General features: G+C 72.1%; 62 protein-coding genes (2 of these 62 only partly in view). 37 read left to right on the forward strand and 25 right to left on the reverse strand.

The window, feature by feature from the left end; all coding sequences use genetic code 11:
• The 6 genes in view from E4T13_RS04960 to flgB are tightly spaced (at most 34 nt apart) and all read right to left on the reverse strand, a layout consistent with a single transcriptional unit that may run on beyond the window.
• On the reverse strand, window positions 1-582 hold the 5' portion of the coding sequence (locus E4T13_RS04960; RefSeq protein WP_137177098.1) for a flagellar biosynthesis protein FlhB. The gene continues 504 nt to the left of window position 1, outside the view; 582 of the gene's 1,086 nt are visible here — the first part of the coding sequence; it begins with the start codon at window positions 580-582; its stop codon lies off the left edge, out of view.
• Window positions 583-585: 3 nt separating this feature from the next.
• Window positions 586-1,368, reverse strand: coding sequence for a flagellar biosynthetic protein FliR (locus tag E4T13_RS04965; RefSeq protein WP_240790989.1), 783 nt, complete (start codon window positions 1,366-1,368; stop codon window positions 586-588).
• Window positions 1,365-1,643 (reverse strand): flagellar biosynthetic protein FliQ, encoded by a 279-nt coding sequence (locus E4T13_RS04970; protein ID WP_240790990.1) that lies wholly within the window; start codon window positions 1,641-1,643, stop codon window positions 1,365-1,367. Before E4T13_RS04970 ends, E4T13_RS04965 begins: the two co-directional genes overlap by 4 nt.
• Before the next feature lie 34 nt (window positions 1,644-1,677).
• Window positions 1,678-1,980: a flagellar hook-basal body complex protein FliE gene (locus E4T13_RS04975; RefSeq protein ID WP_240790991.1), complete on the reverse strand. Its 303-nt coding sequence runs from the start codon at window positions 1,978-1,980 to the stop codon at window positions 1,678-1,680.
• Window positions 1,977-2,384 carry a flagellar basal body rod protein FlgC gene (gene flgC, locus E4T13_RS04980; RefSeq protein ID WP_137177099.1) on the reverse strand — a complete coding sequence of 136 codons (408 nt, stop codon included), beginning with the start codon at window positions 2,382-2,384 and terminating at the stop codon, window positions 1,977-1,979. Before flgC ends, E4T13_RS04975 begins: the two co-directional genes overlap by 4 nt.
• Window positions 2,385-2,410: 26 nt before the next feature.
• Window positions 2,411-2,818 (reverse strand): flagellar basal body rod protein FlgB, encoded by a 408-nt coding sequence (gene flgB / locus E4T13_RS04985; RefSeq protein ID WP_137177100.1) that lies wholly within the window; start codon window positions 2,816-2,818, stop codon window positions 2,411-2,413.
• A 99-nt stretch (window positions 2,819-2,917) separates the two neighbouring features.
• Between flgB and E4T13_RS04990 the strand changes: the two genes are divergently transcribed.
• The 4 genes from E4T13_RS04990 (at window position 2,918) to E4T13_RS05005 (ending at window position 5,676) form a co-directional block, all read left to right on the forward strand.
• Window positions 2,918-3,169: a hypothetical protein gene (locus E4T13_RS04990; RefSeq protein WP_137177101.1), complete on the forward strand. Its 252-nt coding sequence runs from the start codon at window positions 2,918-2,920 to the stop codon at window positions 3,167-3,169.
• 36 nt (window positions 3,170-3,205) lie between these two features.
• The gene (locus E4T13_RS04995) at window positions 3,206-3,475 is read left to right on the forward strand and encodes a flagellar biosynthetic protein FliO (RefSeq protein ID WP_137177102.1); all 270 of its coding nucleotides are present in this window, start codon (window positions 3,206-3,208) and stop codon (window positions 3,473-3,475) included.
• A complete protein-coding gene (gene fliP, locus E4T13_RS05000; RefSeq protein WP_137177103.1) occupies window positions 3,472-4,191 on the forward strand; it encodes a flagellar type III secretion system pore protein FliP in 720 nt (239 codons plus the stop codon). The genes E4T13_RS04995 and fliP overlap by 4 nt, the downstream gene beginning before the upstream one ends.
• A gap of 69 nt (window positions 4,192-4,260) precedes the next feature.
• Window positions 4,261-5,676 (forward strand): hypothetical protein, encoded by a 1,416-nt coding sequence (locus tag E4T13_RS05005; protein WP_137177104.1) that lies wholly within the window; start codon window positions 4,261-4,263, stop codon window positions 5,674-5,676.
• A 15-nt stretch (window positions 5,677-5,691) separates the two neighbouring features.
• Here the strand turns inward: E4T13_RS05005 and speE are convergent, their stop codons facing one another.
• From speE to E4T13_RS05055, 9 genes are all read right to left on the reverse strand, one after another.
• Complete coding sequence (gene speE / locus E4T13_RS05010; protein WP_137177105.1) at window positions 5,692-6,561, reverse strand: polyamine aminopropyltransferase; 870 nt, start codon at window positions 6,559-6,561, stop codon at window positions 5,692-5,694.
• A gap of 73 nt (window positions 6,562-6,634) precedes the next feature.
• The gene (speD, locus tag E4T13_RS05015) at window positions 6,635-7,087 is read right to left on the reverse strand and encodes an adenosylmethionine decarboxylase (RefSeq protein ID WP_137177106.1); all 453 of its coding nucleotides are present in this window, start codon (window positions 7,085-7,087) and stop codon (window positions 6,635-6,637) included.
• A 197-nt stretch (window positions 7,088-7,284) separates the two neighbouring features.
• Complete coding sequence (locus tag E4T13_RS05020) at window positions 7,285-10,104, reverse strand: hypothetical protein (RefSeq protein ID WP_137177107.1); 2,820 nt, start codon at window positions 10,102-10,104, stop codon at window positions 7,285-7,287.
• A gap of 5 nt (window positions 10,105-10,109) precedes the next feature.
• Entirely contained in the window at window positions 10,110-10,724 is a 615-nt protein-coding gene (locus tag E4T13_RS05025; RefSeq protein WP_137177108.1) for a protein phosphatase CheZ, read from the reverse strand.
• Entirely contained in the window at window positions 10,717-11,097 is a 381-nt protein-coding gene (locus E4T13_RS05030) for a chemotaxis response regulator CheY (RefSeq protein WP_137177109.1), read from the reverse strand. Before E4T13_RS05030 ends, E4T13_RS05025 begins: the two co-directional genes overlap by 8 nt.
• 95 nt (window positions 11,098-11,192) lie before the next feature.
• Window positions 11,193-11,810 (reverse strand): MotE family protein, encoded by a 618-nt coding sequence (locus E4T13_RS29755; protein ID WP_170984810.1) that lies wholly within the window; start codon window positions 11,808-11,810, stop codon window positions 11,193-11,195.
• Between the two features lies 1 nt (window position 11,811).
• Window positions 11,812-12,240, reverse strand: coding sequence for a DUF6468 domain-containing protein (locus E4T13_RS05045; RefSeq protein ID WP_137177111.1), 429 nt, complete (start codon window positions 12,238-12,240; stop codon window positions 11,812-11,814).
• Window positions 12,237-13,328, reverse strand: coding sequence for a flagellar motor switch protein FliM (gene fliM / locus E4T13_RS05050; protein ID WP_137177112.1), 1,092 nt, complete (start codon window positions 13,326-13,328; stop codon window positions 12,237-12,239). Before fliM ends, E4T13_RS05045 begins: the two co-directional genes overlap by 4 nt.
• Window positions 13,325-13,852 (reverse strand): flagellar basal body-associated FliL family protein, encoded by a 528-nt coding sequence (locus tag E4T13_RS05055; protein WP_137177113.1) that lies wholly within the window; start codon window positions 13,850-13,852, stop codon window positions 13,325-13,327. The genes fliM and E4T13_RS05055 overlap by 4 nt, the downstream gene beginning before the upstream one ends.
• Window positions 13,853-14,047: 195 nt before the next feature.
• On the opposite strand from E4T13_RS05055, the gene E4T13_RS05060 reads away from it, so the two are divergent.
• The 8 genes from E4T13_RS05060 (at window position 14,048) to E4T13_RS05095 (ending at window position 23,081) form a co-directional block, all read left to right on the forward strand.
• Window positions 14,048-14,794 carry a flagellar hook-basal body complex protein gene (locus E4T13_RS05060; RefSeq protein ID WP_137177114.1) on the forward strand — a complete coding sequence of 249 codons (747 nt, stop codon included), beginning with the start codon at window positions 14,048-14,050 and terminating at the stop codon, window positions 14,792-14,794.
• A 169-nt stretch (window positions 14,795-14,963) separates the two neighbouring features.
• Window positions 14,964-15,749, forward strand: a complete 786-nt coding sequence (gene flgG / locus E4T13_RS05065) for a flagellar basal-body rod protein FlgG (RefSeq protein ID WP_137177115.1) — start codon at window positions 14,964-14,966, stop codon at window positions 15,747-15,749.
• 5 nt (window positions 15,750-15,754) lie between these two features.
• A complete protein-coding gene (flgA, locus tag E4T13_RS05070) occupies window positions 15,755-16,669 on the forward strand; it encodes a flagellar basal body P-ring formation chaperone FlgA (RefSeq protein WP_137177116.1) in 915 nt (304 codons plus the stop codon).
• A 2-nt stretch (window positions 16,670-16,671) separates the two neighbouring features.
• Entirely contained in the window at window positions 16,672-17,391 is a 720-nt protein-coding gene (gene flgH, locus E4T13_RS05075; RefSeq protein WP_306768307.1) for a flagellar basal body L-ring protein FlgH, read from the forward strand.
• A 66-nt stretch (window positions 17,392-17,457) separates the two neighbouring features.
• Window positions 17,458-18,288: a DUF1206 domain-containing protein gene (locus E4T13_RS05080; RefSeq protein WP_137177118.1), complete on the forward strand. Its 831-nt coding sequence runs from the start codon at window positions 17,458-17,460 to the stop codon at window positions 18,286-18,288.
• Between the two features lie 71 nt (window positions 18,289-18,359).
• Entirely contained in the window at window positions 18,360-18,722 is a 363-nt protein-coding gene (locus E4T13_RS05085) for a hypothetical protein (protein ID WP_137177119.1), read from the forward strand.
• A 13-nt stretch (window positions 18,723-18,735) separates the two neighbouring features.
• The gene (locus E4T13_RS05090) at window positions 18,736-19,464 is read left to right on the forward strand and encodes an SOS response-associated peptidase (RefSeq protein ID WP_137177120.1); all 729 of its coding nucleotides are present in this window, start codon (window positions 18,736-18,738) and stop codon (window positions 19,462-19,464) included.
• A 53-nt stretch (window positions 19,465-19,517) separates the two neighbouring features.
• Window positions 19,518-23,081 (forward strand): P-loop NTPase fold protein, encoded by a 3,564-nt coding sequence (locus E4T13_RS05095; RefSeq protein ID WP_137177121.1) that lies wholly within the window; start codon window positions 19,518-19,520, stop codon window positions 23,079-23,081.
• A gap of 9 nt (window positions 23,082-23,090) precedes the next feature.
• Here the strand turns inward: E4T13_RS05095 and dksA are convergent, their stop codons facing one another.
• Both dksA and E4T13_RS29760 read right to left on the reverse strand, forming a co-directional pair.
• Window positions 23,091-23,507, reverse strand: coding sequence for an RNA polymerase-binding protein DksA (gene dksA, locus E4T13_RS05100; RefSeq protein ID WP_137177122.1), 417 nt, complete (start codon window positions 23,505-23,507; stop codon window positions 23,091-23,093).
• A gap of 159 nt (window positions 23,508-23,666) precedes the next feature.
• The gene (locus tag E4T13_RS29760; protein ID WP_170984811.1) at window positions 23,667-24,083 is read right to left on the reverse strand and encodes a flagellar assembly protein FliX; all 417 of its coding nucleotides are present in this window, start codon (window positions 24,081-24,083) and stop codon (window positions 23,667-23,669) included.
• A 189-nt stretch (window positions 24,084-24,272) separates the two neighbouring features.
• On the opposite strand from E4T13_RS29760, the gene E4T13_RS05110 reads away from it, so the two are divergent.
• From E4T13_RS05110 to E4T13_RS05160, 11 genes are read left to right on the forward strand one after another with little or no spacing between them, the layout of a single operon-like run.
• Entirely contained in the window at window positions 24,273-25,397 is a 1,125-nt protein-coding gene (locus E4T13_RS05110) for a flagellar basal body P-ring protein FlgI (RefSeq protein WP_137177124.1), read from the forward strand.
• A gap of 16 nt (window positions 25,398-25,413) precedes the next feature.
• On the forward strand, window positions 25,414-25,710 hold the full coding sequence (locus E4T13_RS05115) for a rod-binding protein (RefSeq protein WP_137177125.1): 297 nt from the start codon (window positions 25,414-25,416) through the stop codon (window positions 25,708-25,710).
• A complete protein-coding gene (locus E4T13_RS05120; RefSeq protein ID WP_137177126.1) occupies window positions 25,707-26,102 on the forward strand; it encodes a flagellar export chaperone FlgN in 396 nt (131 codons plus the stop codon). Before E4T13_RS05115 ends, E4T13_RS05120 begins: the two co-directional genes overlap by 4 nt.
• A 51-nt stretch (window positions 26,103-26,153) precedes the next feature.
• Window positions 26,154-26,933 carry a RibD family protein gene (locus E4T13_RS05125; RefSeq protein WP_137177127.1) on the forward strand — a complete coding sequence of 260 codons (780 nt, stop codon included), beginning with the start codon at window positions 26,154-26,156 and terminating at the stop codon, window positions 26,931-26,933.
• The gene (locus tag E4T13_RS05130; RefSeq protein ID WP_137177128.1) at window positions 26,930-27,907 is read left to right on the forward strand and encodes a zinc-binding alcohol dehydrogenase; all 978 of its coding nucleotides are present in this window, start codon (window positions 26,930-26,932) and stop codon (window positions 27,905-27,907) included. Before E4T13_RS05125 ends, E4T13_RS05130 begins: the two co-directional genes overlap by 4 nt.
• 17 nt (window positions 27,908-27,924) lie before the next feature.
• Window positions 27,925-28,323 (forward strand): 6-carboxytetrahydropterin synthase, encoded by a 399-nt coding sequence (locus tag E4T13_RS05135; RefSeq protein ID WP_137177129.1) that lies wholly within the window; start codon window positions 27,925-27,927, stop codon window positions 28,321-28,323.
• A gap of 5 nt (window positions 28,324-28,328) precedes the next feature.
• Window positions 28,329-29,363 carry a glycosyltransferase family 4 protein gene (locus E4T13_RS05140; RefSeq protein WP_137177130.1) on the forward strand — a complete coding sequence of 345 codons (1,035 nt, stop codon included), beginning with the start codon at window positions 28,329-28,331 and terminating at the stop codon, window positions 29,361-29,363.
• Window positions 29,360-30,232, forward strand: a complete 873-nt coding sequence (locus E4T13_RS05145; RefSeq protein ID WP_137177131.1) for a class I SAM-dependent methyltransferase — start codon at window positions 29,360-29,362, stop codon at window positions 30,230-30,232. Before E4T13_RS05140 ends, E4T13_RS05145 begins: the two co-directional genes overlap by 4 nt.
• Before the next feature lie 11 nt (window positions 30,233-30,243).
• The gene (locus E4T13_RS05150) at window positions 30,244-30,717 is read left to right on the forward strand and encodes a cupin domain-containing protein (protein ID WP_137177132.1); all 474 of its coding nucleotides are present in this window, start codon (window positions 30,244-30,246) and stop codon (window positions 30,715-30,717) included.
• A gap of 11 nt (window positions 30,718-30,728) precedes the next feature.
• On the forward strand, window positions 30,729-32,009 hold the full coding sequence (otnK, locus tag E4T13_RS05155) for a 3-oxo-tetronate kinase (RefSeq protein WP_137177133.1): 1,281 nt from the start codon (window positions 30,729-30,731) through the stop codon (window positions 32,007-32,009).
• The gene (locus E4T13_RS05160; RefSeq protein WP_137177134.1) at window positions 32,006-32,641 is read left to right on the forward strand and encodes an aldolase; all 636 of its coding nucleotides are present in this window, start codon (window positions 32,006-32,008) and stop codon (window positions 32,639-32,641) included. The genes otnK and E4T13_RS05160 overlap by 4 nt, the downstream gene beginning before the upstream one ends.
• Window positions 32,642-32,712: 71 nt before the next feature.
• Here E4T13_RS05160 and E4T13_RS05165 read toward each other — a convergent pair whose 3' ends face one another.
• From E4T13_RS05165 to E4T13_RS05180, 4 genes are all read right to left on the reverse strand, one after another.
• Window positions 32,713-33,180 carry a GNAT family N-acetyltransferase gene (locus tag E4T13_RS05165; protein WP_137177135.1) on the reverse strand — a complete coding sequence of 156 codons (468 nt, stop codon included), beginning with the start codon at window positions 33,178-33,180 and terminating at the stop codon, window positions 32,713-32,715.
• A 182-nt stretch (window positions 33,181-33,362) separates the two neighbouring features.
• Window positions 33,363-33,866: a histone H1-like repetitive region-containing protein gene (locus tag E4T13_RS05170; protein ID WP_206030070.1), complete on the reverse strand. Its 504-nt coding sequence runs from the start codon at window positions 33,864-33,866 to the stop codon at window positions 33,363-33,365.
• A 655-nt stretch (window positions 33,867-34,521) separates the two neighbouring features.
• A complete protein-coding gene (locus E4T13_RS05175; protein ID WP_137177136.1) occupies window positions 34,522-35,658 on the reverse strand; it encodes a bifunctional 2-methylcitrate synthase/citrate synthase in 1,137 nt (378 codons plus the stop codon).
• Window positions 35,659-35,833: 175 nt separating this feature from the next.
• Window positions 35,834-37,372: an MmgE/PrpD family protein gene (locus tag E4T13_RS05180; protein WP_137177137.1), complete on the reverse strand. Its 1,539-nt coding sequence runs from the start codon at window positions 37,370-37,372 to the stop codon at window positions 35,834-35,836.
• 101 nt (window positions 37,373-37,473) lie between these two features.
• On the opposite strand from E4T13_RS05180, the gene E4T13_RS05185 reads away from it, so the two are divergent.
• From E4T13_RS05185 to E4T13_RS05205, 5 genes are all read left to right on the forward strand, one after another.
• Window positions 37,474-38,373 carry a LysR family transcriptional regulator gene (locus E4T13_RS05185; RefSeq protein ID WP_137177138.1) on the forward strand — a complete coding sequence of 300 codons (900 nt, stop codon included), beginning with the start codon at window positions 37,474-37,476 and terminating at the stop codon, window positions 38,371-38,373.
• An 85-nt stretch (window positions 38,374-38,458) separates the two neighbouring features.
• Complete coding sequence (locus E4T13_RS05190) at window positions 38,459-39,847, forward strand: dihydroorotase family protein (protein ID WP_137177139.1); 1,389 nt, start codon at window positions 38,459-38,461, stop codon at window positions 39,845-39,847.
• The gene (locus E4T13_RS05195; RefSeq protein WP_137177140.1) at window positions 39,844-40,341 is read left to right on the forward strand and encodes a heme-binding protein; all 498 of its coding nucleotides are present in this window, start codon (window positions 39,844-39,846) and stop codon (window positions 40,339-40,341) included. The genes E4T13_RS05190 and E4T13_RS05195 overlap by 4 nt, the downstream gene beginning before the upstream one ends.
• Entirely contained in the window at window positions 40,328-41,305 is a 978-nt protein-coding gene (locus E4T13_RS05200; protein WP_170984812.1) for a tripartite tricarboxylate transporter substrate binding protein, read from the forward strand. Before E4T13_RS05195 ends, E4T13_RS05200 begins: the two co-directional genes overlap by 14 nt.
• The gene (locus E4T13_RS05205; RefSeq protein WP_137177142.1) at window positions 41,298-41,864 is read left to right on the forward strand and encodes a carboxymuconolactone decarboxylase family protein; all 567 of its coding nucleotides are present in this window, start codon (window positions 41,298-41,300) and stop codon (window positions 41,862-41,864) included. Before E4T13_RS05200 ends, E4T13_RS05205 begins: the two co-directional genes overlap by 8 nt.
• Before the next feature lie 6 nt (window positions 41,865-41,870).
• Here the strand turns inward: E4T13_RS05205 and E4T13_RS05210 are convergent, their stop codons facing one another.
• Entirely contained in the window at window positions 41,871-42,611 is a 741-nt protein-coding gene (locus E4T13_RS05210) for a LuxR family transcriptional regulator (protein ID WP_137177143.1), read from the reverse strand.
• A 122-nt stretch (window positions 42,612-42,733) separates the two neighbouring features.
• Here E4T13_RS05210 and E4T13_RS05215 point away from each other — a divergent pair, with 122 nt between their 5' ends.
• The 4 genes from E4T13_RS05215 to E4T13_RS05230 all read left to right on the forward strand — a co-directional run bounded on the left by E4T13_RS05215 (window position 42,734) and on the right by E4T13_RS05230 (window position 47,241).
• Window positions 42,734-43,357, forward strand: coding sequence for a hypothetical protein (locus E4T13_RS05215; RefSeq protein WP_137177144.1), 624 nt, complete (start codon window positions 42,734-42,736; stop codon window positions 43,355-43,357).
• A gap of 131 nt (window positions 43,358-43,488) precedes the next feature.
• Complete coding sequence (locus E4T13_RS05220) at window positions 43,489-43,683, forward strand: hypothetical protein (protein WP_170984813.1); 195 nt, start codon at window positions 43,489-43,491, stop codon at window positions 43,681-43,683.
• A complete protein-coding gene (locus tag E4T13_RS05225; protein ID WP_206030071.1) occupies window positions 43,680-44,627 on the forward strand; it encodes an N-carbamoyl-D-amino-acid hydrolase in 948 nt (315 codons plus the stop codon). Before E4T13_RS05220 ends, E4T13_RS05225 begins: the two co-directional genes overlap by 4 nt.
• A gap of 355 nt (window positions 44,628-44,982) precedes the next feature.
• Window positions 44,983-47,241 (forward strand): leucine-rich repeat domain-containing protein, encoded by a 2,259-nt coding sequence (locus tag E4T13_RS05230; protein ID WP_170984814.1) that lies wholly within the window; start codon window positions 44,983-44,985, stop codon window positions 47,239-47,241.
• Between the two features lie 50 nt (window positions 47,242-47,291).
• On the opposite strand, the gene E4T13_RS05235 is transcribed toward E4T13_RS05230, so the two are convergent.
• Together E4T13_RS05235 and E4T13_RS05240 are read right to left on the reverse strand one after the other, a co-directional pair.
• Entirely contained in the window at window positions 47,292-47,540 is a 249-nt protein-coding gene (locus E4T13_RS05235; RefSeq protein ID WP_137177147.1) for an oxygenase MpaB family protein, read from the reverse strand.
• Between the two features lie 53 nt (window positions 47,541-47,593).
• On the reverse strand, window positions 47,594-48,247 hold the full coding sequence (locus tag E4T13_RS05240; RefSeq protein ID WP_137177148.1) for a hypothetical protein: 654 nt from the start codon (window positions 48,245-48,247) through the stop codon (window positions 47,594-47,596).
• 200 nt (window positions 48,248-48,447) lie between these two features.
• Here E4T13_RS05240 and E4T13_RS05245 point away from each other — a divergent pair, with 200 nt between their 5' ends.
• Window positions 48,448-49,410 (forward strand): N-carbamoyl-D-amino-acid hydrolase, encoded by a 963-nt coding sequence (locus tag E4T13_RS05245; protein WP_137177149.1) that lies wholly within the window; start codon window positions 48,448-48,450, stop codon window positions 49,408-49,410.
• Between the two features lie 95 nt (window positions 49,411-49,505).
• Window positions 49,506-50,264, forward strand: a complete 759-nt coding sequence (locus E4T13_RS05250) for an SH3 domain-containing protein (protein WP_170984815.1) — start codon at window positions 49,506-49,508, stop codon at window positions 50,262-50,264.
• A 9-nt stretch (window positions 50,265-50,273) separates the two neighbouring features.
• Here E4T13_RS05250 and E4T13_RS05255 read toward each other — a convergent pair whose 3' ends face one another.
• Window positions 50,274-50,948 (reverse strand): aspartate/glutamate racemase family protein, encoded by a 675-nt coding sequence (locus tag E4T13_RS05255; protein ID WP_137177151.1) that lies wholly within the window; start codon window positions 50,946-50,948, stop codon window positions 50,274-50,276.
• Between the two features lie 45 nt (window positions 50,949-50,993).
• Between E4T13_RS05255 and E4T13_RS05260 the strand changes: the two genes are divergently transcribed.
• The 3 genes from E4T13_RS05260 to E4T13_RS05270 all read left to right on the forward strand — a co-directional run.
• Window positions 50,994-51,812, forward strand: coding sequence for an arylmalonate decarboxylase (locus E4T13_RS05260; protein WP_137177152.1), 819 nt, complete (start codon window positions 50,994-50,996; stop codon window positions 51,810-51,812).
• A 211-nt stretch (window positions 51,813-52,023) separates the two neighbouring features.
• Window positions 52,024-52,452, forward strand: coding sequence for a DUF983 domain-containing protein (locus tag E4T13_RS05265; protein ID WP_137177153.1), 429 nt, complete (start codon window positions 52,024-52,026; stop codon window positions 52,450-52,452).
• Between the two features lie 9 nt (window positions 52,453-52,461).
• Window positions 52,462-52,717 carry the 5' portion of a UPF0262 family protein gene (locus E4T13_RS05270; protein WP_137177154.1) on the forward strand. It continues 212 nt past the right edge of the window, so the window shows 256 of its 468 coding nt (coding positions 1-256); the start codon lies at window positions 52,462-52,464; its stop codon lies beyond the right edge, outside the window.

Here is a 52,717-nt window from a genome sequence, read left to right on the forward strand (position 1 = left end):
GGCAGCACCGACCAGCCGCAGGGTGGCATCGCCGGCACGCTGCAGCATGCCCGCGGCGGACTCATGCAGCACCGCCTGGAACGCCTCGGGATTGCCGATCGCGAACCACAATGCGGCCCCGACGAGGCCGAGCTTCGCCAGGCTGCGCAGGAACTCGACCAGCCCTTCCATCCCGAAAAGGCGACGCAACCCCGCGAGCGGGCTGATCTTGTCCAGCCGCGGCTCCAGACCCTTGGCCGACACGAGGCCGCGCGTCTGCAGCAGCGTCGCGGCGGTCGCGCCCAACGCCGCCGCGGCGGCAACCGGCACCACCATCGCCAGCCCATGCCAGCCCAGCGTCGAAGCCGCATCGATCGGGTCCAGCGCATGCGCCTGCTCCAGCGAAGCGCGCATCGCCTTCAGCATCGCCAGGCCGAGCGGCGGCAGCGCAAGCGCTGCCACGAGGCTCGCCAGCGCCAGCGCCGCGAAGCCGGATGCCTCGCGCGACAGGGCGACCTGGCCCTGTTCGCGCGCGCGTTCCAACCGCCGTGGTGTCGCCGCTTCCGAACGATCGGCGGCATCCTGCGGCTCTTCCTCCGCCATCGCTCAGCGCGCTCCCGGCAAAGCCTGGAACGCGTCCTGCAATTCGGCGGCGAAGACCGCGAGCATCGGCGGCGCGACCAGCGCCAGCAGCGCGAGCCCGGCGAGGATCTGGCCGGGTACCGCGACGAAGAAGGTCTGCACCTGCGGCGCCAGGCGCGCGAGGAGCCCGAGCGAGAGGTTCAGGACCGCCGCGCCGATCACGAAGGGCGCGGCCAGCCTCAGCGCCAGCGCGAGCGAGGCGCCGCCGGCTTCCGCCATCGTCTCGGCCGCGGCGCCGAGCGGCAGCGGCGCGCCGGCCGGCAGCAGCGCATAACTGTCCACCAGGGCGCGCAGCGCGATGGCGTACAGCCCGGTCCCAAGAACCAGGCACGCCGCGACGAGCCCGAGCGCACGCGAAAGCGCCGTGCCCTGTCCGCCCATGTCCGGATCGGCCACCATCAGCCCCTGCAGCCCGATCAGGGCGGAGATCGCCTGCCCCGCCATGGCCAGCGCCATCACCGCGATCCGCGCGAGCCCGCCGAACCAAAGCCCGACGACGACTTCCTGCACGATCAGGCCGACCGCCGCGGCACTCTCCGCCGGCGCATCCGGCAGACCGGGCGCCAGCACCGGCAGCAGCAGCGCCAGCATCGCCAGGCCGAGCACCAGGCGCATGCGCGGAAAGACCTCCTGCTCGCCGAGGCCCGGCAGCAGCATCACCGCGGCGCCAAGGCGCGCGAAGACCAGCACCGCCTGGAACAGCAGGCTCGGCAGGTCGCGGATGAGGGCGGCATCCTCGGGCGTCACCGCATGCCGCCCACCGCCACCGCGCGGTCGAACAGCGTCTCGGTCCAGCCGCGCATGGCGCCGATGGCGAAGGGGCCGAGCAGCAGCATCAGCACGCCGCAGATCGCCAGCTTCGGCAGGAAGGCGAGTGTCGCTTCCTGGATCTGCGTGAGCGCCTGGAGGAGCGAGACGACGAGGCCGACGGCGAGCATCGCCAGCAGCGGCGGCCCCATGACCTGCAGCGCCACCCAGAGCGATTCGCGCAGCGCCAGCGCCAGCGCCTCCTCGGTGTCCACGGAGCTCTTCCCCGTCTGCCTCGCCGCGCCGCCGTCAGATCGGCATGCGCATCACGTCCTGGTACGCCGCCACCACGCGGTCGCGCACCGTGACGGCTGTCTGCAAGGCGAGCTCGGCGCGGGAGATCGCCATGACCGCCTCCGTCACGCCGCCCTGGCCGAGCATCGCCGCGGTGGAGGCGGCTTCCGCGCTGCGGCCGATCTCGACGCCCTGCTGCATGGCGCGCTGCACCAGGCCACCGAAGCCGCCCGGCGCCGCATCGGCAGCACCCGGGGCAGCCGACGCCGCGCGATAGGCGGCGGCAGCGGTCGCGCCCAGGCCGCCGGTGATGCTCACCGCAGCGCCTCGATGGTGCGCGTGAGCATGGCGCGCGTGGTCTCCAGCACCGAGAGGTTGGCGCTGTAGCCGCGCTGCGCCTCCCGCATGTCCATCACCTCCACCAGGCTGTCCACATTGGGCGTGCGGACATAGCCGCGCTCATCGGCCGCCGGATGGGTCGGCTCGTAGCGCGAGGGAAACTCGCCGGGCGCCGTGCCGATGCGGGAGACGCCGACCGTCTCCACGCCAAAGGCGCGGTCGAGCCGGTTCGCGAAGGTCACGGTGCGGCGGCGATAGGGATCGGCGCCGGGCGACTCCCCCGTGCTGTCGCGGTTCGCGAGGTTCTCCGCCACCACGCGCAGGCGCGTGGATTGCGCCGCCATGCCGGCGGCCGAGATCCGAAGGGCGCGGTCGAGATCCATGCTGTGTCCTTTCGTGGCGCGCCAGCTCAGCGGCCGAGCGCGGTGCGGAACATGCCCATGAAGCTGCGGTGCACCGCCATCGCCACGGCATGGGCGGTATCGGTCTCCGCGATGCGCATCGCCTCCCGGTCGAGCGAGACGGCGTTGCCGTCCGGCGTGACTTCCATCACGTCGCGTTCCGCCCGCGCATTCGCCGCCGCTGCCGCGCTGCCGATGCCGTGGCCGGGCTGGGTGCGCGCCAGCGCCAGGCGCCGCGCGCCTTCCAGCTCGCGCTGGAAGGGCACCAGGTCGCGGGGGCGGTAGCCGGGCGTGTCGGCATTGGCGACGTTCTGCGCCAGCACCGACTGCCGCCGGTCGAGCCAGTGCAGGCGGCGCTCGGCGAGCGCGAGCGGATCGGGGCCGGCTGCCCTGCGGGGCGAGGCTGTCACATCCATCGCGGCAGACTGCGTCGGCGCCGGTGAAGGAAAGGTTAGCGGACCCCGGCATGGCGCGCGGTAACCAAGCCTTCATCCCCGCCGCGCTAGAGCAAGCGCATGTCCCGCGCGGTCCAGCATGCCGAAGCCGTTCATGCCGCCATCGCCTCGCTCGATGGCACGCTGGCCCTGGCGCGCGCGCTGGTCGAGGGCGGGCGGCGCATAGACCTCGCCGGGCTGGAGCGGGAAGCGACCTCGCTCTGCGCCGCGGTCATGGCGCTGGACGAGGCGGAGGCGAAGCGGATGCGCCCTGCCCTGCTCTCGCTGCGCAGCCAGGTGGACGGCCTCGCTGACCGCCTCGCCGCCGCCTGATCCTTCCCGAAAGGCACGCTCCAGGATGGAGACGGCATGCACGAGATCGGCTGGACCGGCCTGCTGACCGCCGGCGCGACGCTGGCGGGCATCCTTGTCGCGCTGGTGCTGGTGCTGCGCGGCGTGCGCGCGGCCGGCATCGGGCGCGGCAACCGGCGCCTGATGGTGGAGGAGGCCGTCGCGCTGGATGCCAGGCGGCGCGTGGTGCTGCTGCGCTGCGACGGGCGCAACCTGCTGCTGCTGACAGGCGGCGCGCAGGATGTGGTGCTGGGCTGGCCCGAACCGCCGTCGGAGGGCAGGCCGTGATCCGCGCGCTGGCGGTCATCGCGCTCGCCGTCCTGCCCGGCGCGGCCTTCGGGCAGAGCCTGAATCTCGATCTCGGCGAGGGCGCGGGCGCCACGGCGCGGCTGCTGCAGGTGGCGGTGCTGGTCGGCGTGCTCTCGCTGGCGCCGGCGCTGCTGGTGATGATGACGGCCTTCGCACGCATTGTGATCGTGCTGTCGCTGCTGCGCAGTGCCATCGGCGCGCCCTCCATTCCGCCGAACCCGGTGCTGATCGCGCTCGCCCTGTTCCTGACGCTCTTCGTCATGGAGCCGGCGCTGATCGCAAGCTGGGAGCAGGGCATCCAGCCGATGGCGCAAGGTCGCATCGGCGAGGTGGAGGGGCTGACCGCCGCCGCCGAGCCGTTCCGGCGCTTCATGGCCGCGCAGGTACGTGATGCCGACCTGGCGCTGTTCCTCGACCTCGGCAACATGCCCCCGGCGGCGGCGGAACAGGCGCCCTGGCGCGCGCTGATGCCGGCCTTCCTGGTCAGCGAGCTGCGCCGTGGCTTCGAGATCGGTTTCCTGCTGTTCCTGCCTTTCCTGGTGATCGACCTGGTCTGCGCCAGCGTGCTGATGTCGCTGGGCATGATGATGCTGCCGCCCACCGTGGTGGCGCTACCCTTCAAGCTGGCCTTCTTCGTGCTGGTGGATGGCTGGCGGCTGGTGGCGGGCAGCCTGGTGCAGGGCTTCGCGACCTGACCGCCCGGCGGTCTGGACAGCGCGCGCGCAAAACGCGCATCGTCGCGTCGCAGCAACATGGGCGGAGCCATGCGCCGGCTTGTCTTCCTGCTCGTCCTGCTTCTGCTGCCCGGACTCGCGCCTGCGCTGGCGCAGCCCGCGGCGGTGGCGCAGGGCCGCATCCTGTGCAGCCCGCGCGTGCCGCCGGACGAGGATTGGCGCGTCGGCTCCGGATTCATGGTGATGCGCAGCGTCGCCGAGCACCTGAACGGCAGCGCGCCGGCGCTGCGGCTGGAGAATGTGCAGCAGACCGCGAAGGCGGTGCCAACGCTGGAATTCACGCTCGTCCGCCCGGAAACCATACCTGCATCGGAATGGCGCTCCGCCTGGCTGGAGGCTGTGGCCTATCCTGCCGACCGCACGCCCGGCTCGATCGAGGAGCACGACCTGATCCGCGGATCCGTGCTGCCGCCGACGCCGGAGGACGACCGAACCCACATTACGGCGCTGTTCCCGACCATCGAACGCGGCGGCTGGCTGCCGACGAACTGGCAGGTGGTGGTCTTCGTCTGCGTGGACCCGAACTACGACCCCGCCTCGCGCCGGGTGAACGGGAAGGAGATCCGCGCCTATGCGCGCCAGCCCTTCTTCCTGTCGACGCTCCGGCTCTCCACGCTGATCGGCGTGCTCTCGGTCGCGGCGATCTATCTGGGGCTGGCGGTGGCGACGATGCAGTTGCAGTCGCGCCAGATCGCGCATGCCCAGAGCATCGGCGCGGTGGGTCGCGGCCGCGGCGCCGCGTTCTGGTACGCGATGCGGCCGACGGTGATCGCGCAGGACAGCTTCGGCGTGTGCAGCCTGTCGCGCTTCCAGGTGCTGCTGTTCACCGTCGTGGTCTCCGGCGTCTATGCCTATGTCATGGCACGCACCGGCAAGCTGCCGGAGGTTTCGAACACGGTGCTGACGCTGCTCGGCATCACGCTGACCGGCTCAACACTGGCGCGGGTCGCCGAAGGGTCCAGCATCGACACCTCGAACCGGCTGTGGCTGCTGGGCACGGGGATCGTGGATCCCTCGCCGCGGCTGCCGCGCTGGCTGGACCTTGTCTCCTCCGATGGGGAGATCGACGTGACGCGGGTTCAGGCGCTGGTGTTCAGCCTGTTCGCGGCCGGCGCGCTGGTGGTGAACGGCACCGGCGACCTGGCCAATTTCAGCATCCCCGAGCAGATCAACTACCTGATCGGCATCAGCCAGGCCGTCTATGTCGCCGGCCGCGCCCTGCCGCATGATTCCGCGCGCCGGCTGAACGAGGAGGTGCGCATGCTGCAGACGGCCGAGGCACGGGTGCTGGCCGATCCCGCCAATGCCGAGGCGCGGCAGGAATTCGAGACGGCGCGCAAGGGCATCGGTCCGACCTTGACCGATGTGTTCGGCGAGCGCTTCCGCGCGCCGCGACTGCGGCAGTTCAGGCCCGGGGACCGGGTGGCGGAGGCGGCAACTGCATAGAAGCTGCCGCGCGCTTCACCGCCGCGGCAGGTGCCGAGCGATGTAGGGCGGCAGGTTGAACGCGCCGACATGGATTTCCGGCGTCCAGTAGCCGGTCGTGTCCAGCACACCCGCCACATCCGCGCGGCGCCGGATCTCCGCCGCGTCCACGGCGCGAAGCGAAGCATCCTTCGCCGCCCAGCCCAGCGTCATGTAGCCGCCGACATAGGTCGGCACCGCCGCGACATAGGCCCAGACATCCGGGAATGACTTCTGGCGGCGCAGGGACGTCTCGCGCAGTTCCTCGGCCTGCATGGCCGGCACGCCGCACTGGTTCACGATCAGCCCGCGGTCGCTGAGGATGCGTGCGGAGTTCGCGTAGAACTCGTCGGTGAACAGCACCTCGCCGACGCCGATGGGATCGGTGCTGTCCACGATGATCGCGTCGAAACTGCCGGCCTGGGCCTGCCGGACATAGTCGATGCCATCGCCGACGATCACCTCGGCGCGCGGATCGGTCCAGGCGTCGCCGGCGATACCCGGCATGAATTCCTTCGCCAGACGGATCACCTCGCCGTCGATCTCGACCATCACGGCCTTCTCGACATTGCGGTGCTGCAGGACGCGCTTCAGCACGCCGCCATCGCCGGCGCCGATGATCAGCACGCGCTTCGCATCGCCATGCGCCAGCAGCGGCACATGGGCGATCATCTCCTGGTAGACGAACTCGTCCATCTCGGTGATCTGTACGACGCCATCCAGCAGCATGACACGGCCATGCGTGTGGCTTTCGAACAGCATGATGTCCTGGAATTCGGACTTCACGCGCGCGAGCTCCCGCTTCACCAGGAAGCGCTGGCCCCATTCGGCGTAGAGCGTCTCGTTCACCCAGGAATCGGTGGCCATCGACATCATCCCGTCACACACGAAAAGGGCCGGACCCTTCGGCCCGGCCCTCTACACGGTTCCAACCGCTGCGTCAGCCGATCAGGCCGCGCTTGTGCTCGGCAAGCTGCACCCGCTCGGGCTGGAAGCCCTTCTTGATGGCGGGCAGCGCCTTGGCAGGATCGCATTCGCCGCACATGAAGATGTCGATCGCGGCGTAGTCGCGCTCCGGCCAGGTGTGGATGGAGATGTGGCTCTCCGCCAGCACGAGCACGCCCGACACGCCGCCATTCGGCGAGAAGTGGTGGAAATGCCCGTGCAGGATCGTCGCACCGGCCGCCAGCGCACCCTCGCGCAGCGCGGCGTCGATATGGTCGGGGTCATCGAGCCGCGTCGCGCCCCAGAGGTCCACGATCAGGTGGACGCCGGCGAAGCGCAGGCCGCCGCGGTTGATGAAGTAGTCCTTCTCGACCGACCCTTGGTCGTTGTCAGTCCGGGCGTCGCTCGGCAGGTCCGAGACCATCCCCGGATGGACGAGAGCTTCCATGATTGAGGCCCCTCCAGCCAGCAGATGACCTTGGTGGCCGCGATCGGCGGCACCTCGTGGGGTCAACGGCCGGCGCATATGGGGCAGCACGGCCGGGGGCGCAAGCGAAAACGGGACCGACGGGCCGAAAAAATTGCGGGTGGCCCCTGCGGGGGACACGGGGCTTCTCCGGCGCCCCCCCGGGGGGGACCGGTGACTTACCTTGCAGCCCCGCTTCCCGGCCGCAACCGCTCCAGCTGGGCGGGCAGCAGCCGCGCCACCTCCAGCTCCCGCCGCAACCGCGGCAGGTCGCCGATGCCGCCGATCCGGCCGGCGGTGAGCAGGCCGAAGGCCTCCGCGAAGGCGCCCTCCTCCATCCGTCCGCCTTCCGCCGCGCGCAGGGCCGCGAGGCCAGGCTCGTCGCCGGCCAAGGCCAGCAGCGCCGCGGCGCGTGCCACAAGGCGGCGCGTCTCATCGTTCAGCGGTTCCGGCGCGACAGGCAGGATCCCGGCAAGATGCGACTGCATCGCCGCCGAGGCGCCGGCCCAGTCCTGGCGTGCCGCAAGCAGTTCCGCGAGTTCCGCGAACGCCGCCGGCCCGGCCTCCCGCAGCCGTGCCGCGGCGAGGTCATGCTCACCGAGCGCGGTCAGCACATGCGATTCGGTGCGCAGTCGGGCGACGCGGAGCTCCTCGGGAACCGCGGCGGCCCGCGTCTCCTCCAGCGCCTTGCGCGCGCCCGCGGCGTCCCCGGCGCCGAGCGCCAGATTGGCAAGCGACAGGCCGATGCGCGCGCGCGACTCGCCGCCCTCGGACCGCGCCAGTGCGCCTGCCAGCACGTGGCGTGCACGGTCCACCAGGTCGAGCGCGGCGAGCCGCTCCGCCAACGCGGTCAGCGCCTGCTCCGTCGGCGCACCCGGCGGCAGCAGGGCGGCGTGGGTGTCGAACAGCGCGACGGCCGCAACCGGCGGCTCCGTCTCGATGGCGGCAAGAAGCGCCGCGGCCTGCTTCGGGCGAAGCTGGGCGGCGGCATCGGCGAACACCTGCTCCGCCTCGCGCAGCGCGTCGAAGGCGCTGCGGGCCTGCCCGGCCTGCAGGCGCAGCTCCGCGAGGCGCGTGCGCGCGCGCAGTTCCTGCGCATCGCCGCGCCAGGCGGCGAGAACGGCTTCCATCGCGGCTGCCGCGCCGGCAGCGTCCACTGCGCCGGAGGCCAGGCGCAGCTCCGCGGCGCGCCGCATCGCGTTAGCGCGGGCGCGGCGGTCGCGACCGCGCGCGACGGCGTCGTAGCGCGCCAGGGCGCCCTCGGCGTCACCGGCGGCTTCCAGCAGCCGACCTTCTGCCAGCGCGAAGGCGGGCGTGTTCTCCTGACCGGCGAGCAGGCGTCGCGCCGCGGCAGCTTCGCCTCCCTCTGCCAGTGCCATCGCAGCCAGCGGCGCCAGGCGGTCGCGCAGCGGCGCCGGCCAGGCGCGCAGGATCGGCAGGGAGGCCGCGATCTGCGCCGCGCCGCCTTCCTCGCCCCGCGCGGCGGCGAACAGGCCGCGCCACAGCAGAAGCTCGTCGCTCTCGGGCAGGCGCGCATCGCGCAGGCCGTCCGCCTCGTTCAGCCGGCCGGCGACGAGTGCCGCGGCGCCGTGCAGCGCGCGGGCCTTCGGATCCTCGGCCGCGCGCGGGTCCTCGCGCATCGCCAGCGCGGCCATGGCCTGCGCTTCGGCACCGAAGCCGAGCGCGAGCAGCGCCTCCGCGGCACGCAGGCGCGGCGGGCCGCGGCCGAGCGGCGGCGCGCCGGCAATGGCCAGATTCGCGTTTCGCTCGCGCTGCACCAGCGCGGCCATCGGCTCGCCGGGCAGGTCGAACAGACGGGACAGCGCAGCAGCCGCATCCGCCGCATCCGGATCGGGACCGAGCACCAGCGCAACACCGCGGCCAGGGTCGGCGGCGAAGCCTGCGGGAAGCGCGCGCAGCGTCACGCTGTCGGCGCGCGGCAGGATGGCGGCGCCAAGGCGGGTGGGCAGCACCTCGAACGCAGCGACGCGGCGTCCGGCGGGCGTCGCCTCGCCGCCCTCCCGCACGGTGCCGACCAGGAGCGTGCCGCCGGTCTCGGGATCCAGGACGGCGACGCTGCTCGCCGGCCGGGCGGCGCGCAGCATCAGTCGCGGCGGCGGACCGGGCTCGAATTCCGGCCGGATGGAGCGCAGCGTCGGCGGCGCCTCCACCTGCTCGATCAGCCAGCCGTCGCGGTGGCGTGTGAGAAGCGGCGTGGCAAGCGCGGCGCGCGGCAGGCGCAGCACGGTCGCATGCGCGCCGCGCGTCGCCTGGGTCCCGGCCAGCGGGCCGTTGGACAGGGCGCCGATGTCGAGCGCCACCGGCGCGTCCAGCACCAGCAGCCAGGCTTCGCCGCGCGGCACGAGCGCGGCGCCGACCTCGGCGCCGGCAGGCACCAGCAGCCGGCCCGGGCTGGCCTGCACGGGTCGAGCGGCCGGTGCGGCGGCGATGTCGGTCTGCGGCACGGGCGCCTGCTCCGGCGCCGCGGCAGGCTGGACGGCGGGCGATGCCGGGGCGGGCTGCGGCGCTCGCTGCACCGGCGGCGGCGCGGATGCCGGTGCGGCTTCCTGCGGCGCAGGCCGTGGCGGCGCGCCGGGCGGCGGCGCGGCCACGGGCTGTGGTGCCGCGCGTCCCGCGGGCCTCGGCGCATCCAGCGCATCCACCACCACACGGTTGCCCAGCCGATACACGCGCGCCCGCGCGCCCGGCGCCAGCAGGATCGTCGCCGTGTCGCCCTCCGCGGCAATGTCGCGCATGTTGCGCGGCGGACGCCGGATGGAGGTGGCATCGAACGCCGCCGGCTCGGCGAAGCGCAGCACCAGCTTGCCGTCGGTTTCCTCCAGCCTGTAGCCGATGCGCTGCGGCCAGTCGAACACCAGGCGGCCATGCGCCGGATGATCGCCCACGCGCATCCGCACGGCGGTGTCCGCCCAGGCGAGCGTCGGCTTGGCCAGCGCCGGAAGCAGCAGGATCAGCAGCAGCAGGCCGGCGCGAAGCATGACGGTCAGAACTCCGACAGCAGACGGTCGATCTCGGCCTGGCTGACGCCGGCGCCGGGCAGTTGCGGGCCTTCGGCCAGGCGCCGGCCTTCGGTCACCTCGGCGGCCGGCGGGGCTTCCGGCCCGACGCGCCCTTCCAGGAAATGGCCGGTCACGTCGGCCACGCGCGCCTCGATCGCCTTCAGGGCCGTGACGACCTTGCCGATGCGCTGGCCCGTGATGTCCTGGAAGCTGCAGGCCTCGTAGATGCGGGTGATGGCGCTCTGCAGCGCGTCGGCCTCCGCCGCGCCGACGCGCCCGGCGACGCCTTCCAGCACCTCGCAGCAATCCAGGATCTCGTTGGTGGCCTGGGCTGTGTGGTGGACGATGGCGTCCAGCTCGTCCGTCGCGCTGGGGATGTGGCTGTCGGTGATGTCGTCCACCTTCAGCCGCGCGATCTCCTGCTTGGCGCGGGCGACGGTGCGGCCGAGCCCTTCCAGCTCGGCCAGCAGCGCCGCTTCCGTGGCGGTCAGGTCGCCGGCCATGCTGCCGAGCACGGCGCGCACGGCCTCCTCGATCCGTTCCGCGGTCGGCGCCTCGATCCGGTCCGCGCTGGCGGCCGCCGCCGCGCCGTCAGGCATGCACCATCACCTTCTCGATCTTCTCGCGCAGTGTCTCCGCGTTGAAGGGCTTGACGATGTAGTTGGAGACGCCGGCCTGCTTCGCCGCCACCACGTTCTCCGTCTTGCTCTCGGCGGTGATCATGATGAAGGGCGTGTGCTTCAGCTTGGGGTCCGCCCGCACCTCCTTGAGCAGGTCGAGGCCGGTCATCGGCGCCATGTTCCAGTCGCTGATCACCAGGCCGAAATTGCCGGCGCGCAGCTTGCTGAGCGCCTCCTCCCCGTCGGAGGCCTCCTCGACATTCTCGATCTCGAGCTGCTTGAGAAGGTTGCGGATGATCCGCAGCATCGTCTTGTAGTCGTCCACGATCAGGACGGGCGTGCGCTTGTCCATGCCTTTCGATCACCCTGTTGCCCAACGCGGCGCTTGCGGCGCCTGCGGTATACGTAGCCCGCGGCGGATGAACGCATCGCGAAGACGCGGCGTGGTCATTGCCTCGCCGCCTGCTGTTCCATCCGCTGCGCGCGCAGCTTCGCAAGCTCCGACGTCAGCGCGCGGGCGCGCTCCGGCCGCATGGCGCCGAGCACCGGCGCCGCCTTCGCCTCGCGCATGCGATCCACGATGGAGAGCAACACCGGCATGTCCAGCTCGTCGAAGATCAGCGCGGCGTCGCGCGGGCGCATGCCTTCATACAGCTTCACCAGCCCGCGCAGGCCGGCATCCTCGCGCGCGGCGCGTTCGCGTTCCAGCGCCTCCAGCCGGGATTGCAGCGCGGTGAGTTCCTCCACCCGCGCCATCAGCCGGCGCTCGGCGGCGGCCAGCATCACCTCGCGCTGCGCCGCCGCCTGCTCTCGCGCCTCGATCTCGGCACGGCGGGCGCGCAAAGCCTCCAGCACGGCACGTTCCGCGGCAGCCTCCGGCGCCGGCGGGGGGGCAGCCGGCGAGGGCGCCGGTGCCGCGGCAGGGGCGGCTGCCGGGGCTGCAGGCGCGGCGGCGGTGGCGGCCATCGGCGAGTTTCGGAACGGCGCCACGAGGCGCTCAGCCTTCGTGAGCACCAGCACCACGGCGGCACCGATGGCGATCCGCAGCAGGCTCGGGCGGGCCATCTCAGCGGCGGCCCTGCAGCGCGCGGAGCAGTTCGCGCTCGGCCTCGCTGCGTGCCGTGCGGTCCGGCGCAGCAGGAGCAGGCGCCGCCCCCTCCCCGGCCAGCGGCCTTGCGCGGCGCACCAGGGCATCGAGCCGATCAGCGAGTACCTCGGACCGCTCCGTGAGGAACGCGAGATCGTCGCGCAGCTTCTCCGCCGTTGCGATGCGCTCCGCGACAAGGCGGCCGGACTGCTCGGCGGTGGCGCGCAGCCGCGCGAGCGCCGCCTCGGCCGCCTCGGTCGCGCGGCCGATATCGGCGGCGCCGTCGCGCAGGTCGCCGCCGGCGCCGCGCAGCACGGCGATGCGCTTCTCCAGCCGCCAGGCGAAGGGGATGATGACCAGCAGCAGCGCGACCAGCGCGGCATGCGCGGCCCATTCCAGCATCGTCATGCGGCATCCTCCGCGGGACCGGGCGGACCCGGCCTGACCTTGTCGATCCGCACGGCCAGCCGGCTCTCGCGCCGGCCGAGCTGCGCCTCGAACAGCGCGACGTCGCCGCAGCGCAGCGCCACCGGCGCGCCGGGCGGCGTGGAGAGCAGGATGCGGTCGCCCACCTGAAGGCCGATCACCTGGCTGAGGCGCATCACCTGCTGGTCCAGCACCACGTCGAGCGCCACCTCAGTCTGGCGCAGCTCCTCCGCCAGGTGCGTCTCCCAGATGCTGTCGCGGCCGAAGCGCTCGCCCATGAATTGCTGGAGGAGAAGCTCGCGCACCGGCTCCAGCGTGGCGTAGGGCAGCAGCACTTCCAGCCGCCCGCCGCGATCCTCCATCTCGATCCGCATGCGGCTGACGACGGCGGCGTTGGACAGGCGGGAGATGGCGGCGAAGCGCGGGTTCACCTCCAGCCGGTCGAAGCGGAAATCGACCTCGCAGAGCGGCTCGAAGGCGGCCTTCAGGTCGCCCAGCACCACGCCGATCAGGCGCTCCACCAGGGTGCGCTCGATCGTGGTGTAGGGCCGGCCTTCGATACGCATCGCCGCCGTGCCGCGCCGCCCGCCGAGCAGCACGTCCACCACCGAATAGATCAGCGCGGAATCCACCACGATCAGGCCGTAGTTGTCCCACTGGTCGGCGCGGAACACCGCCAGCATCGCCGGCAGCGGGATGGAGTTCAGGTAGTCGCCGAAGCGCTGCGAGGCCATCACGTCGATGGAGATCTCGACATTGTCGGAGGTGAAGTTGCGCAGCGTGGTCGTCATCAGCCGCACCAGGCGGTCGAAGACGATCTCCAGCATCGGCAGGCGTTCGTACGCGACGAGGCCGGAGGAGATGATCCGCTCGATGCCGGACATCGCGCTCTCGCGCGAGGGGCCGGCATCGAAGCCGAGCAGGCTGTCGATCTCGGCCTGGTTCAGCACGCGCGTCGCCTCGCCGGAGCCGGCCTCGTCGTCGCCCTTCTCCTGCTCCTGGTCCACCGCCGCGCCCCAGGCGGCGGCGAGGTCCTCCTGGTCCTGGCCCCCGCCGGCCTCGCCGCTCATTGCACCAGGATCTCGACAAACAGCACGTCCGTGACGCGGGCAGGGCTCGCGGCGACGGAGGCGCGGGCGATCAGCTCCTCCCGCAGCCGGTGCGAGCCAGCGGAGCCGCGCAGCTCATCCGGGCGCACCTCCCGCAGATAGGTCGCGAACAGGTCCACCAGCCGCGGCATCGCTTCCGTCACCGCCGGCACCTGCGTGGAATCGGCGATCTCCAGCTTGGCGCGCAGCCGCACGAAGCTGGCGCGGCGACCGCTCGGCACGTTGAGGTTGGAGACGATCTCCGGCAGGTCGATGAAGGCGGGCGTGGGCGCAGGCGGCGCCTGTGCCGCAGCCTCGGCCTGCGCTTCCGGATGCGCGCCACCGATGCCGAGCAGTTTCGGCAGGATCCCGCCGAACCACAGCCCCGCGCCGATCCCCAGCAGCAGCAGCGGTGCGAGCATCAGGATCAGCTTCTTCTTGCCGCCCTTCTTCGGCGCCTCGCCGCCCTCGCCCTCCGCCTTCTTCTCCGCTTTCGCGGCCGCCATGGCTGCCCCATCCGCTTTCTGCCGACGCGACGCATCCTGCGCGGTGCAGGGTTAACGGAGGCTTTCGACAGGCGGAGCCGGATGCCGCAAGGCGGCAGAAGCTGCCGCCTGATGGGCAGGACGGGCCTGCGCATCGGTCGCGAAGGCTGGCACGGCGGTTGCGGAAGACGTCGCGAACCACTCGGAGCGCCCCGCATGGACAGCCCCGGCTACATCGTCCTCTCCCGCCTGATCGCGGCGCAACGCGCGACCTCCGTCACCGCGCACAACATCGCCAATGCCGACACGCCCGGCTTCCGCGCGCTGCGGCCGGTCTTCGGCACCGTGCTGGAGCGGCAGATGGGCGCGGAGGCACCGCGGGGCGGGCGCGACATGGCCTATGCGCAGGATCGCGCGACCTGGCGCGACGGCACCGCGGCGCCGCTCGCGCAGACCGGCAACCCGCTGGATGCCGCACTGTCCGATCAGGAGGCGTTCTTCGCCGTGGAGACCCCGCGCGGCGAGCGCTACACCCGCGCCGGCCGCTTCACGCTGGATGGCCAGGGCCGGGTCGTGGATGCGGATGGCGCGCGGGTGCTCGGCGCGGGCGGCCAGCCGCTGCAGCTCGAGCCGAATGTCGCCCGCATCGAGATCCGCGGCGACGGCACGGTCGTCACGGAGAACGGCCCGGCCGGGCAGTTGCGCGTGGTCCGCTTCGAGAACCAGCAGCGCCTGCAGGCCGAGGGCGACCGCAACTTCGCCGCCCCGGACGACATGGCGCCGCAGCCTGTGGCGCAGCCCGGCGTGGTGCAGGGTGCCGTCGAGGGCAGCAATGTCCGCCCGGTGATGGAGCTGACGCGGCTGACCGACGACATGCGCCAGTTCCAGTTCGTCGCGCAGATGGCAGAGCGCGAGGGCGAACGCCTCGGCAGCGCCGTCGACCGCATCCTCAAGCGGCGGTGAACCAACGGATGAGCCACGCCCCCACGAAAGCACCGGCGGCCCGCGACGCGGGCCGAGCCGCCGAATGGCGGCCGCGGCTGGTGCCGCGAAGCCAAGGCGGCGGAGCCGCCGCCCGGCGTCTGAGGGCACCCAAAAAGGTGCCGGCGATCCGCGCAGAGAGTGCCCGATAATGCGAAGCCTCCACATCGCCGGCACCGGCATGATGGCCCAGCAGACGAATGTCGAGGTCATCTCCAACAACATCGCGAATATGAGCACGACCGGCTACAAGCGCCGGCGCGCCGAGTTCCAGGACCTGCTGTACCAGAACCTGCGCCGCGTCGGCTCGCAGAGCGCGGATACCGGATCGGTGCTGCCCTCCGGCGCGCAGATCGGCCTCGGCGTGAAGACCGGCGCGGTCTATCGCATCACCGAACAGGGCAGCCTGAGCCAGACCGGCAACCGCTTCGACATCGCGGTGCGCGGCAACGGCTATTTCCAGGTGCAGCTTCCTTCCGGCGAGACGGCCTATACGCGGGACGGCACCTTCGCCCTCTCGCCCGAAGGCGTGATCGTCACCGCCGACGGCTTCGTCGTGCAGCCCGGCATCACCATCCCCGCCAATGCCGTGGACGTCACGATCAACGCGAATGGCGAGGTGCTGGCCAAGCTCGATGGCCAGATCGCGCCGCAGAATGTCGGCCAGATCCAGCTTGCCGTCTTCGCCAACGAGGGCGGGCTGGAAGCGGTCGGCGACAACCTGCTGCTCGCCACGCCGGGCTCAGGCGATCCGCTCCAGGGCGCGCCGGGCACGCCCGGCTACGGCCAGGTGCTGCAGGGCTTCGTCGAGACCTCCAACGTCAACGTCGTGCAGGAGATCACCAACCTGATCACCGCGCAGCGCGCCTATGAGATGAACAGCCGCGTCATCTCCGCGAGCGACGAGATGCTCTCCACCCTGTCGCGGCTGCGGTGAAGGCCATGCGCATCCTTCTGTTCGCCTTCCTTCTGCTCGCGCCGGCCGCACAGGCCGAGCAGGTCGCGCCGCGACATTTCGCGGTGGTGTCGGACGCGGTCGTGCGGCTTTCCGACCTGTTCGACCATGCCGGCCCGCGCGCCGACACCGTGCTCGGCCCCGCCCCGGCACCGGGCGCGCGGCTGGTGGTGGAAGCCGCGCAGCTCCAGGCGATCGCGCGCACGAATGGCCTGGCGTGGCGGTCGGTCGGCGCGGAGCGCGTGGTGCTGGAGCGCCCGGGCCGCGCGCTGTCGCGCGAAGAGGTGCTGGTTGCGCTGCGGACCGCGCTGCGCAGCCAGGGCCTCGATGAGGAGGACGAGGTCGAGCTGCCCGGCTTCAGCCCGCCGATGGTGCCCGAACAGGCCTTCGTGCAACTCGCCGTGGAAGGCGCCGTGCTCGATCCCGCGGCGGGCCGTTTCGCCGCGACGCTGGCCATCGTGGCGGAAGGGATTCCGACGCAGCGCCTGCGCCTTGCCGGTCGCGCGGTTCGGATGGCGCCGATGCTGGTGGCGGCGCGACGGCTTCCGGCGGGCGAGGCGATCCGCCCCGGCGATGTGCGGGTGATCCGCGTGCCGGCTTCCCGCCTGCGGCCGGGCGCGGCGCAGGCGATGGAGACGGTGGTCGGCCAGGCGTTGCGCCGGCCGGCAGCCGCGGAACAGCCGCTGCTGGTCTCCGACCTCGCCCGGCCCGTGGCAGTGGAGCGCGGCCAGACCGTGACCATGCTCTACGAGATCCCCGGCATGACGCTGACCGCACTGGGCCGCGCGATGGATTCCGCGCCACGCGGCGGTGCGGTGCCGGTGATGAACCTGTCGAGCCGCGCCGTGGTCCAGGCCGAGGCGCTCGGCGGAGGGCGCGTGCGCGTCGGAGGAGCCCGATGAGGATGGGCGCGCTTTTCCTCGCCGCGCTGGCGCTGGCCGGCTGCGAGCGGCTGAGCGAAGTGGGCCGCGCGCCCGCCCTCGCCGGCATCGACAACCCCACGAGCGACCCGCGCTGGCGCCAGGTGAGCATGCCCATGCCCTCGCTGGAGACGCCGCATGTCACGGCGAACTCGCTCTGGCGGCCGGGCAGCCGCACCTTCCTGCGCGACCAGCGCGCGGCACAGCCCGGCGACCTCGTCACGGTGCTGGTCTCCATCCAGGACCAGGCGCAGCTCCGCAACGAGACGGAGCGCGAGAGGCTGGGCACGGATTCCTTCGGCGTGCCGCAGCTTCTCGGCCTCGAGGCATCCTTCACGCGCATCTTCCCCAACACCATCGACCCGTCGCGGCTGGTGGAGACGCGGGGGGCGCAGAATGCCAGCGGCAGCGGCACGATCCGCCGCAACGAAAGCGTGACGCTCCGCGTCGCCGCGACCGTGGTGCAGGTGCTGCCGAACGGCAATCTGGTGGTCACCGGCCGGCAGCAGGTGCGGGTGAACAGCGAGCTGCGCGACATGACCGTCAGCGGCATCATCCGCCCCGCCGACATCGCCAGCGACAACACCGTGCGGCACGACCGGCTGGCCGAGGCGCGCATCGCCTATGGCGGCCGCGGCACCATCAGCGACGTGCAGCGCCCGCGCGTGGGCCAGGAGGTGCTGGACATCATCCTGCCGTTCTGACGGACAATGGAACCGCCCAGCTTCCGCAGCCGTTGCAGCAAGTGGAAAGCAGCGCGGGGAGGCAGGATGCCGGGCACGCAGGAGCGTCTGGAGCTGCTTGCGCGCCTGGGCTACGCCGCGCGCGGGATGGTCAGCCTGATCATCGGCGGCCTTGCCCTGCTGGCCGCCTTCGGCCGCGGCGGCGGCACCACCGGTTCGCGCGGCGCCCTGCAGACGCTCATGGCACAGCCGCTCGGCGTGATCCTGCTTGGGATCGTCGCTGTCGGCCTGTTCGGCTTCGCGCTGTGGCGCCTGTTCCAGTCGGTCATGGATGCGGATGGACGCGGCACGTCGTGGAAGGCCATCGGCGTGCGGATCGGCCAAGCCATCTCCGCCGCGATCTATGTGAGCCTCGGGGCGTTCGCGGCGAGCCTGGTGCTCGGGCTGGGCAAGGCGCAGGCGAATGACGACGCGGCGCGCGACTGGACCGCCTGGCTGATGGCGCAGCCTTTCGGCTACTGGATCGTCGGTGCGGGTGGCATTGCCGTGGCCGGCATCGGGCTCGCCATGGCGCGCAAGGCCTGGACCGCGTCCTTCCGGCGGGAGCTTGCGGGCGATGCGCCATCCTGGGTGATACCGCTCGGACGGCTCGGCTTCGCCGCACGCGCCATCGTCTTCCTGGTGATCGGTGGGTTCCTGCTTGTCGCTGCCTGGACGTCCAATCCCGACCAGGCGCGCGGGCTGGGCGGCGCCTTGGCGGCGTTGCAGGCGCAACCTTTCGGGCAGGCGCTCTTCGCGTTGGTCGCGTTGGGCCTTGCAGCCTTCGGTGCCTTCCAGTTCGCCGAGGCGCGCTATCGCCATATCGGCGCGCCCGATCCACGTAGCGTCGCCGCCGCGGCGAAGGCGCGCCTGGCCTGATCGCATGGCTGCTCTTGACGCCGGCCGCCGGCACCTTTCGTAAGGGCGCTGGGCAGGCCGGAGAATGCAGGATGAACACGGCGGCGATCGTCGCGCTGGTGGCGACCATCGGTCTCGGCTTCGTGACGGGCGCGCTGTATCTGATGCGGGCGCGGCGCAAGCGGCTGAAGGATCTGCACCTGATCGCTGCGCTGGCGGCCAGCGCGCTGGTGCTGGCCGCGGTCCTCCTCGCGCCGCCACCGAACCTGCCGGGACCGGCGGGCGTGCTGCCCATCGCGCTCGTCGGCATCGCCACCGCGGCAGGCTGGGGCGCGTGGAAGCTGGCGCGGGGATCCAAGGCACGGGGCGAGTTGGTGCTGTTCGCCCATATCGTGCTGGGTATTGCCGGCTTCTTCGTGTTCCTCGCCTGGGCGAAATCGGTCTCGGCGGCCTGAAAGGTCTGGGCAGATGTGCGGCCGCTTCTTCCTGCAACGCGACCCCGCCGGGCTTGCCCGCTATTTCGAGACGGTGAACCCCACGCCGAACCACGCGGCGTCCTGGAATGTCGCGCCAACCCAGACCTCGCTGGTGGTGCGGCGGCATCCCGAACGCGGCGAGCGCCACCTCGATGCGCTGCGCTGGGGGCTGGTGCCGCGCTGGGCGAAGGACACGAAGGACGCGGCCAAGCTGATGAACGCCCGCAGCGAAGGCATCGCCGAGAAGCCCAGCTTCCGCGACGCCTTCTCCAAGCGCCGCTGCCTGGTGCCGATGGACGGCTTCTACGAATGGCGCAAGGACGAGGCCGGTGGGCGGCAGGCCTATGCGGTCGCGCTCGCCTCCGGCGAGCCGATGGCCGTCGCCGGGCTGTGGGAAGGCTGGAAGTCGCCGGAGGGCGAATGGCTCCGGACTTTCACCGTCATCACCACGGAGGCCAACGGCAAGCAGGCGCTGGTGCATCACCGCATGCCGGTGATCCTGGCGCCGGAGACCTGGGACGCCTGGCTCGGCGCCGAGCCGGCGGAACCGGCCGACCTGCTGGAATTGCTGGTGCCCTGCCCGGAGGAGGAACTGGCGATCTGGCCGGTGGACAACCGCGTCGGCCGCGTGGCGGAGAACGATGCGCGGCTGCTGGCGCGCGATCCGCTGGCGCAACCGCCGCCGGGGCTGGATGATCCCGTGCCTGATCTGAACGGGTAGGCAGCGGCGGCGCGGCATCGCTAAGCTTCCCGCCGAAGAACGGGAGCGCCGCCATGGATGCGCCGAACAGCGCGACGCCTGAGCTGCCCGTGCCGGTTTACTACCCCGCCGAGGATGTCATCCGCCTGGCCGCCTGGTATGGCGCCGCAACATCAGACGACGTCTTTGTCAGCTACACGAGCCTGCTGCTCGGCCTGCTGTACGCCCCGCACTCCGAGCAGGGGCAGTGGATCTACGAAGCGCGCCGGCTGCTGGACATCGCGGCGATCAAGGGCTCCCGCCCAGGGCTCGAGCGGATTTCGGATCGGGGGGACGGCAGCGACCCCGACACGCTTGCCGGCAATCCCGGCTGGCCGACGGGACGCCCGATGTTCTCCGCTTCCGCCCGAAGTGTCCTGCAGGAGGCGTACCGGCGTGCGCGGGCCGAGGGAGGCGAGGAAGCCCGCGTCTTTCCCATCCACATCATGGCGAGCTACCTCTTCGCGATCCCGCGCGCCCATGTCCGGCAGGCCGAGGCCTGGGGCTTCGCCGAGGCGGCGCGCGTGCTTGGCCCGGCGCTGGAGCCCATCGCAGGGACCAGCACGACGCCCACCGACCTGCCCGGCTACGACGCCGAAGCCAGCACCGTGCTCCGCGTCGCCTTTGTGCTCGCACGGCGCCGCAAGGATTCGAAGCGCGCCCTGCTTCGATCGTCCGGCCTTCTCGTCGCCCTGGCCGAGAGCGCACTGCTCCTGGCGGACCGAGATGCCGCGGCGCTCACGATGTTGCGGGGCATGCTCGGCGCCGATCCCGACTACGTGGCCAAGCGCGACGCTGCCTTCGATATTCCGGCCGACCTCGGCGCGGCTGCTGCTGCGGCAGGTAGCGACTTTCCGCCGCTCAGCGACAATGTCGGGCCGATCCTGCGCGATGCAGCGCGCCTCGTCACGAAAACGAGGCGGCGGCCGGAAGTAGGAGTCCGACACCTTCTCGCCGCGCTGATCGCGCTGCCCGATGGCTCCGACCGGAACAGCAACGCGCGCACGCAGCTCCTGGAAGCCGGAGTCGACACGGACGAGTTGCGCGAAGCCTTGATGCGCATCATCCGTGATCGCCACCCTTGGGACAATCTGGAGGCTTGGCACCACGTACTCATCGGCAGCAGCGTGCCGGTGATCGCGACCGCGCGGCCGGACGTGATCCCCGACGATCCGCGCTTGGAGGACACGCTGGACCTGCGGCGCTACGGCGACGCAATCGGCGCGCTGATCGCCGCGCGCGACCAGAAGCCGCCGCTCTCCATCGCGGTGTTCGGTCCCTGGGGCTCGGGCAAGTCCTTCTTCATGCGCATGATCCGCGCGGCGGTGCGGGACTTCGAGGCCGCCGGCAAGGCAGCCGCGCGGCAGGGTGAGCCGACGCCCTTCCTAGGCCGTATCGTGCAGATCGAGTTCAACGCCTGGCACTACGCCGAAGGCAACCTCTGGGCGAGCCTGGTCCACGCCATCCTGGAGGGGCTGGAGGCGGCGATGTCGCCGGTGCGGGAACGCTCCGCCTTCCAGGACATGCTCGACCGGCTCAAACTGCAGGAAGCCGCCAAGCTGATCGCCGAGGCGCGACTGCAGGAAGCGGAGCAGCGCCTGGCCGAAAGCCGCGCCGCGCTGGCGCAGGCCGAGCAGGCGGCAACCGCGCGTCGCGTGAAGGAGACCGGCGTGCCCACCGCGGGCGAGGTGCTGCAGGCCGTGCAGGCAGAGGCGCTGCAGGTGTTGCGCCCCGCGGGTACCGAGCAGGATTCGGCCGCCTGGATCGCCAGCGTCGGCGCCAGCGTGGAGAAGGCCGCCACCTATCTCGGCCGGCCGGAACTGGCGCGCCAGGTGCCCGCGCTGGTCGGCGCGACGCAGGACATGGCCGGCGCCACCGCGGCGATGCAGGTGAAGATCGGCGAGGTGCGCGAATTGCTGGACGAGGCGCAGGCCAGCGCGGGCCGCGGTGCCTCCCTGCTCGGCTGGCTCGCCCATGCGCGCGTGTCGACGGAGCGGCTCGTGCTCGGCGTGCTGGTCTGCGGCATCCTGCTCGTCGGGCTGATCGGGCTGGCGTTGGAGATGGAGCGGCGCGGCGCGGAGATCGCGGCGACCGTCAGCGCCATCGCGGCACTGGTCACGCCGGTGCTGGCGGCGATGACGGCCGGGATCGGCTGGGCGCGCCGCCACCTCGCAGACGCCACGCGAGCCTTCGCCGTGCTGGGCAGCATCCGCGAGCGGGTGGAGGCACGGCAGGCGCAGCGCCTGTCGGAACGCGAGGCCGAGCTGAGCGCCGCGCGCCGTGCCACGGCGGAAGCGGAGGCTGAGGCGGCGCGGCGGCGTGCGGAGGTCGATGCCGCCGCGGTCGCCGTGGCCAAGGCGCGGGAGGATCTGACCGCCGCGACCTCGGCCGAGCGGCTGAAGCGCTTCGTCGCCCAGCGCCTGGCGGAGGGCGACTACCAGCGGCATCTCGGCCTGATCCACACCATCCGCAGCGACCTCGAGCAGTTGCAGGCGCTGCTGACAAGCGTGCATCCGCGCGAGGCGGAGGCCGGCGCAGAGCCGCCGGTCGAGCGCATCGTGCTCTACATCGACGACCTCGACCGCTGCCCGCCGGCACGTGTGGTGGAGGTGCTGGAGGCGGTGCATCTGCTGCTCGCCTTCCCGCTCTTCGTGGTGGTGGTGGGGGTGGATGTGCGCTGGGTGGCGCAGGCGCTGCGCGACCGCTACCCGCTGCAGCTTGGCGACGCGCCGGGCATCGCCTCGCCGATCGACTACCTGGAGAAGGTGTTCCAGATCCCCTTCTGGCTGCCGGCGATGGACGCGGCGGCGGGCCGGCGGCTGCTCGATTCGGCCGTCGGTGCCGCGGCCGCGCCGAGCCCCGATCCCGAGGCCGCCCGCGGGCGCGCTCCGCCGCGCACGGGCACCGGACTGCCAGGCGAGGCGGCGTTGCTGTCGAAGGACACGGCAGGGACGGCCGAGACCGCCTCGTCGGCCCGCGGTGGCGCATCGGCGCCGCCGGCCTCGCCCGCAGCGGAGCCGCAGGCGGTTGCGGAAGCGCTGCAACTCGGCCGCCGTGAACGCGAGCAGCTTCTCGCCATGGCCGGCGCCATCGGCGCCTCGCCGCGCCGGGCGAAGCGATTCGCGAATCTCTACCGCCTGCTGAAGGCAAGCCTGTCGCCGGCGGAGCGGCGCGGCTTCGCGCTGGATGGCGGGCGCACCGGCAGCTACGCCGCCGCGATGATCCTGCTGGCGCTGTCCACCGGCGCGCCGCGCACGGCAATGGCGCTGAGCACGCGGCTTGCGGCGACCCAGGGCGGCGACCTCGCGCCGATCCTCGATACGGCGGTGGCCGAGGCGCCGGCCGAGGAAGCCCCGGCCGCGCTTGCTGCGCTGCAACAGCTTATGGCGGTCGCCGACCAGCCAGCCTTGCAGCGGGATCTCTGCTTCTGGGCCTCGCGGGTCACGCGCTTCAACTTCGACGGCCGTGCGCCGGCCCCTGCGAAGCGGGAACCGGTCAATGCAGTTCCGTCGCCCCCTGCCACGCCAGCCCCTGCCAAGCCCGTTCCTGCCACGCCAGCCCGGTCCAGGGCGTCCCGGCGGAACAAGGCGGAGGGGTGAGCGCGCCGCTCAATCGTCGCGGTGAACGCGTTCCATGCGCTCGTGGCGCTCCTGCGCCTCGATGGACAGCGTCGCGATCGGACGGGCTTCGAGGCGGCGGAGACCGATCGGCTCGCCGGTCTCTTCGCAATAGCCGTAGGTGCCGTTCTCGATGCGCTCCAGCGCCTGATCGATCTTGCTGATCAGCTTGCGCGCCCGGTCGCGGGTGCGGAGTTCCAGGGCCCGGTCCGTCTCGACGCTCGCACGATCCGTCAGGTCCGCCTCGGCGATGCCGCCCTCGCCCAGGCTGTGCAGCGTCTCGCCCGCCTCGCGCAACAACTCGCCACGCCAGCGCAGAAGCTTCTGGCGGAAATATTCGAGTTGTAGCGAGTTCATGAACTCTTCGTCGGAAGACGGTCGGTAATCGGGCGGCAAGGTGACGAGCATGGCACGGTCTTCCCCAGCCCCCTCCGGCCATGGCCCGGCGCCCGGCCGGCGGAGGCGGCCGGACCATAGTGGCGGGACTGGGGCAGAGACAAGCCCTGTCTCCGCGGCAAGTTGCTGATCTGCGCGCCTTTTCACGCAAGTGCCGCGGATCGGCGCAGATCAGCGCGTTGGCCGGGCCGTTGCTGCCCGACGGCGCGCCAGTTCCACCCGCGCGCGCAGCAGGATCTCGGCCAGGAGCGGCTTCAGCGCCGGATCGGCGCATGCGGTCCCGGAAGCGGCTAGCCGCGCCAGGCGCTCCAGCCGCGCCGGATCGGCCGCACCGCGCAGCAGATCGAGTTGCAGGTCGCGGAGTTCCTCGAGCGCCATGGCGGCGCGGCGCGCTGGCGGATCCTGCGGCTGCCGCCGCCCGCCGGAATCCTCCTGCATGGCGAGGAGCGCGGCCACGCTCCCGCTCGCGCTCGCCGCTCCGGCAGCCTCGGTGGACGGAAAGTCCGGCAGCGCGAATCCGCCGCCCATGCGTGGCGTGCGGCGCGACGCGACCGCCGCCGCCGGCGCAATCCCGCTGATCCCCTTCACCGCCTCATCCCGTCGATCACGCCCGCCCTTCCCTGCCGCCTTGCGGCACCGTCTGCCTTCACCCCGGCAGGAGATGCCGCCCCTGGCCGCGCCGGCACTGGCACGCCGGTTGCGGAGGGATGCTCCGGCGGCGTGCCGCAGGCGTCGCGCGGCATGGAGGGGAGCGTGGCCGAAAAACCTTGCCCGAGGATGAGCGACAGGATCCGGCGGGGCGCCTGGGCGCTCGCTGCCTGCGTGTTCGCGCTGCTGGCTTGCCTTGGCACGCCGGCGCTCGCGCAGGTCCGCATCAAGGACATCGCCGATGTGGAGGGCGTGCGCGACAACCAGTTGGTCGGCTACGGGCTTGTGGTCGGGTTGAACGGCACGGGCGACCGGTTGCGCTCCTCGGCCTTCACCCGGCAGTCGCTGATCGGCGTGCTGGAGCGGCTGGGCGTGAACACGCGCGACCACGAAGCCCGGCTGGACACCAAGAACATCGCGGCGGTGATCGTCACGGCGAGCCTGCCGGCCTTCTCCCGCCCCGGCACCCGGATCGACGTGGCGGTCTCCACGCTGGGCGACGCCACCAACATCACCGGCGGGACGCTTCTCGTGACGCCGCTGCTCGGCGCCGACGGAGAAGTCTATGCGGTGGCACAGGGCACCGTCTCCACCGGCGCCATCGCCGCGCGGGGCGCGGCCGGCAGCGTCACGCGTGGCGTGCCGACTGCCGGGCGGATCGCCTCCGGCGCAGTGGTGGAACGGGAGGTCGCCTTCCGCTTCGCCCAGGGCGACCGCATCCGCCTCTCGCTGCGCAACCCCGATCTCACCACGGCGCGCCGCATCGCCGCCGCGATCAACCGCTTCGGCGGGCGCGGCCTGGCGGAAGCCACCGACCCCCGCACCGTGATCGTGGGGCTGGCGGGGCGCGACGCCGTCGGCCTGCTGGCGGAGATCGAGCAGCTTCGCGTGCAGCCCGACCAGATCGCGCGCGTGGTGATCGAGGAAGCCTCCGGCACCATCGTCATGGGGGCGAATGTGCGGATCAGCACCGTCGCCATCGCGCAGGGCAACCTGACCATCCGCATCACCGAGACGCCGCAGGTCAGCCAGCCCAACCCGCTGGCGCAGGGCCAGACCGCGGTGGTGCCGCGCACCAACATCGAAGTGGACGACCAGAGTGAGCGCCGCATGGGCGTGCTGCGCGGCAGCGTGACGCTCGATGACCTGGTGCGGGGCATGAACAGCCTCGGCGTCGGGCCGCGCGACCTGATCACCATCCTGCAGACCATCAAGGCCGCCGGCGCGCTGCAGGCCGAGCTGGAAGTGCGATGAAGGGAGGACCCGCGCGATGCCCACGACGCTGAACGGCCTGACCCAGGCGCCGCCCGCCGCGCATGGCACGCTGCGCCGCGTGGCGCAGGAATTCGAGGCGCAGGCGGTGGCCGCGATGTTCCAGCCGGTCTTCGCCACCCTGCCGACCGACGGCCCCTTCGGCGGCGGCCAGGCGGAGGCGCAGTGGCGCCCGATGCTGGTCGACGCCATCGCCCGCGACATGACGCGCGCCGGCGGCTTCGGCATCGGCGAGGCGGTCTATCGCGAATTGCTGCGTGCCCAGGAACGGCAAGGACAAGGACAGGACGCATGATCGATTCGCTGATGCACGCCGCGCAGCGCCTGATGGAGGCGCTGCGCGCGGAGAACGAGGCGCTGGCGCGGCTCGATCTCGCCGCCGCGGGCGAACTGGCGCGCGGCAAGCGCCAGGCCGCGGACGCCTTCGCCGCCGCCTACGATGCAGCCCGCAAGCTCGGCTCGCGTACCGAGGGTGCGGAGCGGGCGCGGGCGGAGGAGATCGCGGCCGGGCTGCAGGAACTCACGGCCGAGAACCGCCGCCTGCTCGAACGCGCCATCGCCCTGCAATCGCGCGTGATCGAGACCATCGCCGGCGCCGCCAGGCCGCCGGGTCCCGGTACCTACGGCGCGCGCGGCCGCATGCGGGAGGGGCGCGGCGCGGCGATGTCGGTGCTGTCACGAGCCTGATCGCCCGCTGCGATTGCCGAGGGCGCGCCGCTTCGGCATAGCTGCGGCCGCATGGCCGACCCTACCAAGCCGGACGACGAATGGCGCGCGCTGCTGGCCGCGCGCGATGGCGCACCGGTGCCGCAGGGCGCGCTGGGCGCGCTGTTCGGCCCGGTGCTGGCGGCACCGACCGCGGCTGACGGCTGCCGGGTGATCGGGCGCCTGGCTCAGACGCTGGATGGGCGCATCGCGACGGCGGCCGGCGCCTCGCAATGGATCGGCGGCAAGGGCGACATCCTGCACACCCACCGGCTGCGCGCGCTGTGCGACGTGGTGCTGGTGGGCGCCGGCACGGTGCGGCACGACGACCCGCGGCTGACGACGCGCGAGGCGACGGGGCCGAACCCGGTGCGCGTCATCCTCGACGCCCATCGCCGCCTGCCGACCAGCTTCGGCGTGTTCCGCGACGATGCCGCGCCGACCCTGCTGGTCGCCGCCACCGATGGCCCGGCGACGCATGGCAAGGCGGAGGTGCTGCGCATCCCCCGCGCGGGCGACGGGCTCGACCTGCCCGCCCTGCTGCGCGCCCTGGCCGAGCGGGGCCTGCGGCGCATCTTCGTGGAGGGCGGCGGCCGGACCGTCTCGGCCTTTCTCGCGGCGGGGCTGCTGGACCGGCTGCACATCACCGTGGCGCCAGTGATCCTCGGCTCCGGCATCCCCGCCTTCAGCCTGCCCGAGGCGGCGCGCATCGCGGACGGGCTGCGCTTCGCCTGGACGGTGCATCCGCTCGGCGAGGACATCCTCTGCGACGTCGCGCTGGACCGCGCGCGGCCGCCGGTGTGCGCGGCATGAAGGCGCGGGCGTTCTGGACCGTCGCGCCGGGCATGGGCGAGATCAGCGAGCACGACCTGCCCGCGCCCGCGCCGGACCAGGCGCTGGTCGTCACGCGCGCCAGCGGCATCTCCCGCGGGACGGAGCGGCTGGTCTTCACGGGCCGGGTGCCGGAAAGCCAGTGGGGCGCGATGGGCGCGCCGCTGATGCAGGGCGCATTCCCCTTCCCCGTCTCCTACGGCTACGCCGCGGTGGGCGTGGTGCAGGACGGGCCGGCGGCGCTGCGCGGCCGCCGCGTCTTCTGCCTGCATCCGCACCACGACGCCTTCCTCGCCCCCGCCGCCATGTGCATCCCCATCCCCGATGCGGTGCCGGATCGCCGCGCGGTGCTGGCCGCCAACATGGAAACCGCGGTGAACATCCTGTGGGATGCGCGGCCGCTGGTCGGGGAGCGCGTCCTGGTCGTCGGCGCCGGCGTGGTCGGGCTGCTGGCGGCCTTCCTGCTGGCGCGCATCCCGGGGCTGGACCTCGCCGTCTGCGACCTGGACGCGTCGCGGCGCGGGCTGGTCGAAGGCTTCGGCGCGCGCTTCTGCGCGCCCGACGACGCGCCGGGCGACCGCGACCTGGTGGTGCATGCCTCCGCCAGCGGCGCCGGCCTTCGCCTCGCGCTCACGCGCTGCGGCTTCGAAGGGCGGATCGTCGAGGCCTCCTGGTTCGGCGACCGCGCGGTGGAGCTGCCGCTGGGCGAGGCCTTCCACGCGAAGCGCCTGTCGCTGGTCTCGACGCAGGTCGGCGCGGTGGCGCCGGCGATGCGCGGACGGCGCACGCATGGGGAGCGGCTGGCGCTCGCGCTGTCGCTGCTGGACGATGCGCGGCTGGACGCGCTGCTCGGGCCGGACATCCCCTTCAGCGAATTGCCGGCACGGATCGGTTCGGTGCTGTTGCCGGATGCCGGCGCGCCCCAACCTCTCTGTCCCGTCGTCACCTATATATAGAGTGAGAGAGCGCTGCGATGTTCAGCCTGACCGTCGTCGACCACATCATGATCGCCCACAGCTTCCGCGGCGAAGCCTTCGGCCCCGCGCAGAAGCTGCACGGCGCCACCTTCATCGTGGAGGCGGAGTTCCGCGCGCCGAAGCTCGACGAGCTGCACCTGCTGATCGATATCGGCCTGGCCAAGGACGTGCTGCGCGCCATCCTCGCCCCGATCGACTACCGTAACCTGGATGACGAAGGCGTCTTCGCGGGCAAGAACACCACCACCGAATACCTATGCCTGCACATCCAGCAGGAACTCGCCGCCGCCTGCCGCGACGGGCGGCTGGGCGATGGCGGCAAGGGCGTGAGCGGCATCAAGGTGCTGCTGCGCGAGAGCCACATCGCCTGGGCGGCCTTCGAAGGCCCGGTCTGAGCGCCATGCGCATCGCGCTGCTGGTGCCGGGGCCGTTCGACACGATCTCCGGCGGCTACATCTACGACCGGCGCCTGGTGGAGGGTCTACGCGGCCTCGGCCACGAGGTGCGGGTGGTGGAACTGCCGGGGCGGCATCCGCTGCCCGACGCGGCCGCGACCGAAGCCGCGCGCGCCGCGCTGGATGCGATCCCGATGGAGACGCGCCTGGTGATCGACGGCCTCGGCCTACCCGCCTTTGCGCCCTTCGCCGAGGATCTGGTGCAGCGCCGCGCCGTCGGGCTTATCCACCACCCCACCGCGCTGGAACACGGCAATCCCGGCGAAATACGCGATGCGCTGCGCGCCGCGGAGCAGGCGCTGTTCCCGCGCATGGCGCGCCTGGTCACGACCAGCACGCTCACCGCGCGCCGGCTGGAGCCGGAATTCGGCGTCGATCCCGCCCGCGTCGGCGTGGTGGAGCCGGGCACCGATCCGTCGGCGCGCAGCGAAGGCGGGGGCGAGGGCTGCGCCATCCTCTCGGTCGGCGCGCTGATCCCGCGCAAGGGCCATGACGTGCTGATCCGCGCGCTGGCGACGCTGTTCGACCTGGACTGGACGCTCACCATCGCCGGCGGGGCGCGCGACCAGGTCTTCGCCAATGGCCTCGCCGCGCTGGCCGAGGAGCTGGGCGTCGCGCAGCGCGTGACCTTCGCGGGCGAGGTGGATGCCGCGGCGCTGGATGCGCTGTGGCGCAAGGCGGACCTCTTCGCCCTCGCCTCCCACTGGGAGGGCTATGGCATGGCGGTGGCCGAGGCGCTGGCGCGCGGCGTCCCCGTCGCCGTCACCGCCGGCGGCGCGCTCGCCGAACTGGTGCCGGTGGAGGCGGGCGTGGTGGCGCCGCCGGGCGACGTGGTCTCGCTCGGCAAGGCGATGCGCCGCGCCATCTTCGACACGGCGCTGCGCGCGGAGATGGCGGAGGCCGCCTGGCAAGCCGGACAGCGCCTGCCGCGCTGGCAGGACCGCGCGGCGCACTTTGTGGCCGAGATCGAGCGCGCATGACCGAGAGCTTCGACGGCGACTGGCTTGACCTGCGCGAGCCCTTCGATGCCGCCGCGCGCGACGCGGGCCTCGCGCTGCGGCTTTCGCAGGCGCTGCCGGCACGGCCGCGCATCCTCGATCTCGGCGCCGGCACCGGCGCGCTGCTGCGCTGGCTCGGCCATTTCGTCGGCCGTGCCCAGGCCTGGACGCTGGTGGATGCGGATGCGGCGCTGATCGAGCGCGCCTTCGACACCATCGCGGAGCGCGCGCAGGCCGCCGGCTGGGGCGCCACGTTCCCCGGCCGGCGCACGCTGCTGGTGCACAGCCCGCGCGGCGCCTGGCGGGTGGAAGGGCTGGTCGCCGATCTGCGCGAGGCGCCGGGCAACCTGCCGCTGCAAGCGGTCGATGCGGTGGTGAACACCGCGCTCTGCGACCTGGTCAGCCAGGATTGGATCGAGCGCATGGCCGAGGCCTGCGCCGCCCGCCGCCTGCCCTTCTACGCGGCGCTCAACGTGACGGGTCGCGAGCGTTTCGGCCCCCCGCACCGCGACGACGCGCTGGTGGCGCGCGGCTTCGCCCGCGACCAGGCGCGCGACAAGGGATTCGGCGGCATCGCGCTGGGCGCGAAGGCACCTGCGGCAATCGCCGAGGCGTTCGAGGCGCAGGGCTACGAGGTGCTGCGCGCCGCCTCCGACTGGGTCGTGCCGCGCAGCGCGCCCCGCATGGCACTGGAACTCGCCGAGGGGCATGCGCGCGCCGCGCAGGGCTGGGAACGCCGGTTTGAAGGCCGCATCGCCCAGTGGATGGTGGACCGCACGATGCAGGCGCGCGACCTTCGCCTCACCGCGCGCGTGGGCCACGCCGACCTGCTCTGCCTGCCGCGCGGCTGAGGGGGAAGATCATGGCCAGCACGCCGATTGCCATCATTGCGACCGAAGCGCAGCCCAAGGGGCCGTCCGGCTACCCGCAGGACCTGCGCCGCAAGGTCGAGGGGCGCGAGAAGCGCGTGCTCGGCGATGTCTTCGGCCTGGCGAATTTCGGCGTGAACCTGACCACGCTCGCGCCCGGCGCCGCGTCGGCGCTTCGGCACGCCCACCGCACGCAGGACGAGTTCGTCTACATCCTGGAAGGCGAGCCGACCCTGGTGACCGATGCCGGCGACACGCCGCTGCGCCCTGGTGTGTGCGCAGGCTTCAAGGCCGGCAGCGGCGACGCGCATTGCCTGGTGAACCGCAGCGACCGGCCGGTGGTCTACCTCGAGATCGGCGACCGCTCGCCCGGCGATGTCGTCGCCTATCCCGACGACGACCTGCATGCGGAGATGGGCAGCGACGGCATGTGGCGCTACAGCCGCAAGGACGGCTCGCCTCTCTAGGGACGGAAACAATGCCCCTGCTGCTCGGCTGCGTCGCGGACGACTTCACCGGCGCGACGGACCTTGCCTCCATGCTCGTGAAGAATGGCATGACCTGCGTGCAGGTGATCGGCGTTCCGACCGGCCCCTTGCCGGAGGCCGACGCCATCGTCGTCGCGCTGAAGTCGCGCACCGCGCCGGTTGCGCAGGCCGTCGCGGAAAGCGTGGCGGCGGCGGAGGCCCTGCTCGTTGCCGGGGCGCAGCAGCTCTTCTTCAAATACTGCTCGACCTTCGACAGCACCGACGAAGGGAATATCGGCCCGGTGGCGGATGCGCTGCTGAAGCGGCTCGGCGCGGGCTTCGCCATCGCCTGCCCCGCCTTCCCGGCCAATGGCCGCAGCATCTACCAGGGTCACCTCTTCGTCGGCGCCCACCTGCTCAGCGAGAGCGGGATGGAGAACCATCCGCTGACGCCCATGAAGGATTCCGACCTGGTGCGCGTCCTGTCGCGCCAGACCGACGGCGCGGTGGGCCTGGTGCCCTTCGCCGTGGTCGAGCAGGGCGCGGCGGCGATCCGGCGGGAGATGACGAAGCTGGCGGAAGGCGGCCGGCGATACGCCATCCTCGACGCGGTCAGCGATGCGCATCTGCACGCCATCGGCGAAGCCTGCGCCAACCATGCGCTGATCACCGGCGGATCGGGTGTGGCGATGGGGCTGCCGGGCAACTTCCGCGCGGCGGGGCTGCTGGCGGAGCGGAGCGACGCGGCGGCGCTGCCGCAGGCGGAGGGGCTGTGCGCGGTGGTGGCAGGCAGCTGCTCGCGCGCGACGCTCGGCCAGATCGGCTTCGCCCGCGACCATGTGCCCGTGCTGGAGCTCGACGCGCTCGCCACGCCGGATGCCCGGGCGCTGGCGCAGCAGGCGCTCGCCTGGATGGACGGCAAGCTCTCCGCCGAGCGGCCCGTGGTGATCGCCGCCAGCGCGCCGCCCGAGCGGGTTGCCGCGCTGCAGCAGAAGCTCGGACGCGACGCCGCCGGCTTGCTGGTGGAGGAGGCGCTCGCTGCCGTCGCGGCGGAACTCGTCGCGCGCGGCGTGACGCGGCTGGTGGTGGCGGGCGGCGAGACCTCGGGCGCGGTGGTGCAGCGTCTCGGCGTGACCTCGCTGCGCATCGGCGCGGAGATCGACCCCGGCGTGCCCTGGACCTTTGCGGAAAGCCGCGCCGCGGCGGGTGCCGCACCGGCCGGCATCCATCTTGCGCTGAAGAGCGGCAATTTCGGCGCACGCGACTTCTTCCTGAAGGCGTTTGGGCCATGACGGAGACGGCGCTTCGGCAGGAGCTGGCGCAGCTCGGGAAGTCCCTGTTCGAGCGCGGCTACTCGGTCGGCACGGCGGGCAACATCAGCGTGCGCCTTCCGGACGGCTACCTGATGACGCCCACCAATTCCTGCCTCGGGCGGTTGGACCCGGCGCGCATCAGCAAGCTGGCGCCGGACTGGTCGCATGTCTCGGGCGACAAGCCGAGCAAGGAGGTGTTCCTGCACCGCGCGGTGCTTACGGCGCGGCCTGAGGCGGGTGCGGTGGTGCACCTGCATTCGACCTACGCGACAGCCGTGTCGTGCATCGCGCCCGAAGGCGGCGATGCGGAGATCCCGCCACTGACACCCTACTTCGTCATGCGCATCGGGCGCCGCCTGCCCTGCGTCGCCTACTACCGGCCCGGCGATGGCGCGATGGAGCCGGCGGTGTTCCAGGCGGCGAAGGTGGCGAAGGCGCTGCTGCTGGCGAACCACGGCCCGGTGGTGAGCGGCGCCACGCTGCGCGACGCCGTCTACGCGGCGGAGGAGCTGGAGGAAGCGGCGCGGCTTGCGTTGCTGTTGCGCGACGTGCCGGGTGTGCGGCGCCTGACGCCCGCGCAGGTGGACGACCTGCTAAAGACCTTCGGCTGACCAGGGCGTGCCGCCAGGCAATGTGGCGCGGCCCCACCCCAACCCTCGCCCGCAAGCGGGAGAGGGAGCCGTCAGAGTGACGCCGCGGGATCGAGGCGGATGACGTAGCTGCGCCAGTCGGCGCGGGCGGCGATGCGCTCGTAGAGAGCGATGGCGCCGGCGTCGCCCTCGGGCACGATCCAGCGCAGATGGCTCCAGCCCCGTTCGCGGCCGAGCGCGCAGCATTCTTCGATCAGCGCCCGCGCGATGCCCTGGCCGCGCGCGGCGGGCAGCACGAAGAGGTCGTCGAGCTGCCCGCAGCGACGGGCGAAGACGATCTCCGGCAGGTCGAACAGAACCGCGAAGCCCAGCGCCGCGCCGTCACGCTCCGCCACCAGCACCTCGGCCGCGGGATGCTCCGCGAGCAGGGACGCTTGTGCTTCCGGTGAAGCCACAGTCGCTCCGGCGAGCGTCTCCCGCATCTCCGCCCCATAGGCGGCGAAGAGCGGCGTCAGGCGATGGCGCTCTACGCGCGGCGAGGGGCGGATCTGCAGCGACATGAAGCAAGGATAGCGCGACAATGCGGTCCGCGAAGCGGGCCGAGGCCGCGAAGGCGGCCCGCCGCATGTGCGGCGCAGCCAAGCCGGCGGAGCCGGCGCCCGGCGCTTGAGGCACCCGATAGACGCGCGAAGGGCGCCACCCTTGCGGGTGGCGCCCCCCTACGCCGGGATCGGCGGTTGGATCAGGACGCGCTGTCGGCCGACGGCGCGGCGGCGGCAGCGGCGGCGGCGGCGCGCTTCGCGGCGCGGGTCGCTGCGGCCTTCTTCGCGGCCTCCGAACGCGCGGAGGGAGCGGCCTTCTTCGGCGCGGCCTTGCGGGCTGCGGGCTTCTTGGCAGCGGCCTTCTTCGGCGCGGCCTTGCGAGCCGTGGTCTTCTTGGCAGCGGCCTTCTTGGGCGCGGCCTTGCGAGCCGTGGTCTTCTTGGCGGCAGCCTTCTTCGGCGCGGCCTTGCGGGCCGTGGTCTTCTTGGCAGCGGCCTTCTTCGGCGCGGCCTTGCGAGCCGTGGTCTTCTTGGCAGCGGCCTTCTTCGGCGCGGCCTTGCGGGCGGCCGGCTTCTTGGCGGCAGCCTTCTTCGGCGCGGCCTTCTTCGCGGCCGGCTTGCGCGCGGTCTTCTTGGCGGCGGCCATGGCCATCGCCTGGGCGCGCGGCTCCGCTTCGGTCTCGGTGGTCTCGACGATATCGGTCATTCGGTCAGGTCCTTCGTGTGTGACTTCAGGGTGTTCCGATGGTGGCGCACCGGCGCGTTAACCTGGCGTGGCGTCCACCGAGGCAGTCGGGTGACGGAGCCACGAGGGGCGCGGATCCCGTATCGCGCCATCCCGTGGAAGCCGTCGTCCATTCCCGCGCAGGCGCCGGGGACGACGCGCGCCGCGCTACATGGCGCCTGGCGCGTGCTCCGGCGTCTCTCCCGCCGATGTCGGGCGCGCATCGCGCGCCGTTCGGCGGTGCGGAGAAGGATGTGCGTTGGATGCCAACCTCCTCCCCGAGCCTGCGGTCCATGGACCGATCCTTCCTGCCGCGCGCCGCCTCGCCGTGTCGCTTGCCTTCCTTCGATCGCTGCGTCGTGGAGTATGTCGACGTCGCCGCTTCGATCTTCGGCGCGCGAATCGCGTCAAGCGCGTGCGTGCGAATCAGACGTGCGGCATCCGCAAGCAAACTGTCAAACGGAATCGCATGCGCGACGCGCGATGACGTGCATGATTTTCGTCGCGACGATTCATCATCGTGCGTCGTGGCGTCGTCGGTTGTCGTGGATGGTGTCCGGACGACGATGCGTCACGCCCGCGAGACGCACCGGAAGCGGCCGCGCCGGCCTCGCAGCCGGCGCGGTGCGTGGCGCCGTCAGCCGCGCTCGCCGATCGGCTTCACCGGGCGCTGCGCTTCGCCCGTGTAGACCGAGAGCGGGCGGATCAGCCGGTTGTCCGCCGCCTGCTCGAACACATGCGCCGCCCAGCCGGTGATGCGGGAGCAGACGAAGATCGGCGTGAAGAGCGGGATGTCGAAGCCCATCAGGTAGTAGGCGGGGCCCGCCGGGAAATCGAGGTTCGGATGGATCTTCTTCTCCCGCAGCATGATCTCCGCCAGCACGCGGGAGGTCTCCATCCAGCGGCGGTCGCCCACCACCTCCGCCATCTTCTCGGCGTATTTGGTCATCGTCGGCACGCGGCTGTCGCCGCTCTTGTAGACCCGGTGACCGAAACCCATCACCAACGCCTTGTGGTCGAACCTGCCGTGGATCCACTCGGCCGCCTTATCCGGCCCGCCGATCTCCGTAAGCATGTGCATCACCGCCTCGTTGGCGCCGCCATGCAGCGGGCCCTTCAGCGCCGCGATAGCGGCCGTGATGGCGCCGTGGATGTCCGCCCCGGTGGAGGTCACCGTCCGCGCCGTGAAGGTGGAGGCGTTGAAGGTGTGCTCGGCGTAGAGGATCATCGAGACGTCGAAGCTCTTGATGACCTCCGGCTGCGGCACCTTGCCGAAGACCATGTGGAAGAAGTTCTCGCACCAGGGCAGCGCGGGATCGGGCGCGATCGGCTCCAGCCCCTTCGACAGGCGATTGGTCGCCGCCACCGCGGTCGGCGCCTTGGCCAGCAGCCGCATCGCCTTGCGCCGCTGGGCGGCGTCGGAGACGTCGCCCGCCTCCGGATCCTCCGCCCCCATGAAGGAGATGGCGGTGCGGATCGCGTCCATCGGATGCGCGTCCTTCGGGATGGCGCGCAGCACGGCCATCAGCGCCGGCGAGATGGCGCGGTTCGCCCGCTCCTCCTTCTGGAATGCGGCGAGCTGGGCGGCGGTCGGCAGCTCGCCGTGCCAGAGCAGGTAGGCGACCTCCTCGAAGTTGCTCTCCTCGCAGAGGTCCTGCACGGCATAGCCGCGATAAGTGAGGCTGTTGGTCTCCGGCATCACCTTGGAGACGGCGGAGACGTCGGCATAGACGCCGACCAGGCCCTTGTAGATGGTGGGTTCTGCTTCGCTCATGACTGGTTCACTCCCCATGTCGTGGATGAACCCCCACCCGCCCTCGCTGCGCTCGGGCACCCTCCCCCGCTGCGCGGGAGAGGGATCGTCGGCGGCACCGCTCGTCCAACGCCTTCAGCGTCGGACCCCGCGCAGCGGAGAAGTGCCGGGGGTGGGGGTCGTGGTGGACCCTCGATCAGAAGATGCCGGGCTTGCTGTCCAGCAGCGTGCCGGCCGGCAGCGCGACGTTCAGAACGTGCAGCTCGCCCGCGGGGATGCGGGCCAGGTCCTGCACATCGGCCAGGAAGCGGTTCGCCTCCCGGGTGGAGATGATGCCCTCCGTCAGGGTGCGGAACTTGTTGACGTACTGGTCCCGCGCGAAGGGGCGGGCGCCGTTCGGGTGGGCGTTGGCCACCCCCAGCTCATCCACGATCTTCGTGCCGTCGCGCAGGAAGATCTCCACCCGGCCGCCGAAGGCGAGCTCCTCGGGGTCGCGCGAATGGTATTTCCGCGTCCACTCCGGGTCCTCGGTGGTCTCGATCTTGTGCCAGAGGCGGACGGTGTCGGCGCGGCCGGCGCGGCGGGGCGCGTAGCTGTCCACGTGGTGCCAGCGCCCGTCCTGCAGGGCGACGGCGAAGATGTACATGATCGAGTGGTCCAGCGTCTCGCGGCTGGCCTTCGGGTCCATCTTCTGCGGGTCGTTGGCGCCGGTGCCGATCACGTAGTGCGTGTGGTGGCTGGTGTGGATGACAATCTTCTCGATCGCCTCGAAGTCCTTGATCTGCTCCCGCATGCGGAAGGCCAGGTCGATCAGCGCCTGGGACTGGTACTCGGCCGAGTGCTCCTTGGTGTAGCTGTCCAGGATGGCGCGCTTCGCCTCGCCCGGCGCGGGCAGCGGCACCTCGTAGTAGGTGGGGTCGTAGACGGTCTTGCGGCCCTTGCTGTCGGCCTGCGTGCGGCCGGAGAGCACCCAGGCGATGACGGAATCCTCGCCTTCGTAGATCGGCGAGGGCGCGCCCTCGCCGCGCATGCAGCGGTCCACCGCCTCCACCGCCAGCTTGCCGGCATGGGCGGGGGCATAGGCCTTCCAGGAGCTGATCTCGCCCTTGCGGCTCTGGCGGAAGCTGACCGAGGTGTGCAGCGCCTGCTGGATCGACTGGAAGATCACCTCCTGCTTCAGGCCGAGCAGCGTGCCAATGCCGGCCGCCGCGGCGGGGCAGAGATGGGCGATGTGGTCCACCTTGTGCTCATGCAGGCAGATCGCGCGCACCAGGTCGATGTGCAGCTCGTAGGCCGTTGCCAGGCCGCGGATCAGGTCGCGCCCGCCCTTGCCCATGGTCTGCGCCACGGCCAGCACCGGCGGGATGTTGTCGCCGGGGTGGGAGTAGTCGGCGGCCAGGAAGGTGTCATGCATGTCGAGCTCGCGCACCGCCGTGCCGTTCGCCCAGGCCGCCCATTCGGGGCTCACCGTCGTCGCGGCCTTCACGCCGAACACCGTGCCGCCGCCCTTGCGCGGATGACCGAGCGCCATGCCGCGCGCCGAGACGACCGGACGACGGTTGATCGCGGCGATGGCGACGGAGGCATTGTCGATGATCCGGTTGATGATCATCGCCTGCACGTCCTTCTCCACCGCGACCTTGTCGGTGGCGACGGCGGCCATCTTCCAGGCCAGCTGCTCCTCGCGCGGCAGCAGCGCCTTGGAGGGGTGGACCTTCACCGGATGCTTCTGCACGTCTGTCCTCATCCTTGCCGTGTGGAACGCGGCGAGCTTTTTGCGCCCGCGCAGCGTGATCGTCCATTCCGATTGGCCACGCGGCGCGATAGTCTTTTGGTATGGATTTCCGGCTCGTTCGCCGCCTCGGCCATTTCCTCGCGGTCGCCGAGGAAGGGCATTTCGGCCGCGCCGCGGCGCGGCTCGGCATCTCCCAGCCGCCGCTGACGGCGCAGATCCAGGCGCTGGAGCGCGAACTGGGCGTGAAGCTGCTGGAGCGCACCGGTAAGGGCGCGCATCCGACGCGGGAGGGCGAGGCGCTGATCCCGCTTGCGCGCCGCCTGGCCGAAGGCGCGGGCGAGCTGGAAGCGCTGGCGCGGGAGCTGCGCGCCGGGCGTGCGGCGCCCGTTTCCATCGCCTGCGTCACCTCCGCCCTGTTCGACTACCTGCCGCCACTGGTGCGCGCATTGCAGGCGGCGCGGCCCGATGCGGCGGTGAGCGTGCGGGAGCTCGATACGACCGACGCGGTGGAGGCGCTGCGCCGCGGCGAGGTGGACCTCGCCTTGCTGCGGCTGGATCGCGACCGGCCGCCGGTGAAGCTGCGCGCGCTGGGTCGCGACGTGCTGGCCGCGGCGCTGCCGAGCGGCCACCCGCTGGCGGCAAGCAGCGCGCCGCTCCCGCTGGCACAGCTAGCGGACGAGCCGATGCTGATGCTGCCGCGCGGCATCAGCCCCGCCTATTCGGACGCGATGGTCACCGCCTGCCGCGAAGCCGGCTTCACGCCCCGCGTGGTGCGGGAGGTCGGCAGTGCCATGGCGCAGCTCGGCTTCGTCGCGGCCGGGCTCGGCATCGCGCTGGTCAGCGCGGGCATGGCGCGGCTGCGCCCGCCCGGCGTGGCGTTCCGCGAACTGGAAGGACCGATCCATGCTGTGGGCGTCGCGCTCGCCTGGAACGCGGAGCGCGAGAGCGAGGCCACGCGCCTGGCGCTGGATTTCGCCGAGATGCTGTTCCCCGGCGGCTGACCGCCAGCACTGACGCGATGGCAAGGTTCCAAGGACGCGGCCCGCGGGCTAGCTTCCCGCGCGACGCATGATCCGGGAGACCCGCATGACCGACGCCACGCCCTTCGACCTCGTTCTCACCGGCGACATCGTCCTGGCCGACCGCGTGATCCCCGGCGGCTATGTCGCGGTGCGGGGAGAGACGGTGGCGGCGATCGGCGCCGGCGCGCCGCCGCCGGCGAAGCGCATTGCGGACTTCGCGGGCAAGGTGATCATGCCGGGCCTGGTGGACGGGCACATGCACACCTCCTCCTCCGCCGGCTGGCCGGGGATCGAGAACGCGACGCTGTCCGCCGCGGCCGGCGGCGTCACCACCGTCTGCGACATGCCCTATGACGTGCCCAACCCCGTGACCACTGCGGCGCTCTTCGCCGACAAGGTGGCGCATGTCGGACGGCTCGCGCATGTCGACATGGCGCTCTACGGCACGATCAAGAAGTCGGGCGGGCTGGAGGACATCGCCGCCCTTGCCGAAGCCGGGGCCAGCGCCTTCAAGGTCTCCACCTATGAATACGACGCGCACCGCTTCCCGCGCATCGACCACCCCACCATGCTCGCCGCCTTCGCGGAGATGGCGAAGACCGGGCTGATGGTCGCGGTCCACAACGAGGACCAGGAACTGGTGGTGAAGCTGACGGATGCGGCGAAGGAAGCCGGCAACACCTCCCCCATCTGGCACTGCCGCACCCGTCCGCCGCTGGCCGAGAGCATGGCCGACCTCGAGATCTTCGAGATGGCGCTGGAGACGGGCGCGCATGTCCACATCGCCCATTCCTCCATCGCCCGTGGCTTCGAGCTGGCCGGGATCTATCGTGGCCAGGGGGCGAAGACGTCCGGCGAGGCCTGCATCCAGTATCTCTGCATGACCGAGGACGACATCGTCCGCCTGCAGGGCTTCGGCAAGTGCAACCCGCCCTTCCGCACCGCGGCGGAGGTGGAGCGGATGTGGCAGGCCATCGCCGCCGGCATCGTCAGCTATGTCTCCACCGACCACGCGCCCTGGCCCAAGGCGCGGAAGGAATATCACGGCGACATCTTCGCCCTCGGCGCCGGGCTGACCGGGCTGCAGAGCTTCGCGCCGCTGATGTACACGCTGCTGGTGGAGCGGGGCCTGTCGCCCACCATCATGGCCCGGCTGTGCTCGGAGCAGCCGGCCCGCTATCACGGGCTCGATCCGAAGAAGGGCGGCATCCGGATCGGCGCGGACGCGGATTTCTGCATCTTGGAGCCCGGTGACTTCGTCTTCGACGACCGCATCATCCAGGACCGCGAGGAGTTCCGCTGGTCCGCCTATCACGGCCGCCCCATGAAGGCCCGCGTCGCCTCCACCTGGCTGCGCGGCACGGAGCTGTGGGACGGGACCGAGGTGAAGGCGAAGCCCGGCAGCGGCCGCTTCGTGCCGCGCCAGCACAAGCGCTCCGCGCTCGACGCATGAGCCACGCCGACTACTACGTGAAGCACCTGGCCGCGGACCTCACGCTCGTCGCTGCCGAGGCGATCTGCGACGGCACGCTCAAGGCCGGGCGCGGCGCCGGGCTGCTGCCGCTGACGGTGGTCGTGCTCGATTCCGGCGGGCACATCGTCGTGAGCAAGCGGGAAGACGGCTCCGGCATCCTCCGCTTCGAGATCGCGCGCGGCAAGGCGCATGGGGCGCTGGGCATGGGCATCGGCAGCCGCGTGATCCGCGACCGGCTGAAGGAGCGCCCCGCCTTCCAGTCCGCCATCGCCGCCGCGTCCGACGGGCGCTTCATCCCCGTGCCCGGCGGCGTGCTGATCTGCCGCGCGGATGGTGCCGTCATCGGCGCGGTCGGCGTCAGCGGCGATGCCTCGGACAAGGACGAATATGCGGCCATCGCCGGCGTGCGCGCCGCGGGCCTCACCCCCCATCCAGAACAGCCGGTGGAGAATTGGACGGATGCAGGTCTCTAGACGGGCGCTGATCGCCGCGGCGGGCGCAACGCTCGCCACGCCCGCCTTCGCGCAAACCTTTCCGTCGCGCCCGGTGCGGCTGGTGATCCCCTTCCCCGCGGGCGGGCCGACCGATGTCTACGGTCGCCTCTATGCCGACCGGCTGGGACGCGAGCTCGGCCAGCCCGTGGTGGTGGACAATCGCGGCGGCGCTGGCGGCGCCATCGGGGCGAATGAGGTGAAGCGTTCCGCGGCGGATGGCCACACGCTGCTGTTCGGCAGCGTCTCGACCCATGCGCTCTACGCGCTGGTGACGAAGCAGCCGCAATACGACCAGGCGAAGGATTTCGTCGTCGTCGCGGAACTCGGCGGCGGGCCGCTCGCCTGGCTGGTGAACCCGGCGCAGCCGGCGACCCTGGCGGCCTTCTTCACCGCCGCGCGCGCGGCGCAGCCGGCGCTGGCCTATGGCTCGGCCGGCACCGGCACGCTCATGCATATCGCGACCGAACTGCTGAAGCAGGAAGCCGGCGGCGTGCCGCTGACCCATGTGCCCTATCGCGGCGCCGCGCCGGCGATGAATGACCTGGTGGCGGGCACCGTCGCGATGGCGGTGAACACGCTCGGCCCTGCCGTGCCGCTGCACACCGGCGGCCGCGCCCGGATGCTCGCCGTCGCCTCCGCGTCCCGCGCTCCGCAGACACCGGATGTGCCGACGGCGGCGGAGGCGCTGGGCAAGCCCGGTTTCACCGCCGTGCTGTGGCATGCGGTATTCGCCCCACCGGGTCTGCCGCCTGCGGTGCTGACGCGGCTCTCCCAGGCGACCAATGCGGCGCTCGGCGACGCCGCCTTCCGGCAGCAGCTCGCGACGTCCGGCATCGAGGCGGCGCAACCCGGCACGCCCGAGCAGGCGACCGCGCTGATCGCAGCCGAGGTCGCGCGCTATCGCCCGATCGTGGACGCCATCCGGCCCGAGCTCGATGCCTGACCCGCGCATCGCCCCCCTGCCGCGTACCGCCATGCCGGAGCGCTGGCGGCAGGTGGCGGAGACCGCCGACGCGGTGCGCGGCGAATCCACGCTGATCGAGGTGCTGGCCCAGGCGCCGGAGCTGCTGGGCTGGTACTATGACGGCTTCTACGCCGAGGTCTTCTTCAAGGGCCGCGTCGAACGGCGGCTGAAGGAGATCCTGCGCCTCAAGCTCTCCACGCTGCATGGCTGCGCCTTCTGCAACCGCGGCAACACGAAGTCGGCGCTCGATGCCGGCGTGACGGAGGCGCAGGTCGCGGCGATGTGGGAGACCGACAGCCCCGCCTTCGACGACCAGGAACGTGCCGTGCTGCGCCTAGCCGAGGAGATGGCGCTGCCGAACATGCGCGGCGAGGTGACGCCCGCCCTCGCCGCCGAGCTGCGCCGCTTCTTCTCGGAAGCCGAGATGGTGGAACTCGCGATGGTCGCGGCTGTGCTGACGGGCATGGCGAAGATGCTGTTCGTCTTCGACCTCGTCAGCCGCGAGGCCACCTGCCCGATCGGGCCGCACGCGGCGTAGCGAGGCTCAGGGCACCAGCAGGCCGAGCGTCAGCGCCTTCGCCAACGCCTGCTCGCGCGTGCGCGCGCCGAGGCGCCGGCGGGCGCGGCTCAGGTGCAGGTCCACCGTCGCACGGGAGAGGCCGAGCCGCTCCGCGATCCGGTCGCTGCGCAGCCCCGCGGCGAGCCAGAGCAGGCATTCGCGCTCTCGCGGGCTGAGGCGCGGCGGTGGCGGCGCATCGGCCTCGGCGAGTTGCATCAGGCGCTGCGCCGCGAGATGGGCGACCAGCACGGCATCCCGGCCATGAGCGGCACGCCAGGCCGCAAAGCCGCTGCCGCGCACATCCGTGACCAGCGAGAAGGCGCCGAAGGCAGCGCCTGGCAGGCCGCGGAGCGGCACGGCAAGGCCGTCGCCGAGGCCCGCCGCCTCCGCATCGGCGCACATCCCTGCCCATGCTGCGTCGCCCGCGGCCAGGGCGAAGCCGAGCCCGGTCGGCAGCACGGCGAGCGAGCGGGCGCAGTGGCGCACGGCCGCGTCGGCGCGCCAGAAGCCCATCGCCGTGTGATGGTCCCGCCAGCTCTGCGGCAAGGTGGTCAGGCGCAGCAGCACCGGCGGCCGCGCGCACAGATCGGTGTTCAGGGAGACCTGCGCGTAGTGGCACCAGGGAACACCGAGCGCAGCCAGACCCTCGACAGCGGCGCTCCAGGCCGCGTCGCCGTCGCGCGCCGCCTCCAGGCGATCGGCGCATCGCAAGACCGTCGCATCCATGCGCAGGACTCCCGCGCCCGGCGGCCAGGCCGCCGCACCGGAAGTATATAGCAGAATTCGCAGATGGCGCCACGCATTGCCGGTGAGGGAGGCTGGGGCTCGCGCAGCGTGCGGAGGTCGCCATGCACCGATCCTTCCTGCCTGTTCTCCTGATGATCGGACCGGCCGTGCTCGGCGCGGCGGAGCTGCCCTCCATCCATCCCGCCTGGATCGCGCCGGAAGGGCCGGCGCGGGGCGAGGCGCTTCCGGCGGTCCTCACCATGCCGCCGGGCTGGTCGGTTGGCGACGCGGCGGTGATCCTGCTGCAGCCGGACGAGGCGGCAGCATGGCAGGCTTCGCTGCCGCAGGTGCTGCTCGCGCAGCAAGCCGCCGTACTGGAGCTCGCGCCACGCGGCCGTCCTTCTCCACCCTGGATTGCTGGCGCGGTGCGCAACCTCGTCCTGCAACAGGGTGCGGCGCTGGTCGTCGCGATAGGGCCCGGCTCGGAAGCGGAGGCGCTGGCGCGTTTGGCGCAGCGCGCCCGCGCAGCGCCGCCCGAAGATCCGTTGCGCGCGCTGGCGGCCGCCATCGTCCTCGCCCCCACCGGCATGCGGTATCTTCCGGCGGCGACGCCGGCACCCGAGGAAGCCTGGCCGGATCGCGTGCCGCTGCTCTGCGCTGCCCTGGCGCGCGCGGTGACGCTGGCGGAGGCGGGATGCGTCCATGCGCTGCTGCCGGTGCGGCCGGGTTTCGCCGCGCTGCCGTGACGCGGGCTGCGGCAGGCGCTAAACCCCCGCGCATGGCCACGGAACGCCCGCAGCACCAGCGCTGGATCAAGCGCCCGCCACGCCCTTCGCGCAGCAACCCGGGCTCGGCGCCGGCGCGGAACAAGCCGGGCATGACACAGTTCCTGCTCGCGATCATGGTGGGTATCGGCACCGGGCTGCTTGGCGCCGTTGCGGGGCCAGCGGTCGTGCCGGGCCAACCGGGCATGGGCGGGCTGTTCGCCGGGATGGGCCTGGTGATCGGCTTCATCCTCGTATGGCGCAGCCTTGGCGGCACGCGCCAGGACATCAGGGACCTGTTTCGATGACCCGCAAGCTGATCGTCGCCGGCGCGCAGATGGGACCGATCCAGCGGGCCGACAGCCGCGCCGCGACGCTCGCGCGCATGATCGCGCTGCTGGAGCAGGCGGCGGCGCAGGGTGCGAAGCTGGTGGTGTTCCCCGAGCTCGCCTTCACCACCTTCTTCCCGCGCTGGCCGATGGAGCGGAACGATGCGGAGCTGCTGGGAAACTTCGAAAGCGCGATGCCCAATCGGCAGGTGCAGCCTCTGTTCGACCGCGCGCGCGAACTCGGCGTCGGTTTCTATGTCGGCTATGCGGAACTGACGCCGGACGGGCATCGCTTCAACAGCGCGATCACCGTCGGGCCGGACGGCGCGACCCTGTTCAAGTACCGCAAGGTCCACCTGCCCGGCAGCGACCACGTGAAGCCCGGCCAGAAGTACCAGCAACTCGAGAAGATGTATTTCGAGTATGGCGACCTTGGCTTTCCGGTGGCGCGCGGGCCGCAGGCCTGGGGCCGGCCGGTGCTCGGCATGCTGGTCTGCAACGACCGCCGCTGGCCGGAGGGGTGGCGCTGCCTCGGCCTGCAGGGGGTGGAGCTGGTGATGGTCGGCTACAACTCCGCCGCCTACGACCCGAATGGCGGCGAGAGCGAGAGCGCGGAGCTGCGCACCTTCCACTCCACGCTGGCCGCGCAGTCCAACGCCTACATGAACGCGACCTGGGCCTGCGCGGTGGCGAAGGCCGGCAACGAGGACGGCGCCGGGCTGATCGGCGGGTCCTGCATCGTGGACCCGAACGGCGTGGTGGTGGCGCAGGCGAAGACGCTCGGCGACGAGGTGATCCTCGCCGAGGTGGATTTCGACGCCTGCCGGCAGGGGAAGGAGAAGATGTTCAACTTCGCCCAGCACCGCCGACCGCAGCATTACGGGCGCATCGTGGAGCAGGTGGGGGCGACGCCGCCGGCCTAGGGGGCGGGGCGGGCGGTGTTCGCGGCGCGTGGGTCTCGCGCGGGGCGCGGTTTCGGACAAAGTCCACGGATCGTGGAAGACGCCGCGATGCGGTTTCGGACAAATTCGCGCCTCCGGGCGGGGGCGCCGGGCTGGCGTGGGGTGGCGGCGGTCCTGGGGGCTGGTGGCTGGCATCGGCGGGTGGCTCCTGCTGCCCATCCCGGCAGCGTGGCGGCGGCGGCCCGCGGTGACAAGCATTTTTTCCTAGAGCCCGTTCTGCGCCGATCGCATGGGGGCTGGCGTTGGCCGAGGCACGGCAGCCGGGCGGTCGCCAGGGCGGTTCCGCCGGCCCGGCCCGGGCGCTAGGCTGGTGCGGATGAGCAACGGCCCGGACGGGATGGCGGAGGCGCGCCGGCGGATCGCCGAGGAGGCGAAGCGGCGGACGGGTAGGCTCGACCTGCGCGGGCTGGACCTGCGGGCGTTGCCGGGGGAGATCGCCGGCCTCACTAGCCTCCAGACGCTCGATTGCGCGGGCACGCAGGTTGCCGATCTCGCCCCGATCGCCGGCCTGGCCAAACTCCAGACGCTCGAATGCTGGAGCACGCAGGTGGCCGATCTCGCCCCGCTCGCCGGCCTCGCCAACCTCCAGACTCTCTTCTGCTGGAACACGCAGGTGGCCGATCTCGCCTCGCTCGCCGGCCTCGCCAACCTCCAGACGCTCAACTGCTGGGACACGCGGGTTGCCGATCTCGCCCCGCTTGCCGGCCTCGACAAGCTCCAGACGCTCTTCTGCTCCGACACGCAGGTGGCCGATCTCGCCCCGCTCGCCGGCCTCGGCAGCCTCCAGACCCTCCACTGCTCGGACACGCAGGTGGCCGATCTGGCCCCGGTCGCCGGCCTCGCCAACCTCCAGATGTTCGACTGCTCGGCCACGCCGGTGGCCGATCTCGCCCCGCTCGCCCGCCTCGCCAACCTCCAGACGCTAAACTGCTCGAGCACGCGGGTGGCCGATCTCGCCCCGCTAGCCCGCCTCGCCAACCTCCAGACGCTCTTCTGCTCGAGCACGCGAGTGGCCGATCTCGCCCCGCTCGCCAGCCTCGCCAACCTCCAGACGCTCTTCTGCTCGGACACACAGGTGGCCGATCTCGCCCCGCTCGCCAGCCTCGCCAACCTCCAGACGCTCTTCTGCTCGCACACGCAGATTGCCGATCTCGCCCCGCTCGCCGGCCTCGCCAAGCTCCAGACGCTTGTCTGCGGGGGCACGCAGGTGGCCGATCTCGCCCCCTTGCTTGCGCTGACGGCTTTTGGCCGGCTCGATTGCAGGCAGAGCAAGGTGAAGCGCCTGCCGGAGGAGATCTGGCGCCTCCGCGCTCTCAGCGACCTGGACCTGCGGAACAACGGACTCACCCGGCTGCCCGCGTCGCTCGGCCAACTCCGCGGGCTTGAAGCCGATCCGCGGCCTGCTGACGACTTGGTGAAGGGCGGGGGCCTGCATCTCGAGGGCAACCCGCTCGCGCCACCCCTGCCGGCGCTGATCGCGCCGGGGCAGCCGGAGGCGACGCGCAACGTGCTCGCCTGGCTGCGCGGCGAGCTCGATCCGGCGAAGGTCGCCGGTCTCGTGGCGGCGTATGCGCCAGCGCTGCCGCCGGACATGCCGAACCCGGGCGCCGGGCTGCATCTGGAGGTCGGCGCCTCCGGCGCCATCGTGTTCGCCCCGCCCGAGGCCCTGGATGCGGAGGGCAACCATGTCGCGCGGCTGCGCAGCCTGCATCCGGAACTCTGCGCCGCGCTCGATGACCTGCTGGCCGCGCTGGGCGGCGCAACGCTCGGCGGTCGCAATGCGCCCCAGGGGCCGCTTGCCGAGGCCGCCACCGCCTATGCGGCCATCGCCACTGCGCCGCTCGAAGCGATGGATTTCGACCGCCTCTACGCGCGGGGCGTGCGGCTGCGCGCCGCGGCGGCGGAGACCGAGAAGGCCATCGAACGCGGTGTCGAGCCAGCGCTGCCGGTGAAGGCCGCCGCCGCGCTGCGGACCGTGCTCGACCTGCACGGCCCCTTCATCCGCGCGACGAAGGCCGGCATCGAGCTTTCGGCCGATGAGGAGGCCGATGCCGGCACGCCGGAAGACCGGCGCGAACAGCGCGAGGCGGCGATCGCGCTGGCCGAGCAGATGCAGGACCAGCCCGGCCTCGTCGCGCCGGAGGTGGCGCAGGAGGTGCTGGCGGCGGCGCAGGCGAGCGGCGAAGGACCGAACCCCGCGCGCAGCAGCGTCATCGCCTCCGCCCAGGTGCGGCATGTGACGACGGCGGTGCTCTCCATGGGCGCGGCGGCCGGGGCGGCGGCAGGGGCCTTCGCCGTCGCCGGCCCTGGGGCCAGCGTGATCGTTGCCCTGCTCGCCATCGAGCCGATCAAGAACTCACGCGGCTATGCCCATGTGCGGGACTTCCTGACGCGCGCGCTCAACCGCCCCGGCGATGCCGACCCGGCGGCGGTGCTGGACGCGCTGCGGCGCCACCAGGATTTCGTGCGGCGCCAAGCCCCGCGGTTCGAGCGGCTCGGCGCGCTGGGCGGGCGATGGGCGTTCATCTCGGGCGTCGTCGCCTGGATCAAGCGCTCACCACCGCCGAAGGACTGAGCCGGAAGGCGCCTTGACCAGCCTGCGCCCGCCGCAGGCGCGTGCACCCTTCAGGTGAAGGCCCAGCGCAACGTGCGCGCGACGCCGAGCGTCCCGGCATGCACCAGCGGGCGCGCCAGCATCGGCGTGTGACGTCCATGCATCCGCCGCGCCCAGTCGGGCAACAGGTCCACACCGGCCTGCGCCGTCAGCGCCTCCACCGGCGCGGAGAGCGGATGGCCGGAGCGGTGGGTCAGCAGCAGCCGGCAGATTTCGCGCGTGCGGCCATCCACGCTGAGGTCGCCCCGCATCGCCTGCATCAGGCGCCGCGCCTCAACGCCCTGCGTCGAAGGGGCCGTCCACACAAGGTCTCTCAGAACCGCCGCCGGTAGCCCACCTGCAGCACGTTCGAGCCTTCCCACACGCCGTTGAACAGGCCGAACATGCCGCTGCGATGGGCGTAGCGCAGCACCAGCTCGTCCTGCGGCCGGTCGGGCAGGCTGAAGGCCAGTTCCGGCGAGAAGTAGTGCAGGAATTTCGAGGTGTGCGGCTCTGGGTTTTGCGGCGTGCCCGTCTCCACCGGCGGCAGCGTGTTCAGCCAGTCGATGCCGGTGGACAGGCCGAAACTGGTGTAGACGCGGTTGCGCCAGGGGAACCCATCGTACCGGACATAGAAGGCGTACCAGGCCTCCGGCGAGTTCGTCTGGCCGGCGCGGTAGCCGCCGCCCAGTTCGAAATCCAGCGTGAAGTCGGTCCAGAAGCGCAGCAGCCGACGGCTGTACGACGCGCCGTAGAAGGTGTCGCCGCCCCAGTCGTAGTTCCAGGGCTGGATGGCGATCTCCCGCAGGTAGCCGTCATTGGCGACGGTGCCGATCCAGCCAGTCAGGCTGTTCCGCAGCGCATCGCGCGCATTCCGCGGGTCCTGTGGCGGCGGTGCGCCGCGCCAGGTCGGAATGGACCAGGCTGCCGCCGCGGCGGGCTCCGCGGCCCGCGCGGCAGCCGCGGATGCAAGGGCAATGGCGAGCACGCACGCCGCCCGGAGGAGAAAAGCCACGGCGACCCGCCCATGATGTGAATCCGCGTGGCTCGGTAACGGCGGTGTGAGCGGGTTGCAAGCGGGGCCGTGCCTTGAAGCCTATCCGATTCGAGCGGGACCACCATTGCGAGCGGCTTGACCCGCCCTGGCCAGCCCCCCAATCGTCCGGCGCCAAGCCCCAGGAGTGCCGCATGTCGTCCCGCCGCCTCGTCGTCGCCGCCGCCCAGATGGGGCCCATCCAGAAGGCCGAAGGGCGCGAGATCGCGGTGGCGCGCATGATCGCGCTGATGGAGAAGGCGGCCCGGCGTGGCGCGGAGGTGGTGGTCTATCCGGAACTCGCCCTGACCACCTTCTTCCCGCGCTGGTACCATGAGGACCTGGCCGAGGCCGATGGCTGGTACGAGCATGCGATGCCGTCCAACGCCACCGCGCCGCTGTTCGACGCGGCAAAGCGGCTGAACATCGGCTTCCACCTGGGCTACGCGGAGAAGACGCCGGACGGGCGCCGCTTCAACACGGCGATCTATGTGCATCCCTCCGGCGGGATCGCGCTGAAATACCGCAAGGTCCATCTTCCCGGTCACGCGGAATACGACCCGATCCGCAAGGTGCAGCACCTGGAGAAGCGCTATTTCGAGCCGGGCGACCTCGGCTTCCCGGTGGTGCGGGCGCCGGTCGGCAGCGCTGGGCCGGTGAATATCGGCATGATGATCTGCAACGACCGGCGCTGGCCCGAAGCCTGGCGCGTGCTGGGGCTGCAGCAGGTCGAGCTGGTGATGCTCGGCTACAACACGCCCAGCCTGAACATGGAGAACCGCGGCTTCGAGGCGCATCACCTGCGCGTGGCGCACAGCCACCTCTCGATCCAGGCCGGGTGCTACCAGAATGCCTGCTTCGGGGTCGGGGTGGCGAAGGCCGGCACGGAGGACGGGCACGAGCTGTTCGGCCACTCCATCATCGTCAACCCGCAGGGCGAGATCATGGCCCAGGCGACGAGCTGGGATGACGAGGTGATCACCGCCGAATGCGACCTCGGCATGTGCGAGCTCGGCCGCTCCACCATCTTCAACTTCGCCCGCCACCGCCGACCGGAGCATTACACGCGGATCACCGCCCAGGTCGGCAGCGAGGCGCCGCCGGTCTGGAACCCGTGAGGCCGGCGCGGTAGATGGGGCCGGCGCGGGCGCTGCCCGGTCGCTCTCCCCCGACCCCTCCCGCAGACGGAGGGGCGATTCCGCAGGATCCACCGATGTCGGCACCCTCTCCCTATCCCGTGCTGTACCGCGTCGCCGCGGCGACCGAGCTTCGCGAGGGGCCCGGCCCCGAGCACAAGGCGCTGCGCAGCCTGCCGGTGGACCAGACCGTGACGCTGATCGGCGAGGCCGGCAGTGCCTGGCTGGAGGTGGAGGCGCCGCAGGGCAATCGCGGCTTTGCGCCGGCGGGCCTGCTGCGCCGCCAGGTGGCTGGTGCCAAGCCGCCGCAGCAGGTGACGGAGATGTTCCCATGGCGGAACGTCGAGCGGGTGAACCGCGATCCGAAGATGCTGCACCCGGCGTTCCGCAACCGCGCGCTGCGCACCGTCGCGCGGCTGAATGCGGAGGGCCTTCCCTTCGGCATCTATGAGGGGCTGCGCGCCCCCTGGCGGCAGAACCACCTGTATGCCTCCGGCCGGTCCCGCCCCGGGCGCATCCTGACGCCGGTGCAGGCGTGGGAGAGCCTGCACCAGTTCGGCCTGGCGGCGGATTTCGTGCTCGCGCTCGAAGGCCGCTGGTCCTGGGACGACGACGAGAAGCACGCGCCGATGTGGGACCGGCTGGAGGCGATCGGCGCCGATGAGGGCCTCGTCTCCCGCCCCGGCGAGCGGCCGCACCTGCAGCTTGCCGATGTCGGCATCGGCGACCTGAAGGCCGGCAAGCTGCCGCCCAACACCGACGCCGCCTGGACGACCGCCTTCACCTGGATCGTCGAAAGCTGGGACGGCAAGCCGGGCGCGCCCAAGCTGCGCTGAGCGGCGGCGCTACTCCGCGGCGGCTGCGAGCGCCGGCCGGCCGGCGATCACCGCCTGCAGCGCCAGCGCCGCGGCGGCCTGGCAAGGTTCGATCACCGGCACGCCGCAGGCTGCCTCGACGGCGGCGCGATGCCCGGCCATGCCGGCGCAGCCCAGCACCACCGCCTCCGCCCCGGCGGCGACCAGGCGGCGCGCGGTGTCGCAAAGCGCCGCGCGCGGCGCGACGGGATCAGTCAGCACCTCCATCGCCAGGTTCATGGGGATGTGGCCGGCGACACGGCCCTCCACGCCCATGGCGGCGAGCGCGCGGCGCTGGCGCTGGATGGACGGCTCGGCGAAGGCGATGATGCCGAAGCGGTCGGCGCGCGCCAGCGCCGCGGCGATCGCGCTGCGCAGCGGCCCGAAGACCGGGGCGCGGGTGACGGTGCGCACCGCATCCACGCCAGGGTCCGAGACGCAGGCGATCACATAGGCGGCCGCGCTCTCGCGCTCCACCAGGCGGCAGAGCGGCTCGGCCACGGAGAACCAGTCGCGCCAGGTGATGACGGCGGGCGGGCCGTCGTCGAGCTGCGTCACCTCGAAGCGCGGCAGGCCGGGCGCGGCGAAGCCGGCGAGCGCCTCTGCGATGCCGTCCGTGCAGCTTCGCGTGGAGTTCGGGTTCACCACCAGGATGCGCTCGGCCATGGGCGGTCCTTTTCGCGGAATGGACCGGAGCCTAGGGCAGCCGCGATGCGGTTGGAACCGGCGCTGGCCGGCACGGCTGCAGGCTGGCAGGCTGTGCGGATGGAGACACCGCCGCTCAATGCCCGTTTCACCCTTGCGGCACGCCTGCTGATGGGCGTGGTGGTGCCGGCCACCAACGTCACGACCGAAGCCGAGATGGCCGATCTGCGCCCGCATGGCGTGGCGAATGCGACGGCACGCATCGCCAATCCCGACCGCGCCGTGTCATCGGATGCGGACGTTGCCGAGGTGCGGGCGGCCATGGTGGCGGGGCTGATGGGCGCGCTGGACACGCTGGCGCCAGCCAGGCCCGATCATGTCGCGATCGGCGTGATGGTGGAGAACTTCGCCGGCGGCGGCCCCGCGGGCGAGGCGCTGCTGGCCGAGGCCGCGGCGCGCGTCGGCTGCCCGGTGACGGCACCGACGCATGCTTCGCTGGCCGCGCTGGCGGCGCTGGACGTGACTCGCGTCGCCCTGCTGACGCCGTTCTTTCCCGCCGGCGACGCGGCGGCGAGGGCCTTCCTGGAGGAAGCGGGGATCGTGGTGCCCCGGGTGCTCGGGCTGCGCGCGCCCGGCCCGGCCGCGATCGGCCGCATCACGGCCGAGAGGCTGCGCGAGGCGGTGCGCGAACTGGACGGGCCGGATGTGCAGGCCGTGATGCAGGTCGGAACCAACCTGCCCTTCGCCGCGGTGGCGCTTGCGGCGGAGGCGGAGCTCGGCAAGCCGGTGCTCGCGACCAACCCGGTGACCTACTGGCATGCGCTGCGCCAGGCTGGCGTCGCGCCGACCATGCCTGGAGCCGGGCGGCTGTTCTCGCTCACCTAGGGCGGCCTGCCGCGTTGCAACGCGGACACCGGAGCGCGGCGGCGCGTGCGGGCATCGGCGGCGGAACGGCAAGCTTGATCGAGCCCTGCCAAAGCCCCATGATGCACTGCACAACGGCGCTGCCTCTCCGGTGGATGGATGGCGGGCGGATGTTCCGCCCCGCCCTTCGTCCCGGTCTGATCGGGGCGAACAATGCCGGAAGGAACGCCATATGCGCTGGGAGCCCACCCGCTCGGCACCCGCCCTGCCCTATACCCCGCCCGACAGCTTCTGGACCGCTGTCTGGCGCGGGGCGCGCAACCGCTGCCCCGTCTGCGGCGAGGGCAAGGTCTTCGACGGCTATCTGAAGGTCGTCCCAGCCTGTTCGCATTGCGGTGCGCCACTGGGACGGCTGCGGGCCGACGATGCGCCCCCCTATTTCACCATCTTCATCGCCGGGCATCTTCTGGTGCCGCCCGTGCTGTGGATCGAGAAGGCCTATCAGCCACCGATGTGGGTGCACATGATGGTCTGGCTGCCGCTGTTCACCATCGCCTGCATCCTGCTGCTGCGCCCGATCAAGGGCGCCACGGTGGGATGGATGACCCGGCTCGGCTTCACCGGCGCCGAGCATGGCGGCGATGCGGCGGACGGACGCTAGCAGGCGCGCATGGCGGAGAAGGACATCGCCGGCATCGTCCTGCCGGACGCCCAGCCGCTGCCGAGCCCCTATGCGGAGGCCGACCGGCGGCAGGCCGTCGAGGATCTTCTCGCCGGCAATGTGTTCCGGCCGAAGGGGCTCTCCGGGCCTTTCGCGTTGCAGATCATGGTGCGCGAGGGGCGGCTGATCCTCGACATACGGGATGCGGAGGACCGGCCGCTGCACGCGCTGGTCCTGGCGCTCGGCCCCTTCCGCAGGCTGATCA

The organism is Roseomonas sp. AR75, assembly GCF_005222815.1.
GTDB lineage: Bacteria > Pseudomonadota > Alphaproteobacteria > Acetobacterales > Acetobacteraceae > Falsiroseomonas.

Excerpts from the sequence above, each read along its gene's own strand:
- E4T13_RS05225 (WP_206030071.1), top strand. The coding sequence starts at position 43,680 with ATGACCCGCAAGCTGATCGTCGCCGGCGCGCAGATGGGACCGATCCAG.
- speE (WP_137177105.1), bottom strand. The coding sequence starts at position 6,561 with ATGGCCACCGATTCCTGGGTGAACGAGACGCTCTACGCCGAATGGGGC.
- E4T13_RS05210 (WP_137177143.1), bottom strand. The coding sequence starts at position 42,611 with ATGGATGCGACGGTCTTGCGATGCGCCGATCGCCTGGAGGCGGCGCGC.
- flgG (WP_137177115.1), top strand. The coding sequence starts at position 14,964 with ATGCGAAGCCTCCACATCGCCGGCACCGGCATGATGGCCCAGCAGACG.
- E4T13_RS05205 (WP_137177142.1), top strand. The coding sequence starts at position 41,298 with ATGCCTGACCCGCGCATCGCCCCCCTGCCGCGTACCGCCATGCCGGAG.
- flgH (WP_306768307.1), top strand. The coding sequence starts at position 16,672 with ATGGGCGCGCTTTTCCTCGCCGCGCTGGCGCTGGCCGGCTGCGAGCGG.
- E4T13_RS05135 (WP_137177129.1), top strand. The coding sequence starts at position 27,925 with ATGTTCAGCCTGACCGTCGTCGACCACATCATGATCGCCCACAGCTTC.
- E4T13_RS05080 (WP_137177118.1), top strand. The coding sequence starts at position 17,458 with ATGCCGGGCACGCAGGAGCGTCTGGAGCTGCTTGCGCGCCTGGGCTAC.
- otnK (WP_137177133.1), top strand. The coding sequence starts at position 30,729 with ATGCCCCTGCTGCTCGGCTGCGTCGCGGACGACTTCACCGGCGCGACG.
- E4T13_RS05140 (WP_137177130.1), top strand. The coding sequence starts at position 28,329 with ATGCGCATCGCGCTGCTGGTGCCGGGGCCGTTCGACACGATCTCCGGC.
- E4T13_RS05020 (WP_137177107.1), bottom strand. The coding sequence starts at position 10,104 with ATGCTTCGCGCCGGCCTGCTGCTGCTGATCCTGCTGCTTCCGGCGCTG.
- E4T13_RS05060 (WP_137177114.1), top strand. The coding sequence starts at position 14,048 with ATGGACAGCCCCGGCTACATCGTCCTCTCCCGCCTGATCGCGGCGCAA.
- E4T13_RS05090 (WP_137177120.1), top strand. The coding sequence starts at position 18,736 with ATGTGCGGCCGCTTCTTCCTGCAACGCGACCCCGCCGGGCTTGCCCGC.
- E4T13_RS05255 (WP_137177151.1), bottom strand. The coding sequence starts at position 50,948 with ATGGCCGAGCGCATCCTGGTGGTGAACCCGAACTCCACGCGAAGCTGC.
- E4T13_RS05190 (WP_137177139.1), top strand. The coding sequence starts at position 38,459 with ATGACCGACGCCACGCCCTTCGACCTCGTTCTCACCGGCGACATCGTC.
- E4T13_RS05230 (WP_170984814.1), top strand. The coding sequence starts at position 44,983 with ATGAGCAACGGCCCGGACGGGATGGCGGAGGCGCGCCGGCGGATCGCC.
- E4T13_RS05130 (WP_137177128.1), top strand. The coding sequence starts at position 26,930 with ATGAAGGCGCGGGCGTTCTGGACCGTCGCGCCGGGCATGGGCGAGATC.
- E4T13_RS05095 (WP_137177121.1), top strand. The coding sequence starts at position 19,518 with ATGGATGCGCCGAACAGCGCGACGCCTGAGCTGCCCGTGCCGGTTTAC.
- E4T13_RS05115 (WP_137177125.1), top strand. The coding sequence starts at position 25,414 with ATGCCCACGACGCTGAACGGCCTGACCCAGGCGCCGCCCGCCGCGCAT.
- E4T13_RS05185 (WP_137177138.1), top strand. The coding sequence starts at position 37,474 with ATGGATTTCCGGCTCGTTCGCCGCCTCGGCCATTTCCTCGCGGTCGCC.
- E4T13_RS05200 (WP_170984812.1), top strand. The coding sequence starts at position 40,328 with ATGCAGGTCTCTAGACGGGCGCTGATCGCCGCGGCGGGCGCAACGCTC.
- E4T13_RS05175 (WP_137177136.1), bottom strand. The coding sequence starts at position 35,658 with ATGAGCGAAGCAGAACCCACCATCTACAAGGGCCTGGTCGGCGTCTAT.
- E4T13_RS05245 (WP_137177149.1), top strand. The coding sequence starts at position 48,448 with ATGTCGTCCCGCCGCCTCGTCGTCGCCGCCGCCCAGATGGGGCCCATC.
- E4T13_RS04995 (WP_137177102.1), top strand. The coding sequence starts at position 3,206 with ATGCACGAGATCGGCTGGACCGGCCTGCTGACCGCCGGCGCGACGCTG.
- E4T13_RS05120 (WP_137177126.1), top strand. The coding sequence starts at position 25,707 with ATGATCGATTCGCTGATGCACGCCGCGCAGCGCCTGATGGAGGCGCTG.
- E4T13_RS04990 (WP_137177101.1), top strand. The coding sequence starts at position 2,918 with ATGTCCCGCGCGGTCCAGCATGCCGAAGCCGTTCATGCCGCCATCGCC.
- E4T13_RS05030 (WP_137177109.1), bottom strand. The coding sequence starts at position 11,097 with ATGGACAAGCGCACGCCCGTCCTGATCGTGGACGACTACAAGACGATG.
- E4T13_RS05235 (WP_137177147.1), bottom strand. The coding sequence starts at position 47,540 with ATGCAGGCGATGCGGGGCGACCTCAGCGTGGATGGCCGCACGCGCGAA.
- E4T13_RS05125 (WP_137177127.1), top strand. The coding sequence starts at position 26,154 with ATGGCCGACCCTACCAAGCCGGACGACGAATGGCGCGCGCTGCTGGCC.
- E4T13_RS05150 (WP_137177132.1), top strand. The coding sequence starts at position 30,244 with ATGGCCAGCACGCCGATTGCCATCATTGCGACCGAAGCGCAGCCCAAG.
- E4T13_RS05025 (WP_137177108.1), bottom strand. The coding sequence starts at position 10,724 with ATGCCTGACGGCGCGGCGGCGGCCGCCAGCGCGGACCGGATCGAGGCG.
- E4T13_RS05165 (WP_137177135.1), bottom strand. The coding sequence starts at position 33,180 with ATGTCGCTGCAGATCCGCCCCTCGCCGCGCGTAGAGCGCCATCGCCTG.
- E4T13_RS05170 (WP_206030070.1), bottom strand. The coding sequence starts at position 33,866 with ATGACCGATATCGTCGAGACCACCGAGACCGAAGCGGAGCCGCGCGCC.
- speD (WP_137177106.1), bottom strand. The coding sequence starts at position 7,087 with ATGGAAGCTCTCGTCCATCCGGGGATGGTCTCGGACCTGCCGAGCGAC.
- E4T13_RS29755 (WP_170984810.1), bottom strand. The coding sequence starts at position 11,810 with ATGGCCCGCCCGAGCCTGCTGCGGATCGCCATCGGTGCCGCCGTGGTG.
- E4T13_RS05055 (WP_137177113.1), bottom strand. The coding sequence starts at position 13,852 with ATGGCGGCCGCGAAAGCGGAGAAGAAGGCGGAGGGCGAGGGCGGCGAG.
- E4T13_RS05260 (WP_137177152.1), top strand. The coding sequence starts at position 50,994 with ATGCGGTTGGAACCGGCGCTGGCCGGCACGGCTGCAGGCTGGCAGGCT.
- dksA (WP_137177122.1), bottom strand. The coding sequence starts at position 23,507 with ATGCTCGTCACCTTGCCGCCCGATTACCGACCGTCTTCCGACGAAGAG.
- flgA (WP_137177116.1), top strand. The coding sequence starts at position 15,755 with ATGCGCATCCTTCTGTTCGCCTTCCTTCTGCTCGCGCCGGCCGCACAG.
- flgB (WP_137177100.1), bottom strand. The coding sequence starts at position 2,818 with ATGGATGTGACAGCCTCGCCCCGCAGGGCAGCCGGCCCCGATCCGCTC.
- E4T13_RS05250 (WP_170984815.1), top strand. The coding sequence starts at position 49,506 with ATGTCGGCACCCTCTCCCTATCCCGTGCTGTACCGCGTCGCCGCGGCG.
- fliM (WP_137177112.1), bottom strand. The coding sequence starts at position 13,328 with ATGAGCGGCGAGGCCGGCGGGGGCCAGGACCAGGAGGACCTCGCCGCC.
- E4T13_RS05160 (WP_137177134.1), top strand. The coding sequence starts at position 32,006 with ATGACGGAGACGGCGCTTCGGCAGGAGCTGGCGCAGCTCGGGAAGTCC.
- flgC (WP_137177099.1), bottom strand. The coding sequence starts at position 2,384 with ATGGATCTCGACCGCGCCCTTCGGATCTCGGCCGCCGGCATGGCGGCG.
- E4T13_RS05215 (WP_137177144.1), top strand. The coding sequence starts at position 42,734 with ATGCACCGATCCTTCCTGCCTGTTCTCCTGATGATCGGACCGGCCGTG.
- E4T13_RS05110 (WP_137177124.1), top strand. The coding sequence starts at position 24,273 with ATGAGCGACAGGATCCGGCGGGGCGCCTGGGCGCTCGCTGCCTGCGTG.
- E4T13_RS05195 (WP_137177140.1), top strand. The coding sequence starts at position 39,844 with ATGAGCCACGCCGACTACTACGTGAAGCACCTGGCCGCGGACCTCACG.
- E4T13_RS05085 (WP_137177119.1), top strand. The coding sequence starts at position 18,360 with ATGAACACGGCGGCGATCGTCGCGCTGGTGGCGACCATCGGTCTCGGC.
- E4T13_RS05045 (WP_137177111.1), bottom strand. The coding sequence starts at position 12,240 with ATGACGATGCTGGAATGGGCCGCGCATGCCGCGCTGGTCGCGCTGCTG.
- E4T13_RS05005 (WP_137177104.1), top strand. The coding sequence starts at position 4,261 with ATGCGCCGGCTTGTCTTCCTGCTCGTCCTGCTTCTGCTGCCCGGACTC.
- E4T13_RS05145 (WP_137177131.1), top strand. The coding sequence starts at position 29,360 with ATGACCGAGAGCTTCGACGGCGACTGGCTTGACCTGCGCGAGCCCTTC.
- E4T13_RS05220 (WP_170984813.1), top strand. The coding sequence starts at position 43,489 with ATGACACAGTTCCTGCTCGCGATCATGGTGGGTATCGGCACCGGGCTG.
- E4T13_RS05265 (WP_137177153.1), top strand. The coding sequence starts at position 52,024 with ATGCGCTGGGAGCCCACCCGCTCGGCACCCGCCCTGCCCTATACCCCG.